The organism is Pseudomonas sp. SMV71 (genome assembly GCF_052042015.1).
GTDB lineage: Bacteria > Pseudomonadota > Gammaproteobacteria > Pseudomonadales > Pseudomonadaceae > Aquipseudomonas.
On the sequence record NZ_JBKGGU010000018.1, the window covers coordinates 1 to 57,671 of the forward strand.

Here is a 57,671-nt window from a genome sequence, read left to right on the forward strand (position 1 = left end):
AGCTTGCTCGCGATAGGGCCCTGTCAAATCAAGCAACACTCCACTACACCCCACCCCACCACAACCCAACCGAACATCTATTCTTCATAAAGGTCAACAAAGGGAGAACTCAGACCGGAGGGATGTTCATCGTGCATATAGCGGACATAACCATGTTCTACGCCCCCGCCAGCGGCGGCGTGCGCACTTACCTGGATGCCAAGCACCGGCGCCTGGGCGACCGGCCCGGTATTCGCCACAGCCTGCTGATTCCCGGCGCGCATCTGAGCGAACATGACGGGATCTACAAGGTCCCCGCCCCTGCACTGCCGTTCGGCAAGGGTTATCGCTTCCCGCTGCGCCTGGCACCTTGGCGAAATGTCCTGCGTGATCTGCAACCGGACCTGATCGAAGTCGGCGATCCCTACCTCACTGCCTGGGCCGCGCTGGATGCCCGGCGCCAGTTGGACGTACCGGTCATCGGCTTCTACCACTCCGACCTGCCGCTGCTGGTGAGCAACCGCATGGGCAATTGGTTCACCCCCAATATCGAGGCGTACGTCAGCAAGTTGTACGGTAACTTCGACCGCGTCCTCGCCCCAAGCCAGGTCATGGCCGACAAACTGACCGGCCTGGGCGTCAGGAATGTCTACGTGCAGCCCCTGGGCGTGGATCTGCAAACCTTCAACCCGGCGGCCCGTGACCCGGAGCTGCGAGCCGAACTGGGGATCGCCGAGGACACGCGATTGCTGGTGTTCGCTGGTCGCGGCTCCAAGGAAAAGAACCTGCCGGTGCTGCTCAAGTGCATGAAGCGCCTGGGCGAGCGTTATCACTTGTTGCTGGTGGGCTCTTCGATGCCGGCCTTGGTGCCGGATAACGTCACGGTGGTCGATGAATTCTGCCCGGCGCCGCAAGTCGCCCGGCTCATGGCCAGCGCTGACGCATTGCTGCACGCCGGGGACCAGGAAACGTTCGGCCTGGTGATCCTCGAAGCCATGGCCAGCGGCATTCCGGTGGTGGCGGTGGCGGCCGGGGCGTTCACCGAGATCGTCCACGAAGACTGCGGCTTGCTGTGCGCGCCCAACAACCCACAGGCCATGGCCAACGCCGTGCGGCAACTGTTCTCGGAAGGCTGCCAGCGCCGGGGGGCACTGGCGCGACGGCATGTGGAAAAACACTACGCCTGGGACACCGTGGTCAACAGCCTGCTCGGGCACTACTACGCCGTGCTCGGTGCGCAGATGCCGATGCTGGCCAATGCTTGAGGCGAGGTCCGTGTCGATGAATCACTCGCCCAGCGTGTTACTGGTGCTGCACGACGTGGCGCCGCAGACCTGGCCCGACTACCAGCCTTTTGTCGAAGCCGTCGATGCCCTCGGTCAGGTGCCGATGACCTGGCTGGTGGTGCCGGATTTTCATCACACCAACGCCCTGGAGAATCATCCAGGGTTCCGCCGTTTACTCGACAGTCGGGTCGAACGCGGTGACGAACTGGTATTGCACGGCTATTACCATTGCGATGACGGCCCCCCGGCCCTGCACCCCAAGGATTGGTTCATGCGCCGGGTCTATACCCACGAAGGCGAGTTCTACCAGTTGTCCGAGGACGACGCCCTCGCCCGCCTGCGCGCCGGTGTCGACCTGTTCCAGCGCTACCAATGGCCGCTGCACGGTTTCGTCGCACCGGCCTGGTTGATGAGCGAAGGCACGCGCCAGGCCTTGCGTCAGTTGCCGCTGAGCTACACCAGTGACACCCAGCATTTGTATCGCTTGCCGGACTTTACCCCCATCGACGCTCCCGGCCTGGTCTGGAGCGCCCGAAGCGCCTGGCGCCGTGGCTTGTCGAAAGTCCTCAGCGACCAGCGCGAGCAACGCTGGCGCCAGGCCCCGGTGATTCGCCTGGGCCTGCACCCGGTGGATATGCGCCACGGGTTTTCCCGGGACTACTGGCTGCAGACCCTCAAGCGCCTGCTTGCCGATGGCCGCGTGCCGATGACCAAGGCCGGTTGGCTGGCGACCCAGGGCCTGCGGGTCAGCAGCGCCGCATGAAGCGGGCACTCTGGCTGGCCGCTGCCCTGCTCACGGCGCTGCTGGTGCCGTTGCTGGTGGGCGGCGGGGAAATGTGGGCGCGGGTGCAACGTTTTCCCATGCCGCTGCTGCTGACCATGCTCGGCATGATAGTCCTCTGCTGGGCCCTGAACTCCGTGCGCCTGCGCCTGTTGCTGGGCGAACATCGCGGGCGCATCGGCGGGTTGAAGAGCATGGGCGTGGTGATGTCCACTGAATTCGCGATGTGCGCAACGCCCGGCGGCAGCGGCGGGCCGCTGACCTTGATGGCGCTGCTGGCGCGCAACGGTGTACGCCCGGCCCATGGCAGCGCAGTGTTTGCCATGGACCAGTTGAGCGATTTGCTGTTTTTCCTGTGTGCCTTGGTTGGCATTCTGTTCTACGCGCTGTTCCAGAACCTCAGCCAGCGCATGGAATGGATGCTGGCATTGAGCGCGATTTCAATGTTTGGCGGGTTGCTCGGCTGCGTGATCGTGGCGCGCTATCACCGCCGGTTGATTCTGCTGGGCGCCCGGCTGCTGTGCCGTCTACGCGTCAAATCAACTACCCGTCGGCGCTGGGCCCGCAAGATCCTGCATTTTCTCGCGGCGTTCACCGACACCTTGAAATTGCCGCGCCAGACATTGTTCCAGGTGTTTGGCCTGACCTGTTTGCATTGGGCGCTGCGCTACAGCGTGTTGTACCTGGCGCTGAAAGGGCTTGGGGCGGATTTGCAATGGGCCTGGAGTTTCCTGATCCAGATGCTCTCCCTCAGCGCCGGACAGTTCAGCCTGCTGCCGGGCGGCGCTGGAGCGGCCGAACTGACCTCGGCCGCCTTGCTGGCGCCCATGGTCGGCAAATCCACCGCCGCGGCGGCGATCCTGATCTGGCGGGCGGTGACCTACTACTTTTATCTCGTGGCCGGCGGGCCGGTGTTCTTCCTGATGGTCGGGCGACCGCTGATCAAGAGGCTGATGCGGTTGCGGCAGGCGTGAGGTAAACCACAGGCCCGTCCCCACCCGTGGCGAGGGAGCTTGCTCCCGCTGGGCTGCGCAGCAGCCCCAAAACCAGGCGCCTCGGTGTGTCAGACTGGCCCATGCAGACTTAATGGGGCCGCTTCGCAGCCCAGCGGGAGCAAGCTCCCTCGCCACAGGGACTGGTGATTTCCCGGAGTTGGCGGGGTTATTCGGGGTTGTCCTGGGGATGCAACTGTTCCCATAACTGCGCAGCATCAGGAAACTCAGTGCCGTCTTCCGGGCTCAGTTCGTCCGGGTCGAAGCGGCTCAGGCAGCCTTCGCCCAGGGTGGCCGGCGCCTTGGAAGTGGCTTTGTCCAGTGGATCGGTCATGGCGAGCCTCATGAAAAAGGGCCTGGCGATCGCTCGTCCAGGCCCTTGTCAGTGTAGTCAGAACACCACGGTCTTGTTGCCGTGCACCAGCACCCGGTCTTCCAGGTGATAACGCAAGCCCCGCGCCAGCACCATCTTCTCCACGTCACGGCCGAACCGCACCATGTCTTCGATGCTGTCGCTGTGGCTGACACGCACCACGTCCTGCTCGATGATCGGGCCGGCGTCCAGCTCCTCGGTCACGTAGTGACAGGTCGCGCCGATCAGCTTCACACCGCGCATCGAAGCCTGGTGGTATGGCTTGGCACCGACGAACGACGGCAGGAAGCTGTGATGGATGTTAATTACCTTGTGAGCATATTCGCTGCACAGGGCCGGCGGCAGGATTTGCATGTAGCGGGCCAGCACCACCACCTCGGCGTCGTGGTGCTTGACCAGCCGCGAGACTTCGGCGAATGCCGGTTGCTTGTCCTGCGGATCGACCGGGACGTGGTAGTACGGAATGCCGTGCCACTCCACCATACTGCGCAAGTCGTCATGGTTGGAAATCACGCAGGCGATGTCGCAATCGAGTTCATCGCTGTGCCAGCGGTGCAACAGGTCGGCAAGGCAGTGGGACTCGCGGCTGGCCATCAGCACGACTCGCTTTTTCTGCTCGGTATCGGTGATGCGCCAGTCCATCGAGAACTCTTCGGCGATCGGGGCGAACGCCTCGCGAAAAGCCTCGAGGCCAAAGGGCAGCGAGTCGGCGCGAATCTCGTGGCGCATGAAGAACCAGCCGCTTTGATTGTCCGAGTGATGACTTGCTTCAGTGATCCAGCCGTTATGGGACGCCAGAAAGTTACTGACTTTAGCAACGATACCGACGCGGTCCGGGCAAGAAATCACCAGCCGAAAAGTGCGCATTAGGGAACTCCAGAACTTCGCAAAGGCGGCCATTCTAGCCATTGCGCGGCAAAACTGCAGTATTGATGACGCCTCGCGTCCATCCAACACGTCCCAGGCAAGGCCGCGCGGCACGGGCTGCATGTGTAAACGGATGTTGGAAACGCCCTCATGCTATTTAAATGCAATAGCCATTTTGTGGCACACCACTAATTAATTAACTGAATCACCGGTTAAATGTTTACTTGATGAAACTGTCTGATTACTATTGCCGCACTGTCTCCTTGTCACCCGTGTCCTACATAAGGTAGTCCTCATGTCCCTGATCAATGAATACCGCAACACCGAAGAAGCCATCAAAGAACTGCAAAAACGCCTGGAACAGCTGTCCAAAGACGACAAACTGCAAAAAGAACTGGAATTCGAAGGCAAATTGCGCGCACTGATGGGCGAGTATTCGAAGTCCCTGCGTGACATCGCTGCCCTGCTGGATCCAGAAGCCAAGTCGAGCAAAGCCCCACGTGGCGCCGTGAAAACTACTGGCACCAAACGCGCTCGCAAAGTTAAGCAGTACAAGAACCCGCACAACGGTGAAGTCATCGAAACCAAAGGCGGCAACCACAAGACTCTCAAAGAGTGGAAAGCCAAGTGGGGCGGTGATGTGGTTGAAGGCTGGGCAACCCTGCTGGGCTAAGGCTCGCCGGTTCGCACCGCTTCATCGAAACATGAAAAAACGCCAGATTGTCTGGCGTTTTTTGTGCCTGTGATTTTCCACTTCATCGCGACTAAAGGCTTAAACGTTTGCGCAATTGCTGGCTGTAACCCTGCCATTGCTCGAGTACTTGCTGCTGCAATGGCGTCGCCAGCCCCATCCACTCTGCCATCGCCGCGTCAAAACTTTCCAGGGTATTAGGCGCGCCCCATTCCGGGGATGACAGGCGTTGTCGGCAAAACATTTTCCAGCGTGCCTGCTCTTCTGGATTCAACGTATCGGCAAAGTTACGTGCCCGATAGCGGAACAATAGTTCCGGCAAACGCTCATCATCGAACGGCCAACGCTCTTGCGCCAACTGCGCCGGATCTGCCATACGCACTTGTTCACATAAACGCCGATCGCGATCGCCCATGAACCCAGCGTATAACTGTTGCTCGGGGTCTTCATTGGCCGAGAAATCCTCGCGGCCATAAATAGCCTGAAGTTTGTCCTGCCAGACATTCTGTGCGTCAGTCAGTCGCACCACCCGTTGCCGGTAGCCTTCCATGTCCAGTTGCAGCCGCTGTTGATCCTCGGCACGCAGCACCGCCAGCGGCGCGATGACCGGGCATTTATTGATATGAATGAGTTTGAGCGGCACCGGCAACTCGCCGTCGAGCAGTTCCTCCCGACGGGTGTACAGACGCTGGCGGAGGATCTCGGCCTCATGCTCCAGCAGGCCCTGCGGATCCAGGTGCAGGTCGCAGACAATCAGCGCGTTGCGGTTCTTCGGGTGCCAGGCCAGCGGCAGGACCACACCGACGAAGTTGCGCGCCGCCGAGAAACGCCCGGAGATATGCACCATCGGTTGCAACAGGCGAATCTGATCCATGACTTTCTGTTTGCTGCGCAACTGGAAGAGCCAGTCGTAGAGCCGCGGCTGCTTCTGGCGGATCAGGCGCGCCAGGGCGATGGTCGCACGCACATCCGACAACGCATCGTGGGCCTGTCCGTGATCGATGCCATTGGCGGCGGTCAGCCGTTCAAGCTTGAGGGTGACGCGCCCGTCCTCCTGCGGCCATTCGATACCGTCGGGACGCAGGGCATAGGCGGCGCGTACCAGATCGATCAGGTCCCAACGGCTGTTACCGCCCTGCCATTCGCGGGCGTAGGGGTCGAAGAAATTCCGATACAGGCTGTAACGTGTCATCTCATCGTCGAAACGCAGGGTGTTGTAGCCCGCGCCGCAGGTGCCGGGCGCGGCCAGTTGCGCATGCACGCGAGTCATGAAATCCGCTTCGCTCAAACCCTTTTCCGCCAGGCACGCCGGGGTAATCCCGGTGATCGCGCAAGCCGCCGGATGAGGCAGGATGTCATCGCTGGGCCGGCAGTAGAGATTCACCGGTTCGTCGATTTCATTGAGCGCAAAATCGGTACGAATCCCCGCCACCTGCAAGGGCCGGTCGCAACGCGGGTTGATCCCGGTGGTTTCGTAGTCGTACCAGAAGATAGAAGTCACGGGCTGTTCCTGAACTTGAGACTGGCGAAGTCTAGGCGCTCGAACCCGCCCAGGGCCAGCGGCGGTGTAACTTTTGATATCCCTGCCTCCACAAAAAATCTGAGGTGAAAACAGAATCCATAAACCCCACAGCCCCCCTGTGGGAGCGAGCCCGCTCGCGATGACGGCGGTACATTCAACATCACCGTAACCTGACACACCGCTATCGCGAGCAAGCTCGCTCCCACAGGGATTTGGGGTGAATACAGAAATCCATGTATATCGCTGATGCATGAAATGACCTGCACGGCCATATCGTTTGCCTGCACAAAGGCTGCTAGCATCGCAGCCCATAGACTCTTCGAACCGGCCCCAGCACTCAGGTTGCCCATGCTCGAGACACCAGCACTGCAAAGGAACGCGACGCTGCCCGCGCCGCTGGACACGCGGTACCAGGTTGAAACGCCCGAAGGCATCGACCTGCCCTTGCGCCCGGCGGGGTTGATGCCCCGAGCCATCGCTTTCACCATCGACCTGGGCATCCGCGGCCTGGTCCTGGGCCTGCTTTTTCTCATCCTGGCGTTCTTCGGCGAACTGGGCCTCGGCCTGGGCTCCATCCTGCTGTTCGTGATCAGCTGGTGGTACATGGTGCTGTTCGAGGTACTGAACCAGGGCCGCTCGCCGGGCAAACAGATCATGGGCCTGCGCGTGGTGCAGGATGATGGCCGGCCCATCGGCTGGTCGGCCTCGCTGATCCGCAACCTGTTGCGCTTCGTCGACATGCTGCCCTTCGGCTATACCTTCGGCGCGATCAGTTGCCTGCAACACCCGGCCTTCAAACGCCTCGGCGACCTGGCCGCCGGCACGCTGGTGGTCTATCGGGAGCAACCGGTCAAACGCCCCGCATTGCCCATGGCACCGGCGCTACGCGCGCCGTTTGCCCTTGCCTTGAACGAGCAACGCGCCGTGCTTGGGTTCGCCGAACGCCAGGCCGAACTGTCCCGGGAACGGGTCGACGAACTGGCGGCCATCCTTGCTGCACCATTGAAGGTCCAGGCCCCGCGAGCCGCGGCTGAACTCAATGGCATCGCCCGCGGCTTGCTGGGGCCTACATGAAACAAAGCCTTTTCGAAAGCCGACACCAAGGGGAATGGGACCAGCTGTCCCGGCTGCTCGACCAATTGGAGCGCAGCCGCAACGTGGCCCAGAGCAGCGATTTCCCTCCCGCCTACCGGCGACTCTGCCATCACCTGGCCCTGGCCCAGGCCCGGGGCTACAGCAGCTTGCTGGTGGACACGCTGCAACAACTGGCGCTGCGCGGCCACCAGCAACTTTACCGGGACAGCAGCCGGCCATCGTCGAGCCTTTCGGCGTTCATCCTCGCCGGTTTTCCGCAACTGGTGCGTGAACAATGGCGATTCGTGCTGGCCGCCAGCCTGATGTTCCTCGGCAGCCTGGCGATCACCGGGGTCCTGGTCTACCTGTTCCCGGAACTGGTCTACAGCATGCTGGGCGTCGATGAAGTCGCCCAGATCCGCGGCATGTACGACCCGGCGTCCGGACACCTGGGGCGCTCCGTCGAACGGGCTGCCAGCGAAGACTGGGTCATGTTCGGCTACTACATCATGCACAACATCGGCATTGCCTTTCAGACCTTCGCCAGCGGCATGCTGTTTGGCCTGGGCAGCGCGTTCTTCCTGTTCTTCAATGGCCTGACCATCGGCGCGGTGGCCGGTCACCTGACTCAGATCGGCTCCGGCAGCACGTTCTGGTCATTCGTCATCGGCCACGGCGCCTTCGAACTCACCGCCATCGCCCTGGCCGGCGCCGCCGGCCTGCAACTGGGCTGGGCCTTGGTCGCGCCGGGGCGCCTGACCCGGGGCGAAGCGTTGCGCATCGCCGCGAGTAAAAGCGTGCGGATCATCGGCGGCGTGATGCTGTTGCTGCTCATCGCCGCGTTCATCGAAGCGTACTGGTCCTCCAGTGCCGTCAAGCCCGCCACCAAATACACCGTTGGCGCGCTGTTGTGGCTACTGGTGATCAGCTATCTGTCGCTTGCCGGACGGGATCGCCATGCGCCTGAGTGATGCCACCGTCGTCATTCGCCCGCGCACCAGCTGGGAAGCCATGGACCTGGGCGTGCTGATGAGCCAGCAGCATCGACGGTTGCTGATGACCAGCTGGGCGCTCATCACCCTGCCGGTGTACCTGTTGCTGGCCCTGTTGCTGTGGGATTCGCCGTCGCTGGTGGTTTTTCTGTTCTGGTGGTTGAAGCCGGCCTTCGAGCGCCTGCCGCTGTACATTCTGTCCAAGGCTTTGTTCGGTGAGACGCCGACCTTGCGACAGGCGTTGCGACAGTGGCCGGCCCTGCTCAAGCCGCAGCTGTTCGCCAGCCTGACCTGGCGCCGGTTCAGCCTGAGCCGCAGTTTCCTGATGCCAGTGGTGCAACTCGAAGGCCTGGCCGGCGAGGCACGCCAGCAGCGCTTGCAGGTCTTGCTGCAGCGTAATCGCGGTGCGGCGCAGTGGCTGACCATCATCGGCATGCACCTGGAAACCGCCCTGTGGTTCGGCCTGATGGCGCTGTTCTACCTGTTCGTGCCGCAACAAGTGGAAGTGGAATGGGACTGGCAGATGCTGATCGCGGCAGCTGAGTACGACTGGCTGTGGTTCGAACACCTGATCAACTTTCTCTACCCGCTGCTGTTGATCGTCTGGGAACCGATCTATGTCGCCTGCGGCTTCAGCCTCTACCTGAACCGGCGCACGATCCTCGAAGCCTGGGACATCGAGCTGGTGTTCCGCCGCTTGCGTCAGCGCTTGAGCAGCGTCGCCCCCATGCTGATGCTGGTGGCGCTGAGCCTGCTGCCGTTGGCGCCCCAAGCCTGGGCCGATGAGAACGACAGCGGCCCCGACAGCCCGCGCATGCTCAACCAACCGCTCACCAGCCAGGCCTCGCGGGACAGCATCGAAGCCGTCCTGAATGCCCCGCCGTTCAAGAACCCGCAAACCGTCACCCGGTATCGTTTCGGCGAAGAATCGTCCGAAACCGCCGAAGCCCCCGAGAGCAGCACTGACCTCGGCTGGCTCAAGGCCTTTTTCAAATGGCTGGGCAGCCAACGCTTCGACGTCGCCGCGACGCTGATCCAGGTAGTGCTCTGGGCCTGTCTGGTGAGCGCGATCGTCTGGCTGGCCTGGCGTTATCGCGAACGGCTCAACGGCCTGGTGAACCGCCAGCCGACGAAACGGCCGCTGCCTGCGGATCGACCGGCACCGGTGCAGATGTTTGGCCTGGATATCCGCGAAGAAAGCCTGCCGGTGGACGTCGCAACCCGTGTCGAGCAGCTATGGGCCGCGAATCCACGGGAAGCGCTGGGCCTGTTGTACCGGGCGCTGCTCAGCCGTTTGCACTATGACTTCAAGCTTGCGCTGAAAGCGTCCGACACCGAAGGCCAGGTACTGCAACGCATTGAACAGCTTCAGCAGGATGACCTGCTGGGGTTCAGCGCCAGCCTGACCCGGCATTGGCAAGACATCGCTTATGGGCATCGGGCTCCGCCGCCCCATCTGCAACAGGAACTGTGCGATGCCTGGCGCGGGCTGTTCGGTCCGCAGGTGTCCCCATGAGTCGGCGTGCCGGGCTGGTGGTCGCGGCGGTGATCGTCGCGCTGGTGGGCGCATTCGCCGCTTATCTTTATTCCAAAGCCGTGCCGTACCAGGAAACCGTCGATCACGGCCCCTCGCCACAAGCCCAGGCCAATCCCTATCTTGCAGCCGAATATTTCCTGCGCCAGCAGGGCATCAATGTCGAGCACGCCAACAGCCTGAACGTGCTCCCGACCCTGGAGCCGCGCCAGCACAGCTTGTTGCTGCTGGGGGAACGCAGCGACATGACGCCTCGGGAAGTCGATCAGTTACTGAACTGGACCCGGGCCGGCGGACGCCTGGTCTTCGTGGCCGAAGCCTTGTGGGATGACAAAACCGGCAGCAGCGGCGACCTGCTGCTGGACCGCGTGCGCCTGCGCCAGTTGCTGAGCGAGGACCTCAAGGAGCCAGAGCCGGAACTGATCAAGGAGCCTTACCCCGAGCTGACCAAGTTGTACCTGGAAGACGAAGAGGCACCGGCGTATGCGTCCTTCGACACCGACTTCCACCTCGAAGACCCGCACAACCTGGCCCAGGCCTGGGCCAACAGCGCCCTGTCGACGCACATGATGCAACTGAACCTGGGCCTGGGCTCGATCACCGTGATCACCGACGCCGAGTTGTGGAAGAACGAGCAGATCGATCAATACGACAACGCCTGGCTGCTCTGGTACCTGAGCGCCGATACCGACGTCACGCTGCTGTTCAACATCGATCACGATAACCTGCTGACCCTGCTGCTGCGCTATTTCCCCCAGGCGTTGGTAGCCCTGGCGGCCCTGGTCGCCCTGTGGTTCTGGCGTTCGGCGGTGCGCGATGGCCCCGTGCAACAACCCGCGCCCAAGGCGCGGCGCCAGCTGGAGGAACATTTGCAGGCCAGCGCCGGTTTCCACCTGCGGCACAACGGCCGAGAGCATCTGTTGCACGCCTTGCAGCAAGACGTACTGCGTCGAGCCCGGCATCTTCATCCGGGTTTTGAAAAACTGGCCGTCGCCGAACAATGGCAGGTGCTCGCGCGCCTGACCCGCCAACCCACACGAGCCATCAGCCAAGCCTTGAGCCCCCGGCCGAAACAGCGCATGTCCAGCGCCGAGTTCTGCCGCCAGGTCGCCCATTTGCAAACTCTCAGGAACGCCTTATGAACGGCTGCCAGGTTTCGGGTAGTTTCAACATGCATTACACCGATCGACTCAGAAAATCGGTCCTTTGGGAGACGTTTTCACTGGGAGACTATGAAAAGGCATGCCACATCGAGACGTAAGTGAACTCTGCAAAAAAATCCGCAAAAAAATTGTAGATAAACTATCGTAGGTTACGCATGAAGCCCAGCAATCACGGGCGTAATCGGCCATTTAACTTTCCGCAAAAATATCCGCATACTTCGCCGAGCAGATGGCCGTTTGTGTTCTGGAAGCAAAACGATGATTACCTCAAAAACCTACCTCGACCCAGTACTGCCAGAAAATCTGCCCGACTCGATCATTCGGGCCGCAGATCAACTGCCGCGCAAGGCAGAATTTCTCGCAGGACGGCTCGCCGATGAGACATCGAAGCAATTGGCGGGTCTGCTGCGCATCACCAACACCTATTACTCGAATCTGATCGAAGGGCATCGAACCGAGATCGCTGACCTCCAGGCTGCCCGCACGACACCGAAACGGGAAAGAAAGGAGCTCAAAGAGCTTGCCGTGCAGCACATGACGCAACAGGAGGTAATGGAACGGATGCTTCGCATGCGACCAGCGGAGAGCTTCTCTGCCATGTTCGATCCCAAGCTGATTGCGACTATTCATCGTCGACTTTTCAAGGACGCTTCCAGAAAGGACCTTACCCTGAGCGATGGTCGCTTGATGGAACCGGGCAGATTGCGGGCCCAAGAGGATGAACAAGTCCAGGTGGGTGCGCATGTCGCTCCAGCTGCTGCCGCTGTGCTACCCATGCTTGAGCATATTCAGCTGCACTTGGGACGAATCAAGGATCCACGACGTCAGCTCATCGCCACCCTGGCAAGTCACCACCGTGTGGCGCTCGTTCACCCTTTCCTCGATGGCAATGGCCGGGTGACTCGGATGCTGACTCACCTGCAACTTATTCACCTGGGGCTGAAACCTTTTCTCTGGTCGCTGTCTCGGGGCTTGGCGCGTAGGCAGGACGAGTACTATCGCTTCCTCGCTTTAGCTGATCGCCCTCGCGAAGGTGACCATGACGGGCGCGGCCAACTCTCACAGCGTCATTACTTCAACTTTATCGAGTTCATGCTCGACGTTTGCCTCGACCAGATTGATTACATGACAACTTCGCTGAACCCAGCCAGGTTACGTGAACAGGTTATTCATGTGTTCGCGACGGATCCTGATCTTCGCCGTGCCGGCATCAGACCCACCAGTGCAGGCGCCGTGTTGGCGCTTCTGACCCAGGGTGCGATGCCACGTGCCGAGTTCAAAGTGTTCACCGGCTTGAAGGACCGGCTTGCAACGGAAGAACTGAGCCGCTTGATCGAAGCGGGGATAGTGGTCAGTAAAACCCCCAGGTCTCGCACGGTGGAAGCGGGCTTGCCCGCCCGCTTCGCCGGGTTGATCTTTGCGAACCTGCATTTTCAAATGGGCTGACGGGCGCCCGACATGGACATCCTTCACAAAAATCATGCTGCGCGGATGTTTTATAGGATATTGGGAGTGAACAGTTATGTACGAGAGCGCCAGAACCTATGACTGAACAGAACGAACCTGTCGACGGCCAGGCCCACGCCGCCCAACAGCGCCAGCGCGCCAGTCAGCTGGCCCAGGCGATTCGCGGCGAGCTGCACAAGGCGCTGGTCGGCCAGGCGGCGGTGATCGACGATGTGCTGACCGCGCTGATTGCCGGCGGTCATGTGCTGCTCGAAGGCGTTCCGGGCCTGGGCAAGACGTTGCTGGTGCGGGCCCTGGCGCGCTGTTTCGGCGGCGAGTTCGCGCGTATCCAGTTCACCCCCGACCTGATGCCCAGCGATGTCACCGGGCACGCGGTGTACGACTTGCAGACCGAGCAATTCAAGCTGCGCAAAGGGCCGGTGTTCACCAACCTGTTGCTGGCCGACGAGATCAACCGCGCACCGGCCAAGACCCAGGCCGCGCTGCTCGAAGCCATGCAGGAGCGCCAGGTCACCCTCGAAGGCCGCGCCTTGCCCATCGGCCAGCCGTTCATGGTGCTGGCGACCCAGAACCCGATCGAACAGGAAGGCACCTACCCGCTGCCCGAGGCCGAGCTCGACCGTTTCATGCTCAAGGTGCGCATGGACTACCCGGACGCCGACCAGGAATTGAACATGGTGCGCCAGGTCAGCCGCTCGACCCGCGCCGACATGCTCGACGTGCAGCCGCTGCGCACGGTGTTGCAGGCCAAGGACGTGCAGGCGCTGCAACGCATCGCCAGCGACCTGCCGATGGACGACCAGGTGCTCGACTACGCCGTGCGCCTGGCGCGCACCACCCGCAGCTGGCCGGGCCTGACCCTCGGCGCCGGGCCGCGTGCCTCGATTGCCCTGGTCCGTTGCGCTCGGGCGCGGGCGCTGTTGCGCGGCGGCGAGTTCGTCGTGCCGGACGACATCAAGGGCTGCGCCCTGGCCGTGCTGCGTCACCGGGTACGACTGGCGCCGGAACTGGACATCGAAGGGTTGTCGGTGGACCAGGTGCTGGGGCAGTTGCTCGACCAAGTGCCGGCGCCGCGGTTGTGATGACGGACGTTCGGCTGACACCATCTACCGTGGCGAGGGAGCTTGCTCCCGCTGGACGCGCAGCGGCCTCTTGCGGTGTGTCTGACATAGCCAGGGGTCTGCTTCGCAGCCCAGCGGGAGCAAGCTCCCTCGCCACAATGATCGTGCCTGACACAGTTTCTGTAGCAAAAATGGCCTCTGTGGCAAGCACTGCCTCTGTGGCAGAAATGGCTGTTGTGACAGGCACAATTGCTGTGGCGAGGGAGCTTGCTCCCGCTGGGCTGCGCAGCAGCCCCCTGGGTTTACCCGACACACCGCAAGGGGCCGCTGCGCGGCCAGCGGGGATAAATCCCCTCGCCACAATAAATGCGACCACCACGGAAAAACACCCATGAAACCCTCGCGCCTGCTGCTGATCTGGCTCGCGGTCCTGCTGGCGGTGAGTGTGCTGCTGGGCGCGTTGCGAGCGCTGGACGTGGCGGTGCCATCGACGCTGTTGTCGATCAACTGGGGCTTGATGCTCGCCCTGCTGGTCCTGGCCGTACTCGATGCAGTGCGCCTCAAGCGCCTGCCCTCTCCCGCTGTGCAACGGCAACTGCCCGGCAACCTGGCGCTGGGTCGATGGGGCGAGGTCCGGCTGGAAATTGCCCATGCTTTCAACCGGCCGCTACAGGTGCAGATTTTCGACCACGTCCCGGACGGCCTGGACTTCGAAAATCTTCCCCTGACCGTCGAACTGCAACCGAGCCAACACAGCCAGCTCGGCTACCGCCTGCGCCCGCTCAAGCGTGGGCATTTCAGCTTCAGCCAGTGCCAGATCAGCCTGCCCAGCCCGTTGGACCTGTGGACCGACAAGCGCCTGCTGGACGCCTGCGACGACACCCGCGTCTACCCGGACTTCGCCCGGCTCTACGAAGGGCAATTGCTGGCGGTGGACAACTGGCTCAGTCAGCTCGGCATCCGTCAGCGCCAACGACGGGGCCAGGGACAGGAATTTCATCAATTGCGCGAGTTCCGCGAGGGCGACAGCCTGCGCCAGATCGACTGGAAAGCCACCGCCCGCCACCGCACACCGATTGCCCGGGAGTACGAAGACGAGCGCGACCAGCAGATCATCTTCATGCTCGATTGCGGGCGGCGCATGCGCAGCCAGGACGGTGAGCTGTCGCACTTCGACCACGCGCTCAACGCCTGTCTGCTGCTCAGCTACACCGCGCTGCGCCAGGGCGATGCGGTAGGCCTGAGCACTTTCGCCGGCGAGCAGAGCCGCTACCTCGCGCCGGTCAAGGGCCCGGGCCAGCTCAACGTCCTGCTCAACGCCGTATACGACCTCGACAGCAGCCAACGTCCGGCCGACTACCAGGCGGCCGTGACCCAACTGCTGGCCCGACAAAAACGCCGGGCGCTGGTGGTGCTGGTGACTAACCTGCGGGACGAGGACGACGAAGATCTGCTGGCCGCCGTCAAGCGCCTGGGGCAACAGCACCGCGTGCTGGTCGCCAGCCTGCGCGAAGAGGCCCTCGACCGCTTGCGCCAGGTGCCGGTGCAAACCTTGCCCGATGCCCTGGCCTATTGCGGGACCGTGGACTACATGAACGCACGCGCCCAATTGCACCAGCAACTGGCCGCCCATGCCATCCCGGCCCTGGATTCGCGGCCCGGTGAATTGGGAGCGCACCTGGTGAGCCAATACCTGGCCTGGAAGAAAGCCGGGACGGCTTAGACCGGTTCTGTAAGAAAGCTCCGTGTAACTACTGCGCCTTGCGTAACGGACTACAGATCCGCCAGAATCCGCCGACTTGTGCACCTCGGCCTTGCCCCGTAACTTGATTCGCGTCGCTGATTTCCAGCGATCGGGTTTAGTCGCCCGGGAGGTTTAACGAAGTGCACGAGCATCACCTTGGCGGGTCCCCCTATCCCCGTACTTTATGGTGGCTGTGCGCAGGGCGCCCTCGGGCGCGCCGGTTCTTTCGTTATCCTCCCGGTCGACTAACCTGCGTTCAGCCGCCACCCCTCGTTTAGTCGCGAGCCGGTGGCAGCCCAATCAATGGATAACGAATCATGATCAAACCAACCCCGAATCCACCCCATACCGACCCGCAGTCCCCCCACGAAACGCTCTCTCCCGAAAAGCTCGATGAAGCCGCCCAGCGCGCCCTGGACTACTACCTCAAGCCCAACCACGACCAACCCGAAAAGAAACCCGAGAAACACCTGGACTACTTCATCGTCGCGCCCGACGCCGACCCCGAAGGCATGCTCGCCCACACCTACGAAACCTTCTGCTCGGTGAGCACGCTGATCCTGGATCTGTCCGAAGACCTGGAAGGCGCCCCGCGCAACCTGGCCCTGGCGATCCACCAGATGGGCGAGATGGGCGTGTTGTTGCTGGAGCGGATGCTGGATAACGAAGCGAAGGTTCAGCGCTGACCACAGAACTGGAGAACGATGACAAACCTGTGGGAGCGAGGCTGCTCCGGGCGGCGATCCGACGATGGCTGTGGATCAGCTTGCATCGATGCTAATGTACCGCCGCCATCGCGAGCAAGCTCGCTCCCACAAGGGTTCGGCGGCGAACAACAATCCATGGCTGCCCCAATCCACTGTGGGAGCGAGCTTGCTCGCGATAGGGGTGGATCAGCTTGCATCGATGCCAAATGTGCCGCCGCCTCGCGAGCAGGCTCGCTCCCACAAGGGTTCGGCGGCGAGCACCAAAATCCATGACCGTTCCATCGCTGGCATGGATATGAATCAAGCCGACGCCGGCAACGAATGAAAACTGAAATACTGCTGTAAGGCGCTCACCAATTGCCCGTACTCCGGCGGCGCCCATTGCAGGCTGAAGCCGGCGTCGAAATGTTGCGGCGTGACGTCTTCATGGCACCACAGGCAACTGGCCCGTAACACGATGTCCTGCTGCGGCCCCTCCTCGGTCGGAGTCTTCAACAACAGGTCAAAATCTGCACCCACCATCAATGGCAACGAGCTGATCAGCATGAGCCCATCGGCCGACACATTGCCCAGAAACCCCATGGGCTTGCCGTTGATACCATTGAAGACCTTGAGGAAACACGGCAGATGTTGCCGTTCGATTCGCCGTTTTTTGTACATGTCCTGTATCGCTTTTTGAACGCCCCCAGACAGGAGCGACCGAATGCTTCGGAACGAGCACATTTGCACTCGCTCTCCCCGATCCCGGTGCCAGACGCTCAGGCGCGTCTCGGCTTTACCGCTGCCGGTCACAGGTGCCTCTTAAATTTAGAGAATAAGCTCTAATACGACTTGTACAAATATAGCCGAGGGTTCGACGACGGCCAGCCCTTGTCAGAACCTTTCATCTTTCAGGGATAGGCAGTTGCGGCCAGGAATCGTTCCTGGCCATTTTGCCGGACGCCGGTCAGGAAGCGGCGGGACGGACCGTCGCGGCGCTGCGGGTCGGGTAGTGGCCCAGGCTCTGCAACGTTTCCAGGCGGGCGCGGGCGCGGAAGGCGTATTCGCTGTTAGGGTACTGGGTAATGATGAACTGGTAGGTCTGCGCCGCATCGATGAACAGTTTCTGGCGCTCCAGGCACTGGCCACGCAGCATCGAGACTTCCGGCTGCATATATCGACGGGCACGGCTGGCGCGGTCGACCTGGGACAATTCGAGCATCACTTGCTCGCAATTGCCACGGTCATAGGCCTTGTAGGCCAGGTTCATGTGATGGTTCATCGACCAACGGGTACAGCCCGTGACGCTCAGGGCCAGGGCAACTAAAAGCACGAATCGCATGGGAAGGTTCTCCTGTCTTGAGGTCTGTATCGACCTGGGGGCAGAAATCTTCAGCCTCAAAACGTCTACCTTAGGTAAATGCAAATCCCGTGGCGAGGGAGCTTGCTCCCGCTGGGCTGCGCAGCAGCCCCCCTAAAAACAGGGCCGCTTCGCGCCCCAGCGGGAGCAAGCTCCCTCGCCACAACGGCAATGTTCGACTTTCGTGCCTGACAGGCGCAAAAATTTTCAAGAATGTTCATTTCGAAAAACAAACGAAAAAGTAGTGCAGATGAACAATGACTACACCCAAAGAGCATAGTAGCCTTCGCTGGCGCTTGAACCTGAGGAGTCTTGCATGTCCGTCCGTCGTACCAAAATCGTCGCCACCCTTGGCCCGGCCAGTCACTCGCCGGAAGTTCTCGAACAGCTGATTCTGGCTGGCCTGGACGTTGCCCGCTTGAACTTTTCCCACGGCACCCCCGACGAGCACAAGGCCCGTGCCAAGCTGGTGCGCGACCTCGCCGCCAAGCATGGCCGCTTCGTTGCCCTGCTGGGTGACCTGCAAGGTCCCAAGATCCGTATCGCCAAATTCGCCAACAAGCGCATCGAGCTGAAAATCGGTGACAAATTCACCTTCTCCACCAGCCATCCACTGACTGAGGGCAACCAGCAGGTCGTGGGCATCGACTACCCGGACCTGGTCAAGGACTGCGGCGTGGGCGACGAGCTGCTGCTCGACGACGGTCGCGTGGTGATGCGCGTCGAAACCGCCACCGCCACCGAACTGAACTGCGTCGTGATCATCGGCGGCCCGCTGTCGGACCACAAGGGCATCAACCGTCGCGGCGGTGGCCTGACAGCCCCGGCCCTGACCGACAAGGACAAGGCCGACATCAAGCTGGCCGCGGAAATGGAAGTCGACTACCTGGCCGTGTCGTTCCCGCGTGACGCCGCCGACATGGAATACGCCCGTCAATTGCGTGACGAAGCCGGCGGTACTGCCTGGCTGGTGGCGAAGATCGAACGCGCCGAAGCGGTGGCTGACGACGAAACCCTGGACGGCCTGATCAAGGCCTCCGACGCCGTGATGGTGGCTCGTGGCGACCTGGGCGTGGAAATCGGCGACGCCGAGCTGGTGGGCATCCAGAAGAAAATCATTCTGCATGCACGTCGCCACAACAAAGCGGTGATCGTGGCGACCCAGATGATGGAGTCGATGATCCAGAACCCGATGCCGACCCGCGCCGAAGTGTCCGACGTAGCCAACGCCGTGCTCGACTACACCGACGCCGTGATGCTCTCGGCCGAAAGCGCCGCCGGCCTCTACCCGCTCGAAGCGGTGCAAGCCATGGCCCGCATCTGCCTGGGCGCCGAGAAACACCCTACCAGCAAGACCTCCAGCCACCGCATCGGCAAGACCTTCGAACGTTGCGACGAAAGCATTGCGCTGGCGACGATGTACACCGCCAACCACTTCCCAGGCGTGAAGGCGATCATCGCCTTGACCGAAAGTGGCTACACGCCGCTGATCATGTCGCGCATCCGCTCCTCGGTGCCGATCTACGCGTTCTCCCCGCACCGCGAAACCCAGGCCCGTGCCGCCATGTTCCGTGGCGTCTACACCGTGCCGTTCGACCCGGCCGCCCTGCAACCGGGAGAAGTCAGCCAGGCCGCGGTGGACGAACTGGTCAAGCGTGGCGTGGTGCAGACCGGTGACTGGGTCATCCTGACCAAGGGCGACAGCTACCACACCATCGGCGGCACCAACGGCATGAAAATCCTGCACGTTGGCGACCCGATGGTCTGAGTGACCGAGCGCTGAAAAACAAAAGCCCTGCCATGTGAATGGCGGGGCTTTTTGGTTTTAGCCTTGAAGCCTGTGCGGTCTGGTCTGCCGCCATCGCGAGCAAGCTCGCTCCCACAGGGGTTTCATGAACACCGCAGAGCTACTGTGGGAGCGAGCTTGCTCGCGATGAGGCCAGCCCAAGCACTACTGAAAATCAGCGCTCAACCACGGGGCACAAAGACGTCGGCCAACAGCTGATTGCGCGGCAGGCCGGCCAGGTACAGGCGCTTGGCAAACGCCTCGACCCGGTCAGGATGGCCGCAGAGCAAAGCCTGGGTCTGCCGGGAAACAAGCCGCAGTTGCGCCAATGCAGACGGTGCCTCAGCCGCGGTCAACAGCTCGACGCTAAGGTTCGGGTGCTTGGCCGCCATTGCCGCCAGGGGTTTGGCCAAGTAATGCCCCGGCCCATCATGGGCCACATGAATCAAGCGGATGGCGCCTTGGTGATGCTGGCGCAGGGCTTCGCGCAGCAGGCCGAACAGCGGCGCCAGGCCGGTGCCGGAGGCCAGCAGCCACAGCGGTCGACTATTCCAGTCGGGGTCGTAGTGCAGCGCGCCGCCGCGCAGTTCACCCAGACGAATCGTGTCGCCGGCCTTCAATTGGCGCGCCGCATCGATGAACTGGCCAGGCTCGCGACAATCGAGGTGGAACTCCAGGAAGCGGTCTTCCTCCGGCAGGCTTGCCAGGGAATAAGGCCGGGCCACGTTGCCTGCCCATAGGACCAGATGCTGGCCGGCCCGGTAACGCAGTGCTCGCTGCGGGGTGATGCGCAAGCGCAGCACCTCGCCGCCCAGCCAATCCACTGCCGCCACCACGGCGGCCTGGCCGTCGCGCTGCGGGTCGAAGGTGTGGATCCGCACGTCCTCGACCACTTGGCACTGGCAGGCCAGCCGCCAGCCCTGGTCGCGCTGCGCCGGGCTCAAGGCATCCGGCCGACTGTCGCGCACATCGCCGCCGACGCACTGCACCAGGCAGGCATGGCAACTGCCGGCACGACAGCTGTAGGGCACCGCCACGCCGGCTTCATTCAACGCGTCCAGCAGGTTACTGCCCACCGCCACCGTCCATTGCCGACCGGCGGCCGTCAGTTCAGGCATCGACGTTCTCCCAGGCGGCGGCGCAACGATTGCGGCCGTCTCGCTTGGCACGGTACAGGGCCTGGTCGGCACGCTGCAATGCATCGTCCAGGTCATCGTCCATTTCCAGCATGGTCATGCCCGCCGACAGGCTGAGCGGACCGACCTGCAAGCCAATCAGCTCGACCTCGGTAAACGCCAGCCGCAGGCGCTCGCAACAGGCGGTCAGGCGCGAAGGGTCGCAGGCCGGCAACAGCATGACGAACTCCTCGCCGCCATAGCGGGCCAACACGTCGCCCTCGCGCAGGCAGGCCGTGGCGACCGAGGCGAACGCCTGGAGCACCTGGTCGCCGGCGGCGTGGCCGTGCAGGTCGTTGATGCGTTTGAAATGGTCGAGGTCGATCAGCGCCAGGCCATGGGCGACGTTGGGCCTGAGGGTGTTCAGTTCCCGGGAGGCCAGGCGCAGGAAGTGCCGGCGGTTGAACAGCCCGGTCAGTTCGTCGGTCGCTACCAGGTCTTCGAGCTGGCGCATCATGCCGCGCAAGGTGTCCTGGTGCGCCTGCAAGGCAAACCGGCGTTGACGCATGCGTTGGCGGGAGGTCTGGACATAGCGGGCATAAAACACCAGCCACACCAGCACCATCAACAAGACGGCCACCTGCAACCCGGCCAGCGTCGGGTCAGGAAGCCGGAAGAAATAGCCGTCCCAGAGCGTAATGCCACTGAAGCTGATGAACACTAGCGTCGCGCAGCGCACAAAGGCTCGCCGGGACAAATGGAACAGGCCAAACAACAGGATCAACACATAAAACACCAGGAACACGCCCCGGGCCTGATCCAGGTGCGCCATCATCCAGGTCTGCCAGCCCAGGCCGATCAACACCTGTATCTCGGTGAGGCTGGGGTCGGCGAAGCGCAAGTTGCGCTGGGTGATAAACGTCGTGAACAGCCCGGCCTGGCACAGCACCACCAAGACGCTGCCGATGATCACACCGCGCAACGAGTCGTGGTAATGCCCACTGAAAAATGCCAGCCACAACAACACCAATGCCAGCGCGTAGGTCGCAGCCGCCAAAGCGAAGCGTTTCAGCAAAAGACGTTGGATGGCGTTATGGGTCAATCGTTGACTCACCATGGGAAAGGAGAACTGACAGAGGCGTCCTACGCTACAGGCCAGACGCCACTTTAGTGGCGTGTTCGACAAATGACCATTCAATTCTGGAGCAGAAAAATGGCGTCAAAGCAATGGCCCAGATTGACGCAGTGGCTTGCGCACCCGATGCCCCCCTGTGGCGAGGGAGCTTGCTCCCGCTGGGCTGCGAAGCGGCCCCAGGATTTTTCGGTCGCTGCGCAACCGAGCGGGAGCAAGCTCCCTCGCCACAGGTTTCACTCCCCACCTCATCAATCCGGCGTGATCGCAAGCAAGCTCGCTCCCACAGGGTGCGTGCCTGCGATATACTGCCGCGCCTTTTTAGCGTCGCGCCAGCATGCCCGGCGTGCCTTGACCTGAAGGTCAGCTGCAAGCCGCGAGCCCCAAGCGGTAAGTTCAGAGCAGTACGCATACTGCTTCAGCTTGCTGCTCGAAGCTTGCGGCTTGAAGCTGCCTTATAGAATGTTCCCGTCTTTAGAGAGGAGCGCGACTCATGACCGTGATCAAGCAAGATGACCTGATTCAGAGCGTTGCCGACGCCCTGCAGTTCATTTCCTACTACCACCCCGTGGATTTCATCCAGGCGATGCACGAGGCCTACCTGCGCGAAGAATCGCCGGCGGCCCGTGATTCCATGGCGCAGATCCTGATCAACTCGCGCATGTGCGCCACTGGCCACCGGCCGATCTGCCAGGACACCGGCATCGTGACCGTGTTCGTGCGCGTGGGCATGGATGTGCGCTGGGATGGCGCGACCATGAGCCTGGACGACATGATCAACGAGGGCGTGCGTCGCGCCTACAACCTGCCGGAAAACGTCCTGCGCGCATCCATCCTCGCCGACCCGGCAGGCGCGCGTAAGAACACCAAGGACAACACCCCGGCGGTCATTCACTACTCCATCGTCCCGGGCAACACCGTGGAGGTGGACGTGGCGGCCAAGGGCGGCGGCTCCGAGAACAAATCGAAGATGGCCATGCTCAACCCGTCCGACTCGATCGTCGACTGGGTGCTCAAGACCGTGCCGACCATGGGCGCCGGCTGGTGCCCGCCGGGCATGCTCGGCATCGGCATCGGCGGCACCGCCGAAAAGGCTGCCGTGATGGCCAAGGAAGTGTTGATGGAATCCATCGACATTCACGAGCTCAAGGCTCGCGGCCCACAGAACCGCATCGAAGAAATGCGCCTGGAGCTGTTCGAGAAGGTCAACCAACTGGGCATCGGCGCCCAAGGCCTGGGTGGCCTGACCACCGTGCTCGACGTGAAGATCATGGACTACCCGACCCACGCCGCCTCGCTGCCGGTGTGCATGATCCCCAACTGCGCCGCCACCCGTCACGCCCACTTCGTGCTGGACGGCTCGGGCCCGGCGGAGCTGGAAGCGCCACCGCTGGACGCCTACCCGGAAATCGTCTGGGAAGCCGGCCCATCTGCCCGCCGCGTCAACCTCGACACCCTGACCCCGGAAGAAGTCCAGAGCTGGAAACCGGGCGAGACCGTACTGCTCAACGGCAAGATGCTCACCGGTCGCGACGCGGCGCACAAGCGCATGGTCGAGATGCTGAACAAAGGCGAAACCTTGCCGGTGGACCTCAAGGGCCGCTTCATCTACTACGTCGGCCCGGTTGATCCGGTGGGCGACGAAGTCGTCGGCCCGGCGGGCCCGACCACCGCCACGCGGATGGACAAGTTCACTCGTCAGATCCTCGAACAGACCGGCCTGTTGGGCATGATCGGCAAATCCGAGCGCGGCCCGACCGCTATCGACGCGATCAAGGACAACAAAGCCGTCTACCTGATGGCCGTCGGCGGCGCCGCTTACCTGGTGGCCCAGGCGATCCGCAAATCCAAGGTTCTGGCGTTCGCCGAACTGGGCATGGAAGCGATCTATGAGTTCGAGGTCAAGGACATGCCGGTGACCGTTGCGGTCGACAGCCAAGGCGAGTCGGTGCACATCACCGGCCCGGCGATCTGGCAGAAAAAGATCAGCGACAGCCTGGCGGTGGAAGTGCAGTAACCCTTCAGTGCCATGAGAAAGGCCGGTGAGCGACAAGCCCACCGGCCTTTTTTTGTGTGCCGCCCAATGGAACTCTGTGCAGAACCCTGTGGGAGCGAGCCTGCTCGCGATACCGGTGGGTCAGCTTGCATCCATGCTGGATGTAACTCCGTCATCGCGAGCAGGCTCGCTCCCACAGGGGTTTGTGGTTGTCCGGGAAAATGATGCCCACGCCATGCTATCGTGCCCGCCCGACTCTCGATCCGTCTGACCCAGCATGCTGCCGACTCCCCGTACCCTGCGCCTGTCGTTGTACACCCTGCTGATCCTCACCGGCGCTGCGCTGGCCGCGACCCTCGCGGTGCGTCACGCCGAAAGCCAGGCTTTGGAGGAAGATGCCCATCGCGCCAGCCAGCAGCTGGCGTTGTACGCCAACTCTCTGCACACCCTGATCGAACGCTACCGCGCCCTGCCCGCCGTGCTGGCGCTGGACCCAGAGTTGCGCTCGGCGCTCAAGGGATCGGTCGATGCGACGCAACAGGACGCGTTGAATCGCAAGCTGGAACAGATCAACGGCGCCGCGCAGTCATCGACCCTGGAACTGCTCGACCACACGGGCCTGGCCGTCGCGGCCAGCAACTGGCGTCTGCCGAGCAGTTACGTCGGGCACAATTATGGTTTCCGGCCCTATTTCCTCCAAACCCGCACCCAAGGCACCGGGCGTTTTTATGCAGTGGGCGTCACCAGCGGCATACCCGGTTACTTTCTTTCCAGCGCAGTGACCGGCGACAACGGTGAGTTCCTCGGCGCGATGGTGGTCAAGCTGGAGTTTCCGGAGCTGGAGCGCGAATGGCGCCAGGGCAGCGACACGCTGTTGGTCAGCGATGCCCGGGGCATCATCTTCATCGCCAATCGTCCGGGCTGGCGCTACCGCCATCTGCAACCCTTGACCGACAGCGACCGCGCCGAACTCAAGGCGACCCGCCAATACGATAAGCAACCGCTGCAACCCTTGGCCGTCGAAACCCTGCGTCGCTTTGACGACAACAGCCATCTGGCCCGGGTCGAGGCGCCCAAGGGCGCGGCGGATTATCTGTGGGAATCGCTGCCGTTGGCCGGCGAAGGCTGGACGCTGCACCTGTTGCGCCACCCGCAGATCGCCTTCGAAGACCTGCGCAACGCCGGGCTCGCCGCAGCCGGGCTGTGGCTGGCGCTGGTGTTCCTGTTGCTGTTTCTCAACCAGCGCTGGCGCCTGGCCAAACTGCGCCAGCGCAGCCGCGAAGAACTGGAGCGTCTGGTGCAAGAGCGCACCCGGGACCTGCGCACCGCCCAGGACGGGTTGGTGCAATCGGCCAAGCTCGCGGCCCTGGGGCAGATGTCGGCGGCCCTGGCCCATGAGATCAACCAACCGCTGACCGCCCAGCGCATGCAATTGGCAACCCTGCGCTTGCTGCTGGACCATGGCCGGGTCGAGGAGGCCTACAAGGCCCTCAAACCGGTAGACGACATGTTGACCCGGATGGCCGCCCTCACCGGCCACCTGAAGACCTTCGCCCGCAAAAGCCCCAGCGGCCTGCGCGAACGCCTGGATCTGGCAGCGGTGGTGGACCAGGCGTTGCAACTGCTGGACACGCGCCTGCGGGACGAGCAGGTCAGCATTGTGCTGCACCTGACCCGCCCGGCGTGGGTACGTGGCGATGCGATTCGCCTTGAACAAGTGCTGATCAACCTGCTGCGCAATGCCCTGGACGCCATGGCCGGCCAACCGCTCAAGCGCCTGGAGATACGTCTGGAGGCCGATGAGCAACTGTGGCGGCTGAGCGTCAGCGACAGCGGCAGCGGCATCGCCGAAGAACACCTGGCCCAGGTGTTCGATCCGTTTTTTACCACCAAGGCCGTGGGCGATGGCCTGGGCCTGGGCCTGGCGGTGTCCTTCGCAATCATTCATGAAGCCGGTGGGCGATTGACCGCACAGAACCATGAGCACGGCGCCGTGTTCTGCGTATCCTTGCCCATCGATCCGGAGACGTAGCCATGCTTGATTCAGTGATGGTGGTGGACGACGAAGGCAGCATCCGCAGCGCCGTCGAGCAGTGGTTGAGCCTGTCGGGCTTCAAGGTGCAGCTGTTCAGCCGCGCCGAGGAGTGCCTGGCGACATTGCCGGAGCATTTCCCCGGTGTGATCCTCAGCGACGTGCGCATGCCCGGGCTCAGTGGCCTGGAGCTGCTGGCCGAAGTGCGTCGACGCGATCCGGACCTGCCGGTGATTCTGTTGACCGGCCACGGCGACGTGCCGATGGCCGTGGAAGCGATGCGCGACGGCGCCTATGACTTCCTGGAAAAACCCTTCAGCCCCGAAGCCCTGCTCGGCAGCCTGCGCCGGGCCTTGGACAAGCGCACCTTGGTCCTGGAAAACCGCCGCTTGCACGAACAGGCCGATGCGCGGGTAAAACTCGATGCAACACTGCTGGGGGTTTCCCGGTCGCTGCAAAACCTGCGGCGCCAGGTGCTGGATTTGGCGACGTTGCCGGTCAACGTGTTGATCCGTGGCGAAACCGGCAGCGGCAAGGAACTGGTCGCCCGTTGCCTGCATGACTTCGGGCCCAGGGCGAACCGGCCTTTCGTTGCACTGAACTGCGCGGCCATCCCCGAACCGCTGTTCGAAGCGGAACTGTTCGGCCATGAAAGCGGCGCGTTCACCGGGGCCCAGGGCAAGCGCATCGGCAAGCTCGAATTTGCCGATGGCGGCACTTTGTTCCTCGATGAAATCGAAAGCATGCCCCTGGCGCAGCAGGTCAAGTTGTTGCGCGTGTTGCAGGAGCAGAAGCTTGAACGCCTGGGCTCCAACCAGAGCGTCCACGTGGACCTGCGCATCATCGCCGCCACCAAGCCGGATCTGCTGGACGAAGCCCGCGCCGGACGCTTTCGCGAGGACCTGGCTTATCGCCTGAACGTCGCCGAACTGCGCCTGCCGCCGCTGCGTGAGCGCCGTGAGGATATTCCACTGCTGTTCGAACACTTCTCACACAGCGCCGCCGAGCGCCTGGGCCGCTCGGCCCCGCCCTTGAGTGGCGCGCAACTGAGTTATCTGCTCAGCCACGACTGGCCGGGCAATGTGCGCGAACTGGCAAACGTTGCCGAACGCCAGGTGTTGGGGCTCGATCAATTGCAACTCCCGGAAACGGAGCCCGGCCAATCCCTTGCCGCCCTACAGGAAGCCTTCGAAGCCCAATGCCTGCGCGCCGCCCTGACCCGGCACAAAGGGGATGTCAAAGCGGTGCTGGAAGAACTGCAGCTGCCGCGTCGCACCTTCAATGAAAAAATGCAGCGGCATGGGTTGAGTCGGGAGATGTTTGTCTGACTCGCGGGTTTGGCGGCGCCTGGGCTGACGCTATCGCGAGCAGGCTCGCTCCCACAGGGGCCTGCGTACACAGGTCAAAAATGTGGGAGCGGGCTTGCTCGCGAAGGCGCCGGGTCAGTTGGTATTTGAGGTGACAAGCACACCGCTTTCGCGAGCAAGCCCGCTCCCACAGGGTCATACGTTCACAGGTCTGATGAGTGCGAGCCTGCTCGCGATAGGGCCGGCCCAGACAAATCACTCTCCAAAGGATAAGCGGATTTCCGCCTATCCCCAGCTCAAAACAAGCAATTTTCCGCTCACCCAAACCAGCAAACCCCTCTAGACCGGCCCTTAACCACCTGGCACAGCTCCTGCTATAGCCCTGGCAGGCTGCGTTCCCACGCGCTCCACAACAACAATTAAACGAAGGATCCTTCAATGGATAACTCCAACGCCCTGCCCCTTGGGTCGGCTGCCGTGCCCGCCCGTGAAAGAACCACCGCCAGCCGGATCAAATCGATCTTCAGCGGCTCGGTCGGCAACATGGTCGAGTGGTACGACTGGTACGTCTACGCCGCTTTCTCGTTGTATTTCGCCAAAGTCTTCTTCCCGAAGGGCGACACCACCGCGCAACTGCTCAACACCGCCGCGATTTTTGCCGTGGGCTTTCTGATGCGCCCGATCGGCGGCTGGCTGATGGGCCTCTACGCCGACCGCGCCGGTCGCAAGCGAGCGCTGATGGCCTCGGTCTACCTGATGTGCTTCGGCTCGCTGATCATCGCCCTGAGCCCCGGCTATGAAACCATCGGCGTCGGCGCACCGATCCTGCTGGTGCTCGCCCGCTTGCTCCAGGGCCTTTCGGTGGGCGGTGAGTACGGCACTTCGGCGACCTACCTGAGCGAGATGGCGACCAAGGAACGTCGCGGCTTTTTCTCCAGCTTCCAGTACGTCACCCTGATCTCCGGCCAGCTCATCGCCCTTGGCGTGCTGATCGTGTTGCAACAGTTCCTCACCAGCGAGCAGCTGTACGCTTGGGGCTGGCGCATTCCGTTCGCCATCGGCGCCCTGTGCGCAATCGTGGCGCTGTACCTGCGGCGCGGCATGGAAGAAACCGAGTCGTTCACCAAGAAAGAGAAGTCCAAGGAAAGCGCCATGCGCACCTTGCTGCGTCATCCCAAGGAACTGATGACCGTGGTCGGCCTGACCATGGGCGGCACGCTGGCGTTCTACACCTATACCACCTACATGCAGAAGTACCTGGTGAACACTGTCGGCATGAGCATCTCCGACTCCACCACGATTTCCGCTGCCACGCTGTTCCTGTTCATGTGCCTGCAACCGGTGATCGGCGGGCTGTCGGACAAGGTCGGTCGCCGGCCGATCCTGATTGCCTTCGGCATCCTTGGGACGCTGTTCACCGTGCCAATCCTCACCACCTTGCACACCATCCAGACCTGGTGGGGCGCGTTCTTCCTGATCATGGCCGCGCTGATCATCGTCAGCGGCTACACCTCGATCAACGCGGTGGTAAAAGCCGAGCTGTTCCCCACCGAAATCCGCGCCCTGGGCGTCGGCCTGCCCTACGCCCTGACCGTGTCGATCTTCGGCGGCACGGCTGAATATATCGCGCTGTGGTTCAAGAGCATCGGTATGGAGACCGGCTACTACTGGTACGTGACGGCGTGCATCGCGGTGTCGCTGCTGGTGTACATCACCATGAAAGACACCCGTAAGCATTCGCGGATTGTGACTGACTGACAGGTGTGCTTGCAGTCACTGCAACGGTGACTGCAAGGGCCCCTCGCGAGCAGGCTCGCTCCCACTTTTGATCGGCTGTGAACAGAAATTTGTGCTCACTGAAGACCTTCTTGTGGGAGCGAGCCTGCTCGCGATTGGGGCGACTTGATATCCGCCCAAATGCGCCACCCTTTCCCGCCGTGACAACCCAGCGATTAATCACCGGTTAATCCCTGCCCTGCACCCTGTGTCTACTTGATCGATGACCTGCGCGACGTTCGCTGCGAATGTGACAGCGTTTAAAGGCGTCGCCATTAATATCAATTTAATCGATCATTACTAGCGTTATTTTGAGATTTTCAATCAATTTAATTGGCGTAGCATTCAACCCATGCAAGACACATCGCCAACGCACCAGGAGTCCTGACCATGAAAACCAAACTGATCCTCGCCCTGACCCTCTCCGTACTGGCCGCCAACACCTTTGCCGCCGACGGCTACGACAAGACCGGTTCCGCCGCCTTTGGCTCCACCGCCAGCGCAGCCATCGAACGCAGCCACTCTGGCGCTTACGCCGCTGACGGCTTCGACAAGACCGGCACCGCCGACGCCATCGCCGCCGACGGCTTCGACAAGACCGGTACCGCTGACGCCATCGCTGCCGACGGTTTCGACAAGACCGGCACCGCCGACGCCATCGCTGCCGACGGCTTCGACAAGACCGGCACCGCTGACGCCATCGCTGCCGACGGCTTCGACAAGACCGGCACCGCTGACGCCATCGCTGCCGACGGCTTCGACAAGACCGGCACCGCCGATGCCATTGGTTGATCACGGGTATTCCTTCCTGCGCCAGACGTGGGAAGGATCTCTCTCTGGAAATTAAACACTGCGCCTTGCACTATGGGCCGCCTACGAATGCCCTTCCAGGATCGCCCAATGTCCGATGACATCCATTTCTACGAACCCGCCAACGGCCACGGCCTGCCTCACGATCCATTCAACGCCATCGTCGGCCCGCGCCCCATCGGCTGGATCTCGTCCCAGGATGCCGAAGGCCGCCTGAACCTAGCGCCCTACAGTTTCTTCAACGCGTTCAACTACATTCCGCCGATCATTGGTTTTTCCAGCGTCGGGCGCAAAGACAGCTTGAACAATATCGAACAGACCGGCGAGTTCGCCTGGAACCTGGCGACGCGTCCGCTGGCCGAACAGATGAACCAGAGCTGCGCGATGGTGGCGCCGGAGGTCAACGAGTTTGAATTGGCCGGCTTGACGCCTGCGGCGTCACGGGTGATCCAGGTGCCGCGGGTGGCTGAAAGCCCGGTGTCCTTCGAATGCAAGGTCACGCAGATCATCCAGTTGCAGCGAGCGGACAAGGCGTTGGTGCCGAGCTGGCTGATCCTCGGCGAGGTGGTCGCCGTGCATATCGCCCAGTGGCTGTTGAAAGACGGGATCTACGACACGGCAGCCGCCGAGCCGATCCTGCGTGGCGGCGGGCCGGCGGATTATTTCCAGTTGGGGCCTGAGGCGCTGTTCAAGATGCATCGTCCTAGATAAACAACACATCCATAACACTGCTTATCTGAAGTGGATGGCATTTGTGGCGAGGGAGCTTGCTCCCGCTTGAGCGCGAAGCGCTCACCAAAATGGGTCTGCTGCGCAGCCCAGCGGGAGCAAGCTCCCTCGCCACAGGAAAGCAATACGCGATGGCTGATTACCAGACCAACCCACCCTCCTCGTCGACATCCTCGAGATGGGTCAGCTCTATGGCTGCCGCTTCATCGGCCTCGGCAGCGGTGTCGAAGGATTGCTCTTCAAGCACCTTGTTGAAACGCGGCTTGTCCGAGCCACCGATGGTTTTGGTGGCGATGGCCGCGTAATAGCCGCCACCCTCCCGGGGCATCAAGGCAGATACAGCTTCGAAGGGACCAAAAACTCGACGTGCCATGCTTGGGCTTCCTGGCGATGAAAATGACCGCCATTAAACCTTCAACCGGCCAGTTTGTGTACCGTCGCCAGGCACCCTTCGGTCGCCTGGGCGGCGGACACTTCCCGGAAGGTGTGGAAATCCAGGCTGCTCACCACCAGGTCCTGCACCAGCTCGGCAAAAATCGCCATGGCTGGCGAATTGAAGTAGGCATCCATCGCCGACTGACTGACCCAGCGTCCGGACACCAGCCACAAATCGGCGTCACATTGCGAATGCTGCAAGGCAAAGTGCAGGCAACCGGGCGCCTGGCGCGAAGGCGCGATCAGTGTGCTCAAGCGCGCCCCCAACTGCCTGGAGCAACCGGCGCGGGCCCGCACGAAGGCCATGTGACTGACGGGGATCTGTGTAGACATGTTCAACCCTCCCAGGTAATCCGTTGTGCAGCCGGGGACAGGCTGCGACAGGATCAAAGGTTAAGGGCCGCGAAGTCATTCTCGTTAGTCGAATCCTGCCGACACATTGCACGATCCTGCGCATCGGCAAGCTGGTAGCTCCCGTCAAGTGCTCGGAAACGCCGATACTTGAAACAAAAGGTTTCAAGCAAGTTTCACCAGCATCGCCCAGCTGCTGCCAGGCACGCTGTGCAGGATCAGGCAAGCTTTCAACAGGATGTGGCTACCGCTGCGGCTTGCACAAACATAAGCTTGTGCCACGGCTACCCTTTCACCCGAGGATTCCGGCATGTCGCCATTTGACGCCCACGTCCCGCTGGACCCCTATCAGGAACAACAACGCGCTGAGTTGGCGTCGATCATCGACCGCAACACCACCGACGATGGCAACTACGCCACAGCCATCGATTCGCTGAACCTGTCGCGCTACAGCCAGCCACATGATTTCGCGACGGCACTGGCGCAACCGGCGCTGTGCATCATGGCCCAGGGGCACAAACAGGTGTGCCTGGCCAATGAAGCCTTCAGCTACGACCCGCTCCATTATCTGGTGGTGTCGGTGTCGGTGCCGTTGCGCGGTCGCGTCGCGGATGTCTCGCCTGAACATCCGATCCTGGCCCTGCGCCTGGACATCGACCCGGCGGAAATCACCGCGCTGATCGCCGACGCCGGTCCCCTGGGCGTACCGACCCGCCCCGCCGGTCGCGGCCTGTATGTCGAACGCCTGGACACACCGATGCTCGACGCTGTGCTGCGCCTGGTGCGGCTATTGGACAGCCCGAAAGACATCGCCATGCTCGCGCCGCTGGTGCGTCGGGAGATTCTCTACCGTCTGCTGCGCAGTCCCCAGGGCTATCGGTTGTATGAAATCGCCATTGCCAACAGTCAGAGCCATCGCATCAGCCAGGCGATCAAATGGCTTAACAGCCATTTCGAACAGCCGCTGCGCATCGATGAACTGGCGCGGGAAGTGAACCTCAGCGTGTCGACCCTGCACCACCGCTTCAAAGCCATGACCGCCATGAGCCCATTGCAATATCAGAAGCAACTGCGTTTGCAGGAAGCCCGGCGGCTGATGCTCGCCGAAGGCCTGGAAGCCTCGGCGGCAGGGTATCGGGTCGGGTATGAAAGCCCCTCACAATTCAGCCGTGAGTACAGCCGCTTGTTTGGGGCGCCGCCGTTGCGGGATCTGGCGCGGTTGCGGTTGAGTGTCTGAGCGGGGTTGTGCTGCCGGTACCGGCCCTGTCGTCGGAACGCCGCCCGGAGCACGCCCGCCCCCATAGGGTTCTTCAGTGACCTCAAGATATGAGTTCACCCCCTATCGAGGTAACGGGACCGTCAGACGGCCCGGATCACATGCTTGATTTCCTGGAACGCGGCCAGCCCCCATGGCCCCAGCTCGCGGCCCAGGCTGCTCTGTTTGTAGCCGCCCCACGCCGCCTGAGGAAAAATCACCTGGGGCGCGTTGATCCACACCAGCCCGGCCTGCAAAGCGTTGGCCACCTGCTCGGCGACCTCGGTGTCGCGACTGACCACGCTGGCCACCAGGCCAAAGCGGCTGTCGTTGGCGAGCGCAATGGCCTGCTCGACGCCGCTGAAACGGCGTACGCACAACACCGGTCCGAAGATCTCCTCGCACCACAACGCACTGTCCAGGGGCACGTCAGTGAAGATCGTCGGCTGCAAAAAAAATCCTCGCGCCAGATGCGCCGGACGCTGGCCGCCACAGACCAGGGTCGCGCCGTCGCTCAAGCCACGGTCGATGTGCCCGAGGACCCGCTGGTACTGCGCCTGGTTGACCAGCGCGCCCATTTCTACGTCCGGGTCGAACGGATCGGCCAAGCGGATCGCCTCGGCGCGGGACTTGAGCCGTTGCAGGAATTCATCGGCCAGCTCGTCAGCGACCAACACCCGGCTGGTGGCTGAACACATCTGTCCGGCATTGAAAAAACTGCCGCCACAGGCCAGCTCCACCGCCAGCTCCAGGTCGGCATCGGCCAGCACCAGCAACGACGATTTACCGCCCAGCTCCAGGCTCACGCCCTTCACCGTCTCGGCCGCGCGCTGCATTACCTGCACGCCCACCGCGTTGCTGCCGGTGAAGGAAATCTTCGCCACCCGCGGATCCGCCGCCAACGGAGCACCGACCGCCAGGCCTGTGCCGCACACCAGGTTGAACACCCCGTCGGGCAAGCCGCACTCGGCAATGATCGAGGCCAGCTCCAGCTCCGGCAGCGGCGTGACTTCCGACGGTTTGAGCACCACACAGCAGCCGGCGGCCAAGGCCGGGGCGAGTTTCCAGGCGGTGGTGACCATGGGGAAATTCCACGGCACGATCAACCCCACCACCCCGCACGGCTCGCGGCGCAGGCGGGCGCTGAACCCGTCGCTGGGCAGGGCCAGCGCACTGTCCTGCCGGGCGTCCAGGCCCTCGGCCAGTTCGGCGTAATACTCGAACGTGGCGATCACGTCATCGACATCGATGGCCGCTTCGAACAGCGGTTTGCCATTGTTGCTTGATTGCAATTTCGTCAACCGCTCACGACCGGCCTGTACGCCAGCAGCGATACGCCGCAGGATCGCACCGCGTTCGGCGCCCGTGGTGTTCGACCAGCGACCGAAGGCTTGGGTAGCGGCATTCAGGGTCCGGTCGACCTCACGCTCATCGCCGCCATTGACCGTGGTCAGCAGCGCTTCGGTTGCCGGGTTGATGACCCTCAGGCGCTGGTCTCCCGAAGACCATCGACCATTGATGTACAGGCCGTCCAGCGTCGTGGGCAGGTTCATTTCGACACCTCAGCCATCCAGCGCGCCTGATCGATCTCAATCAACGTCGGCCCCTGGCGATCGTTGGCAGCGTGCAAGGCCGCGCGCAGATGCTCCACGTCATCGACGGTTTCGGCCGCACAACCCAACGCCTTGGCGACGCCGATGAAATCCGGGGTATGGATGTCCACGCCCACCGGTTCGATGGCGCGGTTGACCATGTATTTCTTGATCTCTTCGTAGCCCTGGTTATTCCACAACAGCACGATCACCGGGGTGCACGCTTCAACCGCGCTGGCCAGTTCCGGCAGGGTGAACTGCAAGCCACCGTCACCGATCAGGCACACCACCGGCGGGCGCCCGTGCCCAGGGTCCTTGCCGCCCAGCCACGCACCGATTGCCGCCGGCAACGCATAACCGAGAGTGCCGTAGCCGGTGGATGAGTTGAACCAGCGCCGTGGCTGTTCCGGGTTGAATGTCAGGTTGCCGCTGTACACCGGTTGGGTCGAGTCGCCGACGAATACCGCCTCGGGCAGTGTCTGCAGGACCGTATCGAGAAACAGCCGCTGGGCGCGGGTCGGTTCGTCCCAGCTACGCTCAAGCTCGGCGCGCAGCCGGGCGGCACGCGCCGGGCCCCAGTCGCTGGGCCGCTCGGCCAGGGGCTGGCGGGTCAACTCGGCAAGCAAAGCCTGGGCGGCAGTGCGTGCGTCGCTCACCAGCGCGAGGTGCGGCGGATAGTTGCGCACGGTCTGGTCCGGGTCGATGTCGATACGCAGCAGCGCACCGGGGATCTCGAAGCCGCCGGCGAAGGTGACGTCATAATCGGTCTCGGCCAACTCGGTGCCGATGGCCAGTACCACATCCGCTTCGGCCACCAGGGCGCGGGTGGCGACCAGGCTCTGTGTCGAACCGATCAACAATGGATGACGCGAAGGCAACAGGCCCTTGGCGTTAATGGTCAATGCCACTGGCGCGCCGAGGCGTTCGGCCAGTTCGGTCAATTCGCTCGCCGCATCGATGGCGCCACCACCGGCCAGGAACAACGGTCGCCTGGCCGTTGCCAGCAGGCTCGCCATTTGCGCGGCGGCGTCCGGCGCGGCCCCGGCCCGGTTGACGGTCACCGGCGTGCTGGCGAGCAAGGCGTCGGCGTCCTCCACCAGAACGTCCAACGGAATTTCGATATGCACCGGCCGCGCCCGCCCGGCCTGGAACAAGGCGAAGGCCCGGGCCAGCACGCCAGGCAGTTCGGCAGCGGACATCAGCGTGTGGGAAAACGCCGCGACCCCGCCCACCAGTGCCCCTTGGTTCGGCAGTTCATGCAGCTTGCCGCGACCGCCTCCCAGTTGACTGCGCGACTGCACGCTGGAGATCACCAGCATCGGGATCGAATCGGCGTAGGCCTGGCCCATGGCGGTGGTGATGTTGGTCATGCCGGGGCCGGTAATGATGAAACACACGCCAGGCTTGCCGCTGACGCGGGCGTAGCCGTCGGCCATGAAGCCGGCGCCCTGCTCATGCCGTGGAGTCACATGGCGGATGCTTGAGCGGGCCAGCCCGCGGTACAACTCGACGGTGTGCACGCCGGGGATGCCGAACACCTGCTCCACGCCATAGCCTTCGAGTAACTTGACCAATACTTCGCCGCACGTTGCCATTGCCACTGCCCTTTTTCTTGTCTGGGACCAGGCCCCGGCACACGCCGGGGACCGTTTTTGTCTCTGGGAATGGCGTTATTGGAACGGTCCGGCCGTAGCGGCAACAATGGATAAAAAGTCATACTAGCCATGTCCTCAGGTCATGGCTTGAATCCCTATGAAACGACTTCCTCCGCTGCAGGCGTTGCACACATTTCTGATCACGGCCCGGTGTTGCAACTTCACCCGCGCCGCTGAACAGCTGTGCATCACCCAGGGCGCGGTGAGCCGGCAGATCGCCGGGCTGGAGGATCATCTGGGCTATACGCTGTTCCAACGCCAGGCGCGTGGCCTGAGCCTGACCGCTGAAGGCCAGGCCTGGATGCCGCGGATCGAGCAGGTGTTCAGCCTGATTGGCGAGGCGGTGGAGCAGATCGGCGAGCAGCGCCAGACCTTGCAACTCAAGGCCCCGACCTGCGTGATGCGCTGGCTGCTGCCGCGCCTGTTGCAATGGCAGAAGGAACGCCCGGACGTGCCGGTGGAGCTGACCACCACGGTCAGGCACGGCGTGGATTTCCAGCGCGAAGCCTTCGACGCGGCGGTGGTCTATGGCCCGCCGCCGGATGCTTCCCTGGCCGGCCTGCATCTGTTCGATGAACAACTGACGCCGGTCTGTTCGAGTTCGATCCTGGACGGCCCGGTGCCGTTGCGCGAACCGGCCGACCTGCAACAACACTTGCTGCTGCACCCCACCGCCGACGAGCGCGACTGGAAGACCTGGCTGGACGCCGCCGATGTGCAGTTGAGCAACGTCAGCAAAGGCCAGCACTTCGAAACCCTGGACCTGGCGATGTCCATGGCTTCCCAGGGCACGGGCGTGGCGATTGGTGACTGGTCGCTGATCGGCGACGACCTGAGCGCCGGGCGGCTGGTGATGCCGTTCGAGCTGAAGGTCAGGACCGGGCTTGGCTATCACCTGGTGCATCCGCGCAAACCCCAGGCCTCGGAGCCGTTGCAGGAATTGATGGGGTGGTTGGTGGAGCAGGCGCAAGCGCGGTAGAACCCGGTTGGTCAGGGGCATGGAGACCCTGTGGCGAGGGAGCTTGCTCCCGCTGGGCCGATCCGCGTTCGGGCGCAGCAGACCCATTTTGTGGGCGCTTCGCACCCAAGCGGGAGCAAGCTCCCTCGCCACAGGGGTTCGGTGTCAGCTCAGGTAGTTCGGTGCCAGGTTTTATCAAAGCACCTTCGGCGCCTGCACCGGCTCGATCTGCGCCCAATGCGAGGTGTCTTCGCGGTGTTGTTGCAGGTACGGCAACACCGCCGCCAGCAGCGGCGCCTTGAAGGCTTCCTGGAAACGATGGGCCAGGCCCGGAATCAGTTTCAGTTGGCTGCCCTGGATATGCGCGGCCAGGTGCACGCCGTGCATCACCGGCAGCAACGGGTCGGCGGTGCCGTGTACGACCAGGGTCGGCACCCGCAACTGGTTGAGCAACGCTACCCGGCTCGGCTCGGCCAGGATCGCCATGATCTGGCGCTTCACGCCTTCGGGGTTGAACGCCCGGTCATAAGCCACGGCGGCCTGATGCAGCAAGGCCTGACGGTCGTCGACCACCAGCGGGCTGCCCAACGCCGCCAACAGATCAGCCTGTTGTTCCAAAGCCACTTCGCGATTCGGCGCACTGCGCCGCGACAACAATTGCACCAGTGCAGCACTGGGCGCCGGCAGTCCTTCGGCGCCGGAGCTGGTCATGATCAGCGTCAGACTCTCGACCCGCTGCGGCGCCATTGACGCCATGTGCTGGGCGATCATCCCGCCCATGCTCACTCCCAGCACGTGGAAGCGCTGCACGTGCAAGGCGTCCATCAACCCCAGCCCGTCGTCGGCCATGTCGGTCAAGGTATAGGGCGCGGCCACCGGCAGACCGAGTTTGTAGCGCAGGGCTTCGAAAGTCAGGTTGGCGCTGCCGGGCGCCTGGCGCCAGGTGGACAGGCCGACGTCGCGGTTATCGTAGCGAATCACTCGAAAACCCTGTTCGCACAAGGCCATCACCACCTCATCCGGCCAGTGGATCAATTGCCCGCCCAAGCCCATCACCAACAGCAAGGCCGGATCCGAGGCACGGCCAATGCTCTGGTACGTCAGGCTCACCTGATCCAGATCGACCCGTTGGGCCGCAACATTCACATCACAACGAGACGCCGCATAAGACGGCAGGCCGATAAATAATACGGCCAGAAAAATGAATACACGCATGGACAAACACCGAAACGCAGAACCCCAGTAGAGCGCGAGTCTGATGAAGTTTGTCCAAGCGCGCTGCCACAGTTGCGTGACAGTTTGATGAAGATTGCCGAGTGGTAGAGCTGCCTCGCCCCAGATTGAACCCACACCCAACAACCGGGCGGGCAGCGATCTGTTCTTGTGGCGAGGGAGCTTGCTCCCGCTGGAGTGCGTAGCGCTCCCAACAGTGGCAAGCCTTGCATAGCATGAAGGCTTGAAATGTTGGGGCTGCTGCGCCCGAACGCGGACCGGCCCAGCGGGAGCAAGCTCCCTCGCCACGGGGTTCGCGGCGGTCTTCAGATCAGGCCAACTGACTACGCAACTGCCGCGCCGCCGCGACCATGTTCACCAAGGCTGCTTCAGTCTCCGGCCAGGCGCGGGTCTTGAGCCCGCAGTCGGGGTTGATCCACAGGCGCTCGGCGGGAATCCGCTGTACCGCCTTGCTCATCAACGCGACCATCTCGGCGGTGTCCGGCACCCGTGGCGAGTGGATGTCATAGACGCCCGGGCCGATGTCGTTGGGGTACTCGAAGGCCTCGAACGCGTCCAGCAGTTCCATGTCCGAGCGCGAGGTCTCGATGGTGATGACGTCGGCGTCCATGGCGGCGATGGCCTGGATCACGTCATTGAATTCGCTGTAGCACATGTGGGTGTGGATCTGGGTTTCGTCACGCACGCCCGACGCACTCAGGCGGAACGCCTCCACGGCCCAGTCCAAGTACTCCTGCCACTGGGCCCGACGCAATGGCAGCCCTTCGCGGAACGCCGCTTCGTCGATCTGTACGATCCTGATCCCGGCCGCCTCCAGGTCCAGCACTTCGTCCCGCAGGGCCAGGGCCAGTTGTCGGGCCTGAACCTGGCGCGACACGTCTTCGCGGGGGAACGACCACATCAACATGGTCACCGGACCGGTGAGCATGCCTTTCATGACTTTGTCGGTCAGGCCCTGGGCGTAGCGGATCCAGTCGACGGTCATGGCGTTGGGACGGCTGATGTCACCGAAGATGATTGCCGGTTTCACGCAGCGCGAACCGTAGCTCTGCACCCAACCGAAACGAGTGAAAGCGTAGCCATCGAGTTGTTCGGCAAAGTACTCCACCATGTCGTTGCGCTCGGCTTCACCGTGCACCAGCACGTCCAGGCCCAGACGCTCCTGGATTTCTACGGCATGGCGGATTTCGCTGTGCATGGCGTCCTGGTAGTCATTGGCCGACAGCTTGCCTTGCTTATGAGCCTGACGCGCCAGGCGAATCGCCGGAGTCTGCGGGAACGAGCCGATGCTGGTGGTAGGAAACGCCGGTAGCTTCAGCTTTGCGCGCTGCTGCTCGATACGCTTGGCGAACACCGAACGCCGCTGGCTGTCCTGGGGCGTGATCGCGTCCAGGCGAGCCTGGACCTCGGGTTTGTGAATGCGCGCCGACGCGGCACGGTCGGCCTGCACTTGCCGGCTGGCGGCCAGCGCCTGTTGCACGCTGGTGGCCTGCGGATCGTTCAGCGCATCGCGCAACACCGCCACTTCGCCGCACTTCTGCACGGCAAAGGCCAGCCAGCTCTTGAGTTCCGGATCGAGGCGGTCTTCGCGCTCCAGGTCCACCGGGCTGTGCAACAGCGAACAAGAAGTGCTGACCCAGAGGTTGTCGCCAAAGCGCTCCTGGGCCGGTTGCAACTGTGCCAGCGCCTGCTCCAGTTCGCAGCGCCAGACGTTGCGGCCATTGACCAGGCCCACCGAGAGGATCTTGTAGGTCGGCAGGCGATCCAGCACCTGGCCCAGTTGCTCCGGGTCGCGCACCGCGTCGATGTGCAAGCCGTCCACCGGCAGGCCCACGGCCAGACCGAGGTTGTCTTGCAGGCCACTGAAATAGGTCGCCACGAGTTTTTTCAGCGGCGAGTACTGGAGGATGTGATAGGCCCGCTCGAAGGCGCTTTTCCAGGCCAGGGGCAGATCGAGGGTGAGGATCGGCTCGTCGATCTGGACCCACTCCACGCCCTGGGCCTTGAGGCGATTGAGGATTTCACCGTAGACCGGCAGCAGGCGCTCCAGCAGGTCGAGCCGGTCGAATTCCGCGCCCTTGGCCTTGCCCAGCCACAGGTAGGTCAGCGGGCCGATGATCACCGGTTTGACCCGATGTCCCAAGGCGTGGGCCTCGTCCACTTCGTCGAACAGTTGCTCCCAGCTCAGGGCGAAGGTCTGGTCGATGGAAAACTCCGGGACCAGGTAGTGGTAGTTGGTGTCGAACCACTTGGTCAACTCTTGGGCCGGTTGCCCGTGATCGGCGTTGCAGCAGCTGGCCGTGGCGCCACGGGCCATGGCGAACAGGGTGTCGAGGGTCGGCCGGCCCTGATCATCCAAGGTGTTGTGGAAACGCGACGGCACGACACCCAGTGCCAGGGTGTGGCTCAGTACCTGGTCGTACCAGGCGAAATCACCGACCGGCAGCAAATCGATGCCCGCGTCTTTCTGCAACTGCCAGTGACGGGCCCGCAGCTCGCGACCCACCGTCTGCAGTTCGGCCTGGGCCAGGTCGCCCTTCCAGTAGGCTTCGAGGGCTTTTTTCAATTCGCGGTCGGCGCCGATGCGGGGAAAACCGAGGGTGTGGGCCAGGGCCATGGTGTGCGTCCTCCTGTAAAAGATGGCGCCATTGTCGACAGCCCGCCCCACATGAGACAAACTCAACCTTTTCGTGTTGATCTCAAGTTTTACTCATGGAGCCACTCGGTGCTTGAACTCCGTCATCTCAAGACCCTGCACGCTTTGCGCGAAGCCGATAGCCTGGTGGAAGCCGCCGAACGCCTGCACCTGACCCAGTCCGCCCTGTCCCACCAGTTCAAGGAACTGGAGGAACGGTTGGGAATGCCGTTGTTCGTGCGCAAGACCAAACCGGTGCGCTTCACCAGCGCCGGCCTGCGCCTGTTGCAACTGGCCGATGCCACCCTGCCGTTGTTGCGCGGTGCCGAGCGCGACATTGCCCGGCTGGCCGGCGGCACCGCCGGACGTTTGCACATGGCAATCGAGTGCCACAGTTGCTTTCAGTGGCTGATGCCCACCATCGACCAGTTCCGCGATGCCTGGCCGGAGGTCGAACTGGACCTGGCCTCGGGCTTCGCCTTCGCTCCGCTGCCTGCCCTGGCCCGGGGCGACCTGGACCTGGTGGTAACCTCCGACCCGCTGGAACTGGCCGGCATTACCTACGTGCCGCTGTTCACCTACGAAGCGATGCTCGCCGTGGCGAACCAGCATCGCCTGGCCGGCAAGCCGTATATCGTGCCGGAAGACCTGGTCAGCGAAACCCTGATCACCTACCCGGTGGAGCGCGACCGGCTGGACATCTTCACCCGCTTCCTGGAGCCGGCCGACATCGAACCGGCTCAGGTGCGCACCTCCGAATTGACGGTGATGATGATGCAACTGGTCGCCAGCGGCCGTGGCGTCTGTGGCATGCCGCACTGGGCGCTGCACGAGTACAGCTCGCGGGGCTACGTGAAGGCCAAGCGGCTTGGGGAGAAAGGTCTGTTTGCCACGCTGTACGCGGCGGTCCGCACCGACATGCTCGACGCACCGTACATGCGCGACTTTCTGCTGACAGCCAAAGACACTTCGTTTTCGACGCTGGATGGGGTCAGTGCCGTGCGGTGAGACCGCGTTGCGAGCCAATCGCGAGCAGGCTCGCTCCCACATTGGGCCTGCGCAGTGCTAAAAATCTGTGACCACCACAGATCAAATGTGGGAGCGGGCTTGCTCGCGAAGAGGCCGTGCCAGTTGCCACAAATGTCACTGATCCACCGCCTACGCGAGCAAGCCCGCTCCCACAAGGGGATCTGCGACAAAGCCAAATTCTGTGGACACCACCAATCCCTGTGGGAGCGAGCCTGCTCGCGATAGCGGCCCATCAGTCATTTAGCTGTTAGATCCGACGATGAGGCCCTAGAGCTCCATCCACATGTGGATCTTGTCGAAGTATTCATCCCCCACGCGAATCGCCTGGGGTTCGAGGCCGTACAGGGCGAAGCCGCAGCGCTGGTAGAGCCTGATGGCCGGGTCGTTGCCGGCAGTGACGGTCAGTTGCACCAGCCGCAGGAAGGCATGGCGCCGGGCTTCGGCGAGGGCCGCTTCCAGCAGTTGCTGGCCTAGCCCGCGCCGGTGATGCTGCTCGCTGACGTACATGCCGAACAGCAGCGCCTTGTGCCGGGCCTTTTCCCGAGGCTCTAGGGCCAGCCCAACGATACCCACCAACTCATCCCCGACGAATGCCCCGAGCAACACATCGAGCCGGCTGGTCAGGCGCGATTCCCACCAGTTGATCGGCAGCGCCGCTCTTTCGTTGACACTGGAGGTGAATGCCTGGGGATGACGAGCATAAGCCTGGAGCATCAACTCGCGATAGGCCGAGGCATCACCCGCCCGCAGCCGCCGGATGCTCATGCCGTGCGCCGCTGCTCAAGCATCAGCCGCACCGCCAGCGCCCCCAGGACAAAGCCCATGAAGTAGCGCTGCGCCGCCAGCCACGTCGGGTTGTGGACGAACCACGAAGCAATGCCGGCGGCGAACAGGGCAATCAGCAGGTTGACGCTGAAACTGACGCTGATCTGGGTCAGCCCGAGGATAAGGCTCTGGGTGAACAGCGAGCCGTGCTCCGGACTGATGAACTGCGGGAACACCGACAGGTAAAACACCGCGATCTTCGGATTCAGGGCACTGGTGAGAAACCCCATGGTGATCAACTTGCGCGTCGAGTCCGCGGGCAACTGGCGGGCTTCGAACGGCGAACGTGCGCCCGGCTTCACGGCCTGCCAGGCCAGCCACAGCAGGTACAGCGCACCGGCCCATTTCAACGCTTCATAAGCCGTGGGCACCGCCAGGAACACTGCCGTCAGCCCGGCGGCGGCAGCGAACATATGCACGAAGAACCCCGCCACCACGCCCAGCAGGGACGTGACCCCGGCCTTGCGGCCCTGGCAGATCGAACGGGAAATCAGGTAAATCATGTTCGGTCCCGGCGTGAGCACCATCAGCAACGCGGCGGCGGCGAAAATCAGCAGGTCCGGCAATGGAATCATGGGCAGCAGTCCTTGAGCCTTGAATCGTGACAGGTGGCTCGATAAAACGGCAGGATCACCTCGCCTGTCAACGGCGCCAAGCACAGATCGCCTTCGTCGTCCAGGTCGATCCAGCGGACTTCTTCGATTTCGGCGGCAGGCGACACCGCGCCGTCGACCGTGACCAGAAACACCTCGGCCTGCACGACGAACCCCGGCTCGTTGGCGGCTGGCGCGCTGAAGGTGCCCAGGTAACGAGCATGCGCCGGCTCGATCAGCAGCCCAAGCTCTTCCTCCAGCTCGCGAGCCAGGGCCTGGACCGGTTGTTCATCAGGCTCGATCTTGCCCCCCGGTTGCATGAACGCCAGGGTGCCGCGCTTGCGCACCAGCAGGGTCCGGCCGTCCGGCCCGATCAATAGGGCAGCGGCGATGCGGATGAGGGGATGGGTCATGGAAGGGCAGCCTTGGCGGGGGAAAGGCTTGGGAGATTACAGATCGGCGCGGTGGTAGCAAAGCCTGGCGCCGATACCGAATCCAACACATCACCCTGTGGGAGCGAGCTTGCTCGCGATGGCGGCAGATCAGTCAGCACATGGATGACGGACATGACGCTATCGCGAGCAAGCTCGCTCCCACAGGGGGTGGTGTTGTCTGTCGGGGTGGTTTTCACCCCAGGATCGGCTTGGGTGCCGAGGGGTCGGCCTCTTCCTCGGGGACTTTGACGAACACGCTGTACCGGGCGCCTTCCATCGCTTCGAAAGCGATGAGCTTTTCCACCAGCGGGCCACTCAGGACCTTGCCGGCGTTGAGCAAGAGCATGCCGTTGTCGGCGTTGAGGTTGCGCGCCAGGACCATGCCGGCCCCCAGCTCGCGAGTGGTCATGACCTTGACTGTCGGGTCGGACAGGGTCACGTCTTCCAGGTATTCCCCGCAGGCCTTGATGAAGTCCTCGACCATGTCCGGGTCGTACAGCTTGCCGGCGTATTTGCGGATGTACACCAAAGCCTCGTCGCTGTTCATCTGCCGTTCGAGGATCAGGCCGCGCTGCAGTTCGATGAAGTCCACCGCCAGTTTCAACAGCCGCGAACCGAACGGGATCGCCTCTCCCTTCAAGTGCTCGGGGAACCCGCTGCCATCCCAACGCTCCTGATGATGGCGGATGATCCGCGCCGCATCTTTCATCGGATCCAGGGTCATCAGCAGCGACTCGCTCTGCCTGGGGTAGGCGCGATACAGCTCAAGCTCGGTGTGGTGCAGCATGTCGGCCGGGGTGACCATCATGTTATCGGTCCAGCTCAGCTTGCCGATGTTGTACAACGCCGCGGCCATGGTCAGGTCGCGGTCAGTGGACTCATCGAGAAAATGCAGCCGGCTGTAGACCCGGATCAGTTCGATGATCTGGCGGTTGGTCTGCTTGGCCTTGGGCAGGCGCAGGTTGGCGATCAACGAGAACACTTCCGTACTGGTCACGTAGCTGCGCTTGAGCTCGTCGTAGGCCAGGTCGAGCATGTCGGCGGTCTGCTGCAACTCGGAGGTGCGCGACGCCACGCGTTTTTCCAGGGTGGCGTTGAGGGTCTTGAGTTGCTGGTTCTGCTCGCGGGTCAGCGCTTCGAGGCGCTGGCGTTCGCTTTCGGAATGCTGGTGGGCCAGGGCCTGGCGCAGGGCCTGCACCAGTTCTTCATCGTTCCAGGGCTTGCTGAGGTAGCGGTAGAGCTGCCCCTCGTTGATGGCCTTGGTCATCATGTCCACATCGGCATAACCGGTGAGCAGGATGCGCAAGGTCGACGGATACAGTTGGCGAATCTGCGCCAGCAGCGTGGCGCCGTCCATGTTGGGCATGCGCGCATCGGTCATTACCAGGTCGACCGGCCGCTCCCTGAGGATTTCCAGGGCCTTGGCGCCACTGTCGGCCAGCAGGATCTCGTACGGCTGGCTGCGCAACAAGCGGCGCAGGCTATTGAGAATCGACTCTTCGTCGTCAACCAGCAACACCGTCGGCTTCTTGACCGGAACGTCCGGCGATTGATCTTCCATTGCTACCCCCTCCTATGAACCACAACCGTTCTACCGTCCCCCAAAAGACAGGTTAGTAGATTGAGAAAATTTAGACACATTTGCCATCACTGACCGAGCGCATCCGGATGAGACGACTATGCTGTACCCCATGAAGGGCCATGTACAGGCCAGCGTACTCATGCCAGCGAAAGGGACATCAGATGTACCCACGGTTCCGTAGTCCGCATCTCGACGGTGCACGGCCATGAACCTGTCGATGGAAAAGACCAATCGGCGGATCCTGATCGTCGACGACACCGCGACCATCCATGAGGATTTCCGCAAGATCCTCAGCCCCCAGGTCGTTACCGAAGACAGCCTGAGCAACGCCGAAGAGGCGTTGTTCGGCGCACCGGTGGCCATCGCCAGCCAGAGTTTCGTGCTCGACTCGGCATTCCAGGGCATGGAAGCCCTGAACAAGGTAGAGACTGCACTGGCCCAGGGGCGGCCCTTTGCCATGGCTTTCATCGACATGCGCATGCCGCCGGGCTGGGATGGCCTGGAGACCATCGAACGACTGTGGCGCGTCGACCCCAAGCTACAAGTGGCGCTGTGCACCGCCTATTCGGACTACTCCTGGGAGGACATCTCAGAGCGCCTCGAACTGGGCGACCGACTGCTCATCCTGAAAAAACCCTTCGATGCCATCGAGATCCGTCAGATGGCCAGCACCCTGACGGTCAAATGGCAGATGACCGAAGACGCGGCGCTGAAAATGGACATGCTCGAGCGCGCCGTCGAGGAACGGACCCGGGAGCTGGCCGACGCCAACATCATCGTGCAGAACAGCCCGACCATCCTCTATCGCCTGCGGGGCGAACCGCCGTTCCCGTTGATGTACATCTCCCACAACATCACCAAGTTCGGCCATGTCGCGGCGCAACTGATCAACGCGCCGGACTGGGCGCAGATCCTGATCCACCCTGACGACCAGGGAAAGGTCGGCGAGGCCATGGTCCGCGTACTGGACCGCGACACCGCGGGCGCGTCCATCGAATTTCGCATGCGCACCGGCGACGGCGCGTTCCGCTGGGTGGAAAACCGCTACATTCCGGTGCGCAATGACCAAGGCCTGTTGCTGGAGGTGGAAGGCATCATTCTGGACATCACCGAGCGCAAGCTGGCCGAGGAAAGAATCGCCCTGCTGGCCCGCACCGACGGCCTGACCGGCCTGGCCAACCGCGCCACGATGATCGAGCGCCTGCATCAGGCCTTCGCGGCTGCCCGCCGGGGCGCGGCGCCGTTTGCGATGTTTTACCTGGACCTGGACCACTTCAAACGAATCAATGACACCCTCGGCCACCCCGTCGGTGACCTGCTGTTGCAGGAAGTCGCCGCGCGCATCAAGGGCTGCACCCGGGAAAACGACGTGGTGGCGCGCCTGGGCGGCGACGAGTTCGCCATCCTGCAACTGGACGTGCACGAGGCGACCCACTGCGCGGCGCTGGCGGCCAAGATCCGCGACACCCTCGTGGCGCCCTACTCCCTGGATGGCAACGACGTGCGGGTATCGGTGAGCATCGGCATTGCCCTGTACACCCCGCAAAGCGTGAGCGCCGACAGCCTGATGGCGCAGTCCGACATGGCCCTGTACCGCTCCAAGGACAAGGGTCGCAACCAGTACCACTTCCACAACGAGGAAATTAACCAGGAGGTGACGGACCGGGTCGCCCTGGCCAACGATCTGCGTCGAGCCATCGAGAACCAGGAGCTGCATTTGCATTACCTGCCGGAAGTCGACCTGGGCACCGGCAAGATCCTCGGCATGGGCGTGCAGGTGCGCTGGAAGCATCCCGAGCGCGGCTGGCTGGAGCCGGAATCGTTCATGCCGGCGGCGGAAAAAAGCGGGATCATCATCCCTCTCGGCCATTGGGTGCTGGACCAGGCCTGCCAGCAGATGCGCCAGTGGCGCGACCAGAATATGGCGCCACCGGTGATTGCGCTCGACCTGTCGCTGACCCAGCTCAAGACCGGTCCGGAACTGATCTACGACGTACTGCGCACCACCGCCCGCTGGGAACTGGCGCCCTGGGACCTGCGCTTCGACGTTACCGAAGCCACCCTGGCCCAGACCAAGTGGACCCACAACGACGTACTGCCGCGCCTGTGTGAACTGGGTGTGCAGATCGCCATCGATGAGTTCGGCACCGAGTATTCCTCGTTCGATTACCTCAAGACCTACCGGGTCAACCACCTCAAGCTCGCCCAGCGGTTCCTCGACAGCGCCAACGCCGATCCGGAGAACGCCACGACCCTGCGGGCGATCATCAACTTCGCCCGGGATGTGGGCATCGGGATCATCGCTGAAGGCGTCGAGACCCAGGAGCAACGCTCCACGTTGATGTCCAGCGGCGGCTCGATGCAGGCCCAGGGGCATTACTTCAGCACTGTAGTAGACAGCGGCCAGGCAGCCGAACTGCTCAAGGCCGGCACCATCGTCCCGGTCACCGACCATTGGACCCGACCGGCGAGCGAGCTATCGGAGAGCAGCCCATGAATCCGTTGTCGGTCCCTGCGAACAGACGAATCCTGGTGGTGGACGACACGCCGGCGATCCACCAGGATTTTCGCAAGATTCTCAGCCCCAGCGCCGGTAACGATGCGTCGCTGGACGACACCGAGAGCTTGCTGTTCGGCACCCCGCAGGTCAGCCGGCTGCAGTTCCAGATCGACTCGGCCTACCAGGGCGAGGAGGCGCTGGAGCTGGTCAAGCGCGCCCAGGCCGAAGGCCAACCCTACGCCCTGGTGTTCGCCGACATGCGCATGCCGCCGGGCTGGGATGGCCTGCAGACCATCGAGAAACTGTGGGAGGCCGACCCGCGGCTGCAAATTGCGCTGTGCACGGCGTTCTCGGACTACACCTGGGAAACCATGTCGGAGCGGATCGAGTTCGACGATCAGTTGCTGATCCTCAAGAAGCCGTTCGACACCCTGGAAATCCGCCAGATGGCCAGCGCCATGACCTGGAAATGGCAGCTGGCCCAGGACGCCGCGCGCAAGATGCGCAGCCTGGAGCGCACGATCGAGGAGCGCGTCCAGGAGTTGCTCAAGGTTTCTCACCTGCTGCAATACGATGTGCTCACCGAGCTGCCCAACAGCATGTTGCTGGGCGACCGCCTGACCCAGGCCATGGCCCAGTGCCGACGCCACGATCGGCAACTGGCGGTGATGTTCATTGGCCTGGATCGCTTCAAGCGCATCAACAATGCGCTGGGGCATCCGGTGGGCGACGAAATGCTCAAGCGCGTGGCCCGAACCCTGTCAACCGTGGTGCGCGAATCGGACTCGGTGTTTCGCTACGGCTCCGATGAATTCGTCGTGGTGCTGGGGGACATCACCGACCCGCAGCAGACCAAGGGCGTGGCGGAAAAACTGCTGGCGGCCATCAGCTCTGCGCAACCGATCGACGGCCATGACCTGACCGTCACCGCGAGCCTGGGGGTCAGCGTGTACCCGGTCGACGGTTTCGACGCCGTGGCGCTGATCAAGAAGGCCGAAACCGCGATGCGCAACGTCAAGGAAACCGGCCCCAATGACTACCGGTTTTTCACCGAGGACATGAACCGCCGGGCACGCCAGCAGCAGACCATCGAATCCGGCTTGCGCCTGGCCCTGCAACGCAAGGAATTCGTGCTGCACTACCAGCCCAAGCTGGACCTGACCAGCGGCAAGGTGGTCGGTGTCGAGGCGCTGGTGCGCTGGAACCGCCCGGACTACGGCCTGGTGTATCCATCGGACTTCATCCCGGTGGCCGAGGACAGCGGGCTGATCGTGCCGCTGAGCCAATGGGTGCTCCAGGAAGCCTGCCAACAATCCTGCCGCTGGCAAGCCCAGGGGATGCGCCCGCTATGCCTGTCGGTGAATGTCTCGGCCATCGATTTTCGCCAGCGCGGTTTCGTCGAAGGCATCGCCCGTACCCTCAAGGAAACCGGACTGGACCCGACACAGTTAGAACTGGAGATCACCGAAAGCGTGCTGATGCAGAACATCGACACCACCGTCGCGGTCCTCAGGGCGATCAAGCAACTGGGAATACGGCTGGCCATCGACGACTTCGGCACCGGCTATTCGAGCCTGAGCTATTTGCAGAAATTTCCAGTGGATGTGTTGAAGATCGACCAGTCGTTCGTCGGCGACCTGAGCATCGACAGCAATGATGCCAAGTTGGTGAGCACCATCATCAACCTGGGCCGCAGCCTGAACCTGCACATCATTGCCGAAGGCGTGGAAACCCTTGAGCAATTGGAGTTCCTCAAGCGCCACCAATGCGAGGAAGCGCAGGGGTACTTCTTCAGCAAGGCGGTGGAGCCGCAAGCCTTCGTCCAATGGATGACCGAGTGGGAGCAACGCCAGTACCCGTTTTCATGAACCGCCAACTACCTTCAACGAAAAGATTCAAGGAAGCACCCGATGGCGTCATCTGGACTGTTACTGGCTCTGGGGCTGTTCGTGGGCGTGAGCGTGGCGGCACACGCCGCGCCCTTGGACGAACCGCTCAAACCGCTCCCCCCTGTTCCGACCCTGGACCCCAAGCGCGTCCAACTGGGCCTGCGCCTGTTCAATGATCCGCGGCTGTCGGTCAATAACACCTTGTCCTGCGCCAGTTGCCATCGCCTGGACAAGGGCGGAGCCGACGACAAGCCGTTTTCCACGGGCTTCGACGGCAAGCCGCTGGAGGTCAATACACCCACGGTGCTCAATGCCAGCCTGAACTTCCATCAGTTCTGGGACGGTCGGGTCGATACCCTGGAAGAACAGGCTCAGGATGTCGTGACCAGTTCCACGGAAATGGCCAGCACCTGGGAAACGGTGCTCAAGCGCATCGCCGACGACCCAGGCTATGTCAAGGATTTCAAAGAAGCCTACCCCGACGGCGTGACCGCCCCCAATATCCAGAATGCCCTGGCCGACTATGAACGCACCCTGCTGACTCCCAATTCGCGTTTCGACCAGTACCTGCTGGGCGATACCGACATCCTCACGCCCCGGGAAAAATTCGGTTACCAGCGCTTCAAGGAGTACGGCTGCATTGCCTGCCATCAGGGGGTGAACATCGGCGGCAACATGTTCCAGAAGTTCGGCGTCATGGGCGACTACATTGCCGACCGGGGCAATCCGACCCGGGCCGATGAAGGACGCTTCAATGTCACCGGCGACGAGGCGGACCGTCAGGTTTTCAAGGTGCCGAGCCTGCGTAACGTCGCGATGACCGCCCCCTATTTTCACAAGGGGTCGGCGCCGACCCTGGAGAAGGCGGTAGAAGTCATGTTCAAGTACCAGTTGGGACGTGAGCCGCAGAAAAACGACACCGAACTGATCGTTGAATTCCTCAAGACCCTGACCGGCGAATGGGAGGGCAAGCCTCAATGACAGTTCTACGCCGCCTCGGCCTTGCCTTCATCGGCCTGCTGCTGGCTTCGGTCCTGCTGTTCATGTACGTCAATTCCGGTGCGCAACAGGCCGCCTCGTACATTGAATCCCGGGACCTGATCCGCCTGCTCAAGCAACAGGACGCCATCTGGGACAACGAAGTGCTCAAGTCGCGTATCGCCCTGAGCCATAACTACGATCCACTGGTGTCGCCGCTGCACGAGATGGCGCGGCTGTGGCAGCGCCTCGACGCTATCGAGTCGGAACCGGGTCGCCATGCGCCGTCGCGCTGGGAAGGCCTGCGTGACGAATACCTCAAGGCGGTCAAGGACAAGACCCGCCTGGTGGAGCAGTTCAAGTCGCGCAACGCGATATTGCGCAACTCCCTGGCCTTCCTGCCCACCGCCGAGGACGACATCCAGGCTCAGTTCAACCAGCTGTCCGACGAGGAAAAACTGCAACTGCAAAGTGTCGCCATCGACACTTACGACCTGCTGCTCAGCAGTATGGAATTTGCCCAGCTCACCACCCGCGAGATCGCCGCCGAAGTGTTGGTGGGCCTGAATCGGCTCGACGTGAACAAAGAGCGCTTGCCTCAGGGGCTGAATGACTCCGTCAATATCCTGAGCCGGCACATTGCCCTGATCCTGCGCGAACAGCCGCGGGTCAATGAGTTATTGGAAGGCATCGAGGCCATCCCGGTGTCCGATCATCTGGATGCCATCAGCAGTCTGCTGGAAAAAGACCAGGAAATCGCCGCCAGCCAATACCAGCGCAATCACGTCTACCTGCTGGTGTTCGCCACGTTGCTGGTGTTGATATTGATCTGGCTGGCGGTGCGTTTGATACGCAGTTTCGGCGAGATCAAGCGGGTCAACAACGCCCTGCAAAGCGCCAACGATGAACTGGAACAACGGGTCGAAGAGCGTACCCGCCAGCTCAAGGACACCCAGAGCGAACTGATGGACACCGCCCGCCAGGCCGGCATGGCGGAGATCGCGACCAACGTGCTGCACAACGTCGGCAACGTGCTCAACAGCGTGAACATTTCCGCCGACCTGGTCAGCCGCAAACTGCGCAGCAGCAAAGCGGTAGGCCTGGGCAAGGCGATGCAATTGATCAACGAACACCCTCACGACCTGGGGCATTTCCTCACCGAGGACGACAAAGGCAAACTGCTGCCCGGCTACCTCAATCAACTGGTGGAAGCCATTGCGCTGGAGCAGCAGGGCCTGATCGACGAACTGGCCCAGTTGAGCAAGAGCGTGGACCACATCAAGGACATCGTCTCCACGCAACAATCCTACGCCGGCGCCAACAGCCTGCTGGAACCGCTGGTGGTCAGCGAACTGCTCGAAGATGCCTTGCGCATGAACTCCGGCGCACTGACCCGCCATCATGTTACGGTCATCAAGGAATACGGCGATGTGCCGCGCATCATGGGCGACAAGCATCGCTTGCTGCTGATCCTGATCAACCTGATCAGCAACGCCAAGTACGCCATGGCCGGGGTCTCCAACCATGCGCGGAACATGACCCTCAGGGCCGAGGTGGTGGACGACGAGACCTTGCGGATCAGCGTCACGGACGAAGGCGAAGGCATCCCCGAGGAGAACATGACACGCATCTTCGCCCATGGTTTTACCACTCGTAAGGAAGGCCACGGGTTTGGCCTGCACAGCTGCGCATTGGCGGCCATCGAAATGAACGGCCACCTCACCGCACACAGTGAGGGGCCAGGCAAAGGGGCAACGTTCGCGCTGCAACTGCCCCTGAAACTCGCAGAAGGTGAGCAATGAATAGCCTGAGTAACCGACGCATCCTGTTGATCGACGATACGCCCGCCATTCATGACGATTTCCGCAAGATCCTGACTCCACAGGACGACAGCAACCCCGACCTGCTGGACATGGAAAACGCACTGTTCGGCGACGCCCCGAAACCGGCCACCACCGTGTTTGAACTCGACTCGGCCTATGGCGGGCAGGAAGGCCTGAACAAGTTGCTGGACGCCGTGGCAAAGGAGCGCCCCTACGCCTTGGCGTTCGTCGACATGCGCATGCCCGAAGGCTGGGATGGTGCCAAGACCATCGAAGAGTTGTGGAAGCGCGACCCGCTGCTGCAGGTGGTGGTCTGCACCGCGTATTCGGATTACTCCTGGGATGAGCTGCTCGACCGACTGAACGGCCATGACCGGTTGCTGATCCTGAAAAAACCCTTCGACAACATCGAAGTCCAGCAGATGGCCAACACCCTGACCACCAAATGGGAAATGACCTCTCGCGCCCAACTGAAAATGAACAAGCTCGAGGACCTGGTGGAACAACGTACCCAAGCGTTCAGACAGGCCAGCGAGCTGCTGCAAATGGAAATCGACGAACGCAAGATGCTGGAAACCCAGCTGGTGCAGTCGGAAAAACTTGCCTCGCTGGGCCAGTTGGCAGCCGGGGTGGCTCATGAAATCAACAACCCGATCGGCTTCATCTCCTCCAACCTCGGGGCGTTGGACGGCTACTTTGCCAAGCTGCAGGAGATGCTCAGTGCCTATGGCGGCGCCGAAGGAGCCATCGCCTCGCCCGAATTGCTGATGAGCCTGACGAAACTGCGCGAAAAGGTGGAACTGGATTTCCTGGTGGAAGACATTCCGCTGCTGATCAAGGAATCCAAGGACGGTATCGCCCGGGTCGGGCAGATCGTCAAGGATTTGAAGGACTTCTCGCGGGTCGACTCCAGCCAGGAATGGCAGATGGCAAACCTTCAGCAGGGCATGGATTCGACGTTGAACATCGTCGCCAATGAAATCAAGTACAAGGCCGACGTGGTCAAGGAATACACGCCGCTACCGGAAGTGGAATGCCTGCCGTCGCAAATCAACCAGGTGATCATGAACCTGATCGTCAATGCAGCCCAGGCCATCGGCCCCGAGCGCGGCACCATCACCCTGCGCAACGGTGTCGGCGAAGACACCGTATGGATCGAAGTCGCCGACAACGGTTCGGGCATCCCACCGCAAACCCTGCAAAAAATCTTCGACCCCTTCTTCACCACCAAACCCATCGGCCAGGGCACAGGGCTGGGGCTGTCACTTTCCTACGGGATCGTGAAGAAGCACAACGGCGAGATCACCGTGCGCAGCGAAGTCGGGGTTGGCACCACCTTCCGCGTGGAACTGCCGTTGCGGCAGATGAAACAGGCGGGGTGAAACGCAACCCGGCGGCCCTGGCACCTCCCTTGCCATATGAAGCAGTGCCAGGCGCGCCCCTGTGGCGAGGGAGCTTGCTCCCGCTGGGCTGCGCAGCAGACCCAAAAGGTTGAAGGCAATCCCCCACACACCGAGGCGACTGGCTTGAGGGCTGCTTCGCACCCCAGCGGGAGCAAGCTCCCTCGCCACAGAGGACCGGCCATGTGATACGCGATCAGAAGTCGGGTATCTCTCTGGAGAAAATCCCCTCGCCACAGGCTTGCCCGCCGTTTCGCTGCCAGCGCAGAATGTCGGGATGCCTTGCCTGCGCGCCCCTCTGATGTCCAACCCCAAGGAAACCGTATGAGCCTGTCGCTGTTGAGCCGTTACGCCTTCTTTGCCGGCTGTGTGCTGTTCACCCTCGCCAGCCTGCCGTTCCTGCAACACGACTGGCTCTGGCCGATCACGCTGGTGACCGGGTTGTTGAGTCTGCTGGGGCTGTTCGATCTGTTCCAGAGCCGCCACGCGGTACGGCGCAACTATCCGATCCTGGGCAATATTCGGTACCTGGTCGAAGGCATCCGCCCGGAGATCCGCCAGTACCTGCTCGAATCCGACAGCGACGCCCTGCCCTTTTCCCGGGCACAACGTTCGCTGGTCTACTCCCGGGCCAAGAATGAAAGCGCCGACAAACCGTTCGGTACCCTGATCGACGTGTACCAGACCGGCTTCGAATTCATCGGCCACTCCATGCGCCCGGCGCCATTGAGCGACCCCAGCGGCTTTCGCGTGACGGTCGGCGGCCCGCAATGCACCCAACCGTATTCGGCTTCCGTGTTCAACATCTCGGCCATGAGCTTCGGCTCCCTGAGCGCCAACGCCATCCGCGCGCTGAATCAAGGCGCCAAGCTTGGCAACTTCGCCCACGACACCGGCGAGGGCAGCATCAGCCCCTATCACCGCGAACACGGCGGCGACCTGACCTGGGAACTGGGCAGCGGCTACTTCGGCTGCCGCACCAGCGACGGGCGCTTCGACCCGGAGCGCTTCGCCGTCCAGGCACAGAACCCACAGGTGCGGATGATTGAAATCAAGATGAGCCAGGGCGCCAAGCCCGGCCACGGCGGGATCCTGCCCAAGCACAAGGTCACCCGGGAAATCGCCGAGACCCGCGGCATTCTCATGGGCGAGGATTGCGTTTCACCGTCACGCCACAGCGCGTTCTCCACTCCCCTGGAGTTGATGCAATTCGTCCAGCAGCTACGGGAGCTGTCCGGCGGTAAACCGGTGGGCTTCAAGTTCTGCCTGGGGCACCCGTGGGAATTCATGGGCATCGCCAAGGCCATGCTGGAGACCGGCATCCTGCCCGATTTCATTGTCGTCGACGGCAAGGAAGGCGGCACGGGCGCGGCGCCGGTGGAATTCACCGACCACATCGGCGTGCCGTTGCGCGAGGGCCTGCTGTTCGTGCACAACACCCTGGTGGGCCTGAATCTGCGGGACAAGATCAAGCTCGGCGCCAGCGGCAAGATCGTCAGCGCCTTCGACATCGCCAGCGTCCTGGCCATCGGCGCCGACTGGGCCAACGCCGCCCGTGGCTTCATGTTCGCCATCGGCTGCATCCAATCGCAAAGCTGCCACACCAACAAATGCCCCACCGGCGTCGCCACCCAGGACACCTTGCGCCAACGCGCCCTGGTGGTCCCGGACAAGGCCCAGCGCGTCTACAACTTCCACCGCAACACCCTCAAGGCCCTGGCCGAAATGCTCGCCGCCGCCGGCCTCGACCATCCATCGCAGTTGCAACCCAAGCACCTGGTGCGGCGGATGTCGGCGACCGAGATCAAGCTGTTCTCGCAGTTGCATGTGTTTTTGAAACCGGGGGAATTGCTGACCGGGGAGGTGAATGGGGAGTTTTACTCGCGGATGTGGCAGATGGCGCGGGCGGACAGTTTTGAGCCGATGGACGTGGAGGCTGCTTAGCAATGGTCTGATTGCCAGTCTCGGCGGGAGCTGGTGTCGTCCTGGGGACAAATAGCGAAGCGACCACTGTTCCTTCAACTAACATGAAGGCCCGCTCCCAATCCTTGGCCAGTAGCCGCTGGGCATCCACATAAGCGCCATCGGCTACCCACCAAACCCTGCATCCAGAGCGTTTCAACACCTCGATATCGTTGAAATATACTGTCCCAGGGTTACCTGGCACCACTGCATAGCCACCCAGGTTTGAGATCTTCAGAAAAGCTTCAACAGACGAGCGAATGTAAAACTTGGGTTCAATACCTGTCTGGTTGTAGTAGTTGAAAGGCAGGTTCCACACCAAGGACTCGAAAACGATCTCATCCCCCGGTAATGCGGCTCGCTTGATCTCGGCCGCCAATGTGTCAAACCTGAAATCGCGACGATAATCGGTACCATTCAAGCCATCCGCCTGTCGATAGACCAACTGTAATCCTTGTGCTTCTACTGCCGTCGCAACTATCAAGGCCACCAAGATGCTCTTACTCCAAGCCAATCTGTCCAGCGCGGCGGCAACCATCAGCGGCAATCCCACTGCAGCAAATACCAGATAGCGAGGAGCGAACAACGGTACGGCGATCGCCACCAGGGCAAGAACAACAACCGGGATAAAAAAATAACTGATCAATAGACTGGCATAGCGCCGCTGATCGTTACTTTTCCAAAGCAGTATCGCCGCACATACAACGACGCCGACCAACGGCAGTGTGCGCATCCATAACGAATGCTCGCCCCAACTATTCATCACGGCAAACTGCCAGACGAGGCTGACCAACGCGTCAACCGTGATGGGCGGTATCCAGATAATGAGGGACTGTGAACGCGATAGTTGGTCGAACAGATGAGGCAGCCAAGGAATGTATAACAGCACTATAGCCACATTGGCCATTAACCATGACCGCGCAGATAGTGAAGTTGAGAAAACACCTTGCCGCCCCCGCCATACATAAAACCAGTGAACCAGTACGCACAGCGCGGAGAAATAGTGGGTGTAGAAAGCTGCGGTCATCAACAGCACGTAAATAACGGGAAAACGTTTCGTCCCAGGCGCGTTCACCCAGCTCACCAGGGCCACCGTAGCGCCCATCAACCAAAATCCGAGCAAGGTGTACATGCGCGCCTCCTGGCTGTAACGGACCGAGATCGGAAGCAATGCCAAGAGCAGCGCCGCCATCCAGGTCGCCCTGCGCGTGGTAACGAGACTCATCAATTTAATGCTCAGCAATACAGCGCCCACGTCCGCTAATGCGCTGAGTGACCTGACGGCCAAGGCACCATCGCCGAACAGCATCATCCAGTCATGCAGCACGAGATAATAGAGAGGCGGATGAACGTCCCGTGCCGTAATGTCCCAGATCTGTGAAGGCTGATGCCTGGCAAGCAGTATGCTGAAAGCTTCGTCATACCAGATTGAAGGCACTGTGATTGCGTGGAATCGCACCGCCAGTGCGAGGACTATCACCGCTACCAACGCTGAGCGGTCTCCAAATCGGATCAGTCGTTTTCCTGAGTCACGGGCAGTCGTCATAGGCACGCTCGCAAGAGAGCAAGGAACGGTCAATCTATGTGCGTGTCAAGGTGGGGTCTACTGTAAGAACTAACAGGCAGAAGGCATTTACTCCCATCAACAAAAAAGCCCCGATCATCCGACCGGGGCCCTCTTGCAACTTGGTTGATTCACTAAACCGAACGCACCACGCCTGCGGACGCATCCCGGGGCTGCAACTTGAAGCTGTAGAACAGCACCGTCAGCAATACCAGAAACGCCGGCCCCACATACAGCGCCACCCGCGTGTCCGGGAAGTAGGCCATCAGCCCCACCACCAACACCAGGAATGCCAGGGCCAGGTACGAGCTGACCGGGTACAGCCACATCCGGTACTTCAGGGCCGCACGCTCGGAAGCACTCAAGCCTTTGCGGAATTTAAGCTGCGCCAGCAGGATCATCACCCACGTCCAGATTGCGCCGAAGGTCGCGATGGAAGTCACCCAGACGAAGACTTTTTCCGGCACCAGGTAGTTGAGCAGCACGCCCAGCAGCAATGCGGCGATGGACAACAGCAATGCCCGGCGCGGCACGCCATTGGCCGAGGTCTTGGCGAAGCCGGCCGGGGCCTGGCCGTTCTGCGCCAGGCTATAGAGCATCCGCCCGGTGCTGAAAATCCCGCCGTTGCAGGACGACAGCGCGGCGGTGATCACCACGAAGTTGATGATGCCGGCGGCGGTCTTGATGCCCAGGCGCTCGAACGTCATCACAAACGGGCTGCCC

At 62.2% G+C, this 57,671-nt stretch carries 46 protein-coding genes and 1 pseudogene (1 of these 47 running past the window's edge); 29 read left to right on the forward strand and 18 right to left on the reverse strand.

The features are described from left to right. The first annotated feature begins 122 nt into the window (after positions 1-122). From ACLEJQ_RS18730 to ACLEJQ_RS18740, 3 genes are read left to right on the forward strand one after another with little or no spacing between them, the layout of a single operon-like run. Positions 123-1,244, forward strand: a complete 1,122-nt coding sequence (locus ACLEJQ_RS18730; RefSeq protein ID WP_440797307.1) for a glycosyltransferase family 4 protein — start codon at positions 123-125, stop codon at positions 1,242-1,244. Between the two features lie 16 nt (positions 1,245-1,260). Continuing rightward, positions 1,261-2,028: a DUF2334 domain-containing protein gene (locus ACLEJQ_RS18735; RefSeq protein ID WP_440797309.1), complete on the forward strand. Its 768-nt coding sequence runs from the start codon at positions 1,261-1,263 to the stop codon at positions 2,026-2,028. After that, positions 2,025-3,020, forward strand: coding sequence for a lysylphosphatidylglycerol synthase transmembrane domain-containing protein (locus tag ACLEJQ_RS18740; RefSeq protein ID WP_440797311.1), 996 nt, complete (start codon positions 2,025-2,027; stop codon positions 3,018-3,020). The genes ACLEJQ_RS18735 and ACLEJQ_RS18740 overlap by 4 nt, the downstream gene beginning before the upstream one ends. 187 nt (positions 3,021-3,207) lie before the next feature. On the opposite strand, the gene ACLEJQ_RS18745 is transcribed toward ACLEJQ_RS18740, so the two are convergent. Further along, the gene (locus tag ACLEJQ_RS18745; RefSeq protein WP_245143057.1) at positions 3,208-3,372 is read right to left on the reverse strand and encodes a hypothetical protein; all 165 of its coding nucleotides are present in this window, start codon (positions 3,370-3,372) and stop codon (positions 3,208-3,210) included. A gap of 57 nt (positions 3,373-3,429) precedes the next feature. After that, a complete protein-coding gene (gene purU, locus ACLEJQ_RS18750; RefSeq protein WP_440797313.1) occupies positions 3,430-4,278 on the reverse strand; it encodes a formyltetrahydrofolate deformylase in 849 nt (282 codons plus the stop codon). A 295-nt stretch (positions 4,279-4,573) separates the two neighbouring features. Between purU and mvaT the strand changes: the two genes are divergently transcribed. Then, the gene (gene mvaT, locus ACLEJQ_RS18755) at positions 4,574-4,951 is read left to right on the forward strand and encodes a histone-like nucleoid-structuring protein MvaT (RefSeq protein WP_440797315.1); all 378 of its coding nucleotides are present in this window, start codon (positions 4,574-4,576) and stop codon (positions 4,949-4,951) included. 91 nt (positions 4,952-5,042) lie between these two features. On the opposite strand, the gene sbcB is transcribed toward mvaT, so the two are convergent. After that, entirely contained in the window at positions 5,043-6,470 is a 1,428-nt protein-coding gene (gene sbcB / locus ACLEJQ_RS18760; protein WP_440797317.1) for an exodeoxyribonuclease I, read from the reverse strand. 369 nt (positions 6,471-6,839) lie between these two features. On the opposite strand from sbcB, the gene ACLEJQ_RS18765 reads away from it, so the two are divergent. The 8 genes from ACLEJQ_RS18765 to ACLEJQ_RS18800 all read left to right on the forward strand — a co-directional run bounded on the left by ACLEJQ_RS18765 (position 6,840) and on the right by ACLEJQ_RS18800 (position 16,212). Continuing rightward, positions 6,840-7,565, forward strand: a complete 726-nt coding sequence (locus tag ACLEJQ_RS18765; protein WP_440797319.1) for an RDD family protein — start codon at positions 6,840-6,842, stop codon at positions 7,563-7,565. Further along, positions 7,562-8,536: a stage II sporulation protein M gene (locus ACLEJQ_RS18770; protein WP_440797321.1), complete on the forward strand. Its 975-nt coding sequence runs from the start codon at positions 7,562-7,564 to the stop codon at positions 8,534-8,536. The genes ACLEJQ_RS18765 and ACLEJQ_RS18770 overlap by 4 nt, the downstream gene beginning before the upstream one ends. After that, complete coding sequence (locus ACLEJQ_RS18775) at positions 8,523-10,073, forward strand: DUF4129 domain-containing protein (RefSeq protein ID WP_440797323.1); 1,551 nt, start codon at positions 8,523-8,525, stop codon at positions 10,071-10,073. The genes ACLEJQ_RS18770 and ACLEJQ_RS18775 overlap by 14 nt, the downstream gene beginning before the upstream one ends. Beyond that, the gene (locus ACLEJQ_RS18780) at positions 10,070-11,233 is read left to right on the forward strand and encodes a DUF4350 domain-containing protein (protein ID WP_440797325.1); all 1,164 of its coding nucleotides are present in this window, start codon (positions 10,070-10,072) and stop codon (positions 11,231-11,233) included. Before ACLEJQ_RS18775 ends, ACLEJQ_RS18780 begins: the two co-directional genes overlap by 4 nt. Before the next feature lie 279 nt (positions 11,234-11,512). Continuing rightward, a complete protein-coding gene (locus tag ACLEJQ_RS18785; RefSeq protein WP_440797327.1) occupies positions 11,513-12,700 on the forward strand; it encodes a Fic family protein in 1,188 nt (395 codons plus the stop codon). Positions 12,701-12,798: 98 nt separating this feature from the next. After that, a complete protein-coding gene (locus ACLEJQ_RS18790; protein ID WP_440797329.1) occupies positions 12,799-13,803 on the forward strand; it encodes an AAA family ATPase in 1,005 nt (334 codons plus the stop codon). Positions 13,804-14,173: 370 nt separating this feature from the next. Further along, positions 14,174-15,505 carry a DUF58 domain-containing protein gene (locus ACLEJQ_RS18795; protein ID WP_440797331.1) on the forward strand — a complete coding sequence of 444 codons (1,332 nt, stop codon included), beginning with the start codon at positions 14,174-14,176 and terminating at the stop codon, positions 15,503-15,505. A gap of 338 nt (positions 15,506-15,843) precedes the next feature. Continuing rightward, positions 15,844-16,212 (forward strand): DUF6124 family protein, encoded by a 369-nt coding sequence (locus ACLEJQ_RS18800; RefSeq protein ID WP_440797333.1) that lies wholly within the window; start codon positions 15,844-15,846, stop codon positions 16,210-16,212. A gap of 321 nt (positions 16,213-16,533) precedes the next feature. On the opposite strand, the gene ACLEJQ_RS18805 is transcribed toward ACLEJQ_RS18800, so the two are convergent. Both ACLEJQ_RS18805 and ACLEJQ_RS18810 read right to left on the reverse strand, forming a co-directional pair. Further along, complete coding sequence (locus ACLEJQ_RS18805; RefSeq protein ID WP_440797335.1) at positions 16,534-16,893, reverse strand: PilZ domain-containing protein; 360 nt, start codon at positions 16,891-16,893, stop codon at positions 16,534-16,536. 286 nt (positions 16,894-17,179) lie between these two features. Then, complete coding sequence (locus ACLEJQ_RS18810) at positions 17,180-17,554, reverse strand: tetratricopeptide repeat protein (RefSeq protein ID WP_440797337.1); 375 nt, start codon at positions 17,552-17,554, stop codon at positions 17,180-17,182. Between the two features lie 334 nt (positions 17,555-17,888). Between ACLEJQ_RS18810 and pyk the strand changes: the two genes are divergently transcribed. Beyond that, complete coding sequence (gene pyk / locus ACLEJQ_RS18815) at positions 17,889-19,340, forward strand: pyruvate kinase (protein WP_440797339.1); 1,452 nt, start codon at positions 17,889-17,891, stop codon at positions 19,338-19,340. Positions 19,341-19,540: 200 nt separating this feature from the next. On the opposite strand, the gene ACLEJQ_RS18820 is transcribed toward pyk, so the two are convergent. Next, on the reverse strand, positions 19,541-20,476 hold the full coding sequence (locus tag ACLEJQ_RS18820) for an iron-sulfur-binding ferredoxin reductase (protein WP_440797341.1): 936 nt from the start codon (positions 20,474-20,476) through the stop codon (positions 19,541-19,543). Beyond that, positions 20,469-21,575 carry a diguanylate cyclase domain-containing protein gene (locus tag ACLEJQ_RS18825; protein ID WP_440797343.1) on the reverse strand — a complete coding sequence of 369 codons (1,107 nt, stop codon included), beginning with the start codon at positions 21,573-21,575 and terminating at the stop codon, positions 20,469-20,471. The genes ACLEJQ_RS18820 and ACLEJQ_RS18825 overlap by 8 nt, the downstream gene beginning before the upstream one ends. Positions 21,576-22,098: 523 nt before the next feature. Between ACLEJQ_RS18825 and ACLEJQ_RS18830 the strand changes: the two genes are divergently transcribed. The 6 genes from ACLEJQ_RS18830 (at position 22,099) to ACLEJQ_RS18855 (ending at position 30,237) form a co-directional block, all read left to right on the forward strand. Next, complete coding sequence (locus tag ACLEJQ_RS18830) at positions 22,099-23,622, forward strand: fumarate hydratase (protein ID WP_440797345.1); 1,524 nt, start codon at positions 22,099-22,101, stop codon at positions 23,620-23,622. Between the two features lie 256 nt (positions 23,623-23,878). After that, positions 23,879-25,633 carry a sensor histidine kinase gene (locus tag ACLEJQ_RS18835; protein WP_440797347.1) on the forward strand — a complete coding sequence of 585 codons (1,755 nt, stop codon included), beginning with the start codon at positions 23,879-23,881 and terminating at the stop codon, positions 25,631-25,633. Positions 25,634-25,635: 2 nt separating this feature from the next. Then, positions 25,636-26,961, forward strand: coding sequence for a sigma-54-dependent transcriptional regulator (locus tag ACLEJQ_RS18840; protein ID WP_440797349.1), 1,326 nt, complete (start codon positions 25,636-25,638; stop codon positions 26,959-26,961). 417 nt (positions 26,962-27,378) lie between these two features. Beyond that, positions 27,379-28,698, forward strand: a complete 1,320-nt coding sequence (locus ACLEJQ_RS18845; protein ID WP_440797351.1) for an MFS transporter — start codon at positions 27,379-27,381, stop codon at positions 28,696-28,698. A 408-nt stretch (positions 28,699-29,106) separates the two neighbouring features. Further along, positions 29,107-29,508 (forward strand): hypothetical protein, encoded by a 402-nt coding sequence (locus ACLEJQ_RS18850; protein WP_440797353.1) that lies wholly within the window; start codon positions 29,107-29,109, stop codon positions 29,506-29,508. A gap of 108 nt (positions 29,509-29,616) precedes the next feature. Next, positions 29,617-30,237, forward strand: a complete 621-nt coding sequence (locus tag ACLEJQ_RS18855) for a flavin reductase family protein (protein WP_440797355.1) — start codon at positions 29,617-29,619, stop codon at positions 30,235-30,237. Between the two features lie 157 nt (positions 30,238-30,394). Here the strand turns inward: ACLEJQ_RS18855 and ACLEJQ_RS18860 are convergent, their stop codons facing one another. Further along, complete coding sequence (locus tag ACLEJQ_RS18860; RefSeq protein WP_440797357.1) at positions 30,395-30,628, reverse strand: hypothetical protein; 234 nt, start codon at positions 30,626-30,628, stop codon at positions 30,395-30,397. Between the two features lie 41 nt (positions 30,629-30,669). Continuing rightward, positions 30,670-31,023, reverse strand: coding sequence for a putative quinol monooxygenase (locus ACLEJQ_RS18865; protein WP_440797359.1), 354 nt, complete (start codon positions 31,021-31,023; stop codon positions 30,670-30,672). Positions 31,024-31,351: 328 nt separating this feature from the next. Here ACLEJQ_RS18865 and ACLEJQ_RS18870 point away from each other — a divergent pair, with 328 nt between their 5' ends. Beyond that, on the forward strand, positions 31,352-32,278 hold the full coding sequence (locus tag ACLEJQ_RS18870; RefSeq protein ID WP_440797361.1) for an AraC family transcriptional regulator N-terminal domain-containing protein: 927 nt from the start codon (positions 31,352-31,354) through the stop codon (positions 32,276-32,278). A gap of 122 nt (positions 32,279-32,400) precedes the next feature. On the opposite strand, the gene ACLEJQ_RS18875 is transcribed toward ACLEJQ_RS18870, so the two are convergent. Together ACLEJQ_RS18875 and ACLEJQ_RS18880 are read right to left on the reverse strand one after the other, a co-directional pair. Further along, positions 32,401-33,849 carry an aldehyde dehydrogenase family protein gene (locus tag ACLEJQ_RS18875; RefSeq protein WP_440797363.1) on the reverse strand — a complete coding sequence of 483 codons (1,449 nt, stop codon included), beginning with the start codon at positions 33,847-33,849 and terminating at the stop codon, positions 32,401-32,403. After that, on the reverse strand, positions 33,846-35,483 hold the full coding sequence (locus ACLEJQ_RS18880) for a 5-guanidino-2-oxopentanoate decarboxylase (protein WP_440797480.1): 1,638 nt from the start codon (positions 35,481-35,483) through the stop codon (positions 33,846-33,848). Before ACLEJQ_RS18880 ends, ACLEJQ_RS18875 begins: the two co-directional genes overlap by 4 nt. Positions 35,484-35,640: 157 nt before the next feature. Between ACLEJQ_RS18880 and ACLEJQ_RS18885 the strand changes: the two genes are divergently transcribed. Next, complete coding sequence (locus ACLEJQ_RS18885; protein ID WP_440797365.1) at positions 35,641-36,522, forward strand: LysR substrate-binding domain-containing protein; 882 nt, start codon at positions 35,641-35,643, stop codon at positions 36,520-36,522. Between the two features lie 174 nt (positions 36,523-36,696). Here the strand turns inward: ACLEJQ_RS18885 and ACLEJQ_RS18890 are convergent, their stop codons facing one another. Together ACLEJQ_RS18890 and metE are read right to left on the reverse strand one after the other, a co-directional pair. Further along, a complete protein-coding gene (locus tag ACLEJQ_RS18890; RefSeq protein ID WP_440797367.1) occupies positions 36,697-37,716 on the reverse strand; it encodes an alpha/beta fold hydrolase in 1,020 nt (339 codons plus the stop codon). A gap of 328 nt (positions 37,717-38,044) precedes the next feature. Next, positions 38,045-40,351 (reverse strand): 5-methyltetrahydropteroyltriglutamate--homocysteine S-methyltransferase, encoded by a 2,307-nt coding sequence (metE, locus tag ACLEJQ_RS18895; RefSeq protein WP_440797369.1) that lies wholly within the window; start codon positions 40,349-40,351, stop codon positions 38,045-38,047. Positions 40,352-40,459: 108 nt separating this feature from the next. Here metE and metR point away from each other — a divergent pair, with 108 nt between their 5' ends. Next, a complete protein-coding gene (metR, locus tag ACLEJQ_RS18900) occupies positions 40,460-41,377 on the forward strand; it encodes a transcriptional regulator MetR (protein ID WP_245139514.1) in 918 nt (305 codons plus the stop codon). Between the two features lie 288 nt (positions 41,378-41,665). Here the strand turns inward: metR and ACLEJQ_RS18905 are convergent, their stop codons facing one another. From ACLEJQ_RS18905 to ACLEJQ_RS18920, 4 genes are all read right to left on the reverse strand, one after another. Next, a complete protein-coding gene (locus tag ACLEJQ_RS18905) occupies positions 41,666-42,163 on the reverse strand; it encodes an N-acetyltransferase family protein (protein WP_440797371.1) in 498 nt (165 codons plus the stop codon). Next, positions 42,160-42,798, reverse strand: a complete 639-nt coding sequence (locus tag ACLEJQ_RS18910; protein WP_440797373.1) for a LysE family translocator — start codon at positions 42,796-42,798, stop codon at positions 42,160-42,162. The genes ACLEJQ_RS18905 and ACLEJQ_RS18910 overlap by 4 nt, the downstream gene beginning before the upstream one ends. Next, positions 42,795-43,229 (reverse strand): NUDIX hydrolase, encoded by a 435-nt coding sequence (locus ACLEJQ_RS18915; protein ID WP_440797375.1) that lies wholly within the window; start codon positions 43,227-43,229, stop codon positions 42,795-42,797. Before ACLEJQ_RS18915 ends, ACLEJQ_RS18910 begins: the two co-directional genes overlap by 4 nt. Positions 43,230-43,443: 214 nt before the next feature. After that, entirely contained in the window at positions 43,444-44,811 is a 1,368-nt protein-coding gene (locus ACLEJQ_RS18920; RefSeq protein WP_440797377.1) for an HD domain-containing phosphohydrolase, read from the reverse strand. 226 nt (positions 44,812-45,037) lie between these two features. On the opposite strand from ACLEJQ_RS18920, the gene ACLEJQ_RS18925 reads away from it, so the two are divergent. The 7 genes and pseudogenes from ACLEJQ_RS18925 (at position 45,038) to ACLEJQ_RS18955 (ending at position 55,366) form a co-directional block, all read left to right on the forward strand. After that, entirely contained in the window at positions 45,038-47,329 is a 2,292-nt protein-coding gene (locus ACLEJQ_RS18925; protein WP_440797378.1) for a GGDEF/EAL domain-containing response regulator, read from the forward strand. Then, a complete protein-coding gene (locus tag ACLEJQ_RS18930) occupies positions 47,326-49,200 on the forward strand; it encodes an EAL domain-containing protein (protein ID WP_440797380.1) in 1,875 nt (624 codons plus the stop codon). The genes ACLEJQ_RS18925 and ACLEJQ_RS18930 overlap by 4 nt, the downstream gene beginning before the upstream one ends. Before the next feature lie 42 nt (positions 49,201-49,242). After that, on the forward strand, positions 49,243-50,202 hold the full coding sequence (locus ACLEJQ_RS18935) for a cytochrome-c peroxidase (protein ID WP_440797382.1): 960 nt from the start codon (positions 49,243-49,245) through the stop codon (positions 50,200-50,202). Then, a complete protein-coding gene (locus tag ACLEJQ_RS18940) occupies positions 50,199-52,001 on the forward strand; it encodes a DAHL domain-containing protein (RefSeq protein ID WP_440797384.1) in 1,803 nt (600 codons plus the stop codon). Before ACLEJQ_RS18935 ends, ACLEJQ_RS18940 begins: the two co-directional genes overlap by 4 nt. A 590-nt stretch (positions 52,002-52,591) precedes the next feature. Beyond that, positions 52,592-52,678 (forward strand): annotated as a pseudogene (locus ACLEJQ_RS18945) (hypothetical protein); the annotation flags it as partial. A gap of 291 nt (positions 52,679-52,969) precedes the next feature. Then, entirely contained in the window at positions 52,970-53,404 is a 435-nt protein-coding gene (locus ACLEJQ_RS18950) for a sensor histidine kinase (RefSeq protein WP_440797482.1), read from the forward strand. Positions 53,405-53,746: 342 nt separating this feature from the next. Continuing rightward, entirely contained in the window at positions 53,747-55,366 is a 1,620-nt protein-coding gene (locus tag ACLEJQ_RS18955; RefSeq protein WP_440797386.1) for an FMN-binding glutamate synthase family protein, read from the forward strand. 1,716 nt (positions 55,367-57,082) lie between these two features. Here the strand turns inward: ACLEJQ_RS18955 and ACLEJQ_RS18960 are convergent. Then, positions 57,083-57,671, reverse strand: the 3' portion of a protein-coding gene (locus ACLEJQ_RS18960; protein ID WP_440797388.1) for an amino acid permease. It continues 830 nt past the right edge of the window; only the last 589 of its 1,419 coding nucleotides appear in the window; the start codon falls outside the window, past its right edge — the gene reads right to left on this strand; its stop codon occupies positions 57,083-57,085.

What these genes read in the sequence shown, in the direction of transcription:
- ACLEJQ_RS18800 (WP_440797333.1), top strand. Translation starts at nt 15,844, where the DNA reads ATGATCAAACCAACCCCGAATCCACCCCATACCGACCCGCAGTCCCCC.
- ACLEJQ_RS18830 (WP_440797345.1), top strand. Translation starts at nt 22,099, where the DNA reads ATGACCGTGATCAAGCAAGATGACCTGATTCAGAGCGTTGCCGACGCC.
- ACLEJQ_RS18805 (WP_440797335.1), bottom strand. Translation starts at nt 16,893, where the DNA reads ATGTACAAAAAACGGCGAATCGAACGGCAACATCTGCCGTGTTTCCTC.
- ACLEJQ_RS18790 (WP_440797329.1), top strand. Translation starts at nt 12,799, where the DNA reads ATGACTGAACAGAACGAACCTGTCGACGGCCAGGCCCACGCCGCCCAA.
- purU (WP_440797313.1), bottom strand. Translation starts at nt 4,278, where the DNA reads ATGCGCACTTTTCGGCTGGTGATTTCTTGCCCGGACCGCGTCGGTATC.
- ACLEJQ_RS18850 (WP_440797353.1), top strand. Translation starts at nt 29,107, where the DNA reads ATGAAAACCAAACTGATCCTCGCCCTGACCCTCTCCGTACTGGCCGCC.
- ACLEJQ_RS18950 (WP_440797482.1), top strand. Translation starts at nt 52,970, where the DNA reads ATGGATTCGACGTTGAACATCGTCGCCAATGAAATCAAGTACAAGGCC.
- ACLEJQ_RS18765 (WP_440797319.1), top strand. Translation starts at nt 6,840, where the DNA reads ATGCTCGAGACACCAGCACTGCAAAGGAACGCGACGCTGCCCGCGCCG.
- ACLEJQ_RS18910 (WP_440797373.1), bottom strand. Translation starts at nt 42,798, where the DNA reads ATGATTCCATTGCCGGACCTGCTGATTTTCGCCGCCGCCGCGTTGCTG.
- ACLEJQ_RS18880 (WP_440797480.1), bottom strand. Translation starts at nt 35,483, where the DNA reads ATGGCAACGTGCGGCGAAGTATTGGTCAAGTTACTCGAAGGCTATGGC.
- ACLEJQ_RS18785 (WP_440797327.1), top strand. Translation starts at nt 11,513, where the DNA reads ATGATTACCTCAAAAACCTACCTCGACCCAGTACTGCCAGAAAATCTG.
- ACLEJQ_RS18780 (WP_440797325.1), top strand. Translation starts at nt 10,070, where the DNA reads ATGAGTCGGCGTGCCGGGCTGGTGGTCGCGGCGGTGATCGTCGCGCTG.
- mvaT (WP_440797315.1), top strand. Translation starts at nt 4,574, where the DNA reads ATGTCCCTGATCAATGAATACCGCAACACCGAAGAAGCCATCAAAGAA.
- ACLEJQ_RS18940 (WP_440797384.1), top strand. Translation starts at nt 50,199, where the DNA reads ATGACAGTTCTACGCCGCCTCGGCCTTGCCTTCATCGGCCTGCTGCTG.
- ACLEJQ_RS18920 (WP_440797377.1), bottom strand. Translation starts at nt 44,811, where the DNA reads ATGGAAGATCAATCGCCGGACGTTCCGGTCAAGAAGCCGACGGTGTTG.
- ACLEJQ_RS18925 (WP_440797378.1), top strand. Translation starts at nt 45,038, where the DNA reads ATGAACCTGTCGATGGAAAAGACCAATCGGCGGATCCTGATCGTCGAC.
- ACLEJQ_RS18955 (WP_440797386.1), top strand. Translation starts at nt 53,747, where the DNA reads ATGAGCCTGTCGCTGTTGAGCCGTTACGCCTTCTTTGCCGGCTGTGTG.
- ACLEJQ_RS18860 (WP_440797357.1), bottom strand. Translation starts at nt 30,628, where the DNA reads ATGGCACGTCGAGTTTTTGGTCCCTTCGAAGCTGTATCTGCCTTGATG.
- ACLEJQ_RS18855 (WP_440797355.1), top strand. Translation starts at nt 29,617, where the DNA reads ATGTCCGATGACATCCATTTCTACGAACCCGCCAACGGCCACGGCCTG.
- ACLEJQ_RS18915 (WP_440797375.1), bottom strand. Translation starts at nt 43,229, where the DNA reads ATGACCCATCCCCTCATCCGCATCGCCGCTGCCCTATTGATCGGGCCG.
- ACLEJQ_RS18795 (WP_440797331.1), top strand. Translation starts at nt 14,174, where the DNA reads ATGAAACCCTCGCGCCTGCTGCTGATCTGGCTCGCGGTCCTGCTGGCG.
- ACLEJQ_RS18875 (WP_440797363.1), bottom strand. Translation starts at nt 33,849, where the DNA reads ATGAACCTGCCCACGACGCTGGACGGCCTGTACATCAATGGTCGATGG.
- ACLEJQ_RS18770 (WP_440797321.1), top strand. Translation starts at nt 7,562, where the DNA reads ATGAAACAAAGCCTTTTCGAAAGCCGACACCAAGGGGAATGGGACCAG.
- ACLEJQ_RS18905 (WP_440797371.1), bottom strand. Translation starts at nt 42,163, where the DNA reads ATGAGCATCCGGCGGCTGCGGGCGGGTGATGCCTCGGCCTATCGCGAG.
- ACLEJQ_RS18835 (WP_440797347.1), top strand. Translation starts at nt 23,879, where the DNA reads ATGCTGCCGACTCCCCGTACCCTGCGCCTGTCGTTGTACACCCTGCTG.
- ACLEJQ_RS18820 (WP_440797341.1), bottom strand. Translation starts at nt 20,476, where the DNA reads ATGCCTGAACTGACGGCCGCCGGTCGGCAATGGACGGTGGCGGTGGGC.
- ACLEJQ_RS18810 (WP_440797337.1), bottom strand. Translation starts at nt 17,554, where the DNA reads ATGCGATTCGTGCTTTTAGTTGCCCTGGCCCTGAGCGTCACGGGCTGT.
- ACLEJQ_RS18870 (WP_440797361.1), top strand. Translation starts at nt 31,352, where the DNA reads ATGTCGCCATTTGACGCCCACGTCCCGCTGGACCCCTATCAGGAACAA.
- ACLEJQ_RS18930 (WP_440797380.1), top strand. Translation starts at nt 47,326, where the DNA reads ATGAATCCGTTGTCGGTCCCTGCGAACAGACGAATCCTGGTGGTGGAC.
- ACLEJQ_RS18730 (WP_440797307.1), top strand. Translation starts at nt 123, where the DNA reads ATGTTCATCGTGCATATAGCGGACATAACCATGTTCTACGCCCCCGCC.
- ACLEJQ_RS18840 (WP_440797349.1), top strand. Translation starts at nt 25,636, where the DNA reads ATGCTTGATTCAGTGATGGTGGTGGACGACGAAGGCAGCATCCGCAGC.
- pyk (WP_440797339.1), top strand. Translation starts at nt 17,889, where the DNA reads ATGTCCGTCCGTCGTACCAAAATCGTCGCCACCCTTGGCCCGGCCAGT.
- ACLEJQ_RS18745 (WP_245143057.1), bottom strand. Translation starts at nt 3,372, where the DNA reads ATGACCGATCCACTGGACAAAGCCACTTCCAAGGCGCCGGCCACCCTG.
- metE (WP_440797369.1), bottom strand. Translation starts at nt 40,351, where the DNA reads ATGGCCCTGGCCCACACCCTCGGTTTTCCCCGCATCGGCGCCGACCGC.
- ACLEJQ_RS18735 (WP_440797309.1), top strand. Translation starts at nt 1,261, where the DNA reads ATGAATCACTCGCCCAGCGTGTTACTGGTGCTGCACGACGTGGCGCCG.
- ACLEJQ_RS18865 (WP_440797359.1), bottom strand. Translation starts at nt 31,023, where the DNA reads ATGTCTACACAGATCCCCGTCAGTCACATGGCCTTCGTGCGGGCCCGC.
- ACLEJQ_RS18890 (WP_440797367.1), bottom strand. Translation starts at nt 37,716, where the DNA reads ATGCGTGTATTCATTTTTCTGGCCGTATTATTTATCGGCCTGCCGTCT.
- ACLEJQ_RS18845 (WP_440797351.1), top strand. Translation starts at nt 27,379, where the DNA reads ATGGATAACTCCAACGCCCTGCCCCTTGGGTCGGCTGCCGTGCCCGCC.
- ACLEJQ_RS18885 (WP_440797365.1), top strand. Translation starts at nt 35,641, where the DNA reads ATGAAACGACTTCCTCCGCTGCAGGCGTTGCACACATTTCTGATCACG.
- ACLEJQ_RS18740 (WP_440797311.1), top strand. Translation starts at nt 2,025, where the DNA reads ATGAAGCGGGCACTCTGGCTGGCCGCTGCCCTGCTCACGGCGCTGCTG.
- ACLEJQ_RS18935 (WP_440797382.1), top strand. Translation starts at nt 49,243, where the DNA reads ATGGCGTCATCTGGACTGTTACTGGCTCTGGGGCTGTTCGTGGGCGTG.
- ACLEJQ_RS18775 (WP_440797323.1), top strand. Translation starts at nt 8,523, where the DNA reads ATGCGCCTGAGTGATGCCACCGTCGTCATTCGCCCGCGCACCAGCTGG.